This window comes from Afipia broomeae ATCC 49717, from assembly GCF_000314675.2.
Taxonomy (GTDB): domain Bacteria; phylum Pseudomonadota; class Alphaproteobacteria; order Rhizobiales; family Xanthobacteraceae; genus Afipia; species Afipia broomeae.
The window spans coordinates 953,097-1,009,578 of record NZ_KB375284.1; the positions used below are offsets into that span (position 1 = coordinate 953,097).

At 62.6% G+C, this 56,482-nt stretch carries 54 protein-coding genes and 1 pseudogene (2 of these 55 only partly in view); 32 read left to right on the forward strand and 23 right to left on the reverse strand.

Annotated features, from left to right (window positions below; genetic code table 11):
• On the reverse strand, positions 1-1,353 hold the 5' portion of the coding sequence (locus HMPREF9695_RS24215; RefSeq protein ID WP_006023558.1) for an MmgE/PrpD family protein. The gene continues 15 nt to the left of window position 1, outside the view; the window shows 1,353 of its 1,368 coding nt (coding positions 1-1,353); the start codon lies at positions 1,351-1,353; its stop codon lies beyond the left edge, outside the window.
• A gap of 151 nt (positions 1,354-1,504) precedes the next feature.
• On the opposite strand from HMPREF9695_RS24215, the gene HMPREF9695_RS24220 reads away from it, so the two are divergent.
• Positions 1,505-2,263, forward strand: a complete 759-nt coding sequence (locus HMPREF9695_RS24220; RefSeq protein WP_006023559.1) for a bestrophin-like domain — start codon at positions 1,505-1,507, stop codon at positions 2,261-2,263.
• A 27-nt stretch (positions 2,264-2,290) separates the two neighbouring features.
• Here the strand turns inward: HMPREF9695_RS24220 and HMPREF9695_RS24225 are convergent, their stop codons facing one another.
• The 10 genes and pseudogenes from HMPREF9695_RS24225 to rpsT all read right to left on the reverse strand — a co-directional run bounded on the left by HMPREF9695_RS24225 (position 2,291) and on the right by rpsT (position 15,339).
• Complete coding sequence (locus HMPREF9695_RS24225) at positions 2,291-2,773, reverse strand: DUF2867 domain-containing protein (RefSeq protein ID WP_006023560.1); 483 nt, start codon at positions 2,771-2,773, stop codon at positions 2,291-2,293.
• Complete coding sequence (locus HMPREF9695_RS24230; protein WP_006023561.1) at positions 2,770-4,164, reverse strand: MATE family efflux transporter; 1,395 nt, start codon at positions 4,162-4,164, stop codon at positions 2,770-2,772. Before HMPREF9695_RS24230 ends, HMPREF9695_RS24225 begins: the two co-directional genes overlap by 4 nt.
• 66 nt (positions 4,165-4,230) lie before the next feature.
• Positions 4,231-6,570, reverse strand: a complete 2,340-nt coding sequence (locus tag HMPREF9695_RS24235; RefSeq protein ID WP_006023562.1) for a Tex family protein — start codon at positions 6,568-6,570, stop codon at positions 4,231-4,233.
• A gap of 175 nt (positions 6,571-6,745) precedes the next feature.
• The gene (gyrB, locus tag HMPREF9695_RS24240; RefSeq protein ID WP_006023563.1) at positions 6,746-9,187 is read right to left on the reverse strand and encodes a DNA topoisomerase (ATP-hydrolyzing) subunit B; all 2,442 of its coding nucleotides are present in this window, start codon (positions 9,185-9,187) and stop codon (positions 6,746-6,748) included.
• 245 nt (positions 9,188-9,432) lie between these two features.
• Positions 9,433-10,578 carry a DNA replication/repair protein RecF gene (gene recF, locus HMPREF9695_RS24245; RefSeq protein WP_006023564.1) on the reverse strand — a complete coding sequence of 382 codons (1,146 nt, stop codon included), beginning with the start codon at positions 10,576-10,578 and terminating at the stop codon, positions 9,433-9,435.
• Between the two features lie 84 nt (positions 10,579-10,662).
• A pseudogene (locus tag HMPREF9695_RS26055) lies at positions 10,663-10,948 on the reverse strand (GIY-YIG nuclease family protein).
• A 119-nt stretch (positions 10,949-11,067) separates the two neighbouring features.
• Complete coding sequence (gene dnaN, locus HMPREF9695_RS24255) at positions 11,068-12,186, reverse strand: DNA polymerase III subunit beta (protein ID WP_006023565.1); 1,119 nt, start codon at positions 12,184-12,186, stop codon at positions 11,068-11,070.
• A gap of 226 nt (positions 12,187-12,412) precedes the next feature.
• Positions 12,413-13,849: a chromosomal replication initiator protein DnaA gene (dnaA, locus tag HMPREF9695_RS24260; protein WP_024921221.1), complete on the reverse strand. Its 1,437-nt coding sequence runs from the start codon at positions 13,847-13,849 to the stop codon at positions 12,413-12,415.
• A gap of 747 nt (positions 13,850-14,596) precedes the next feature.
• A complete protein-coding gene (locus HMPREF9695_RS26510; RefSeq protein WP_157224015.1) occupies positions 14,597-14,758 on the reverse strand; it encodes a hypothetical protein in 162 nt (53 codons plus the stop codon).
• 314 nt (positions 14,759-15,072) lie between these two features.
• The gene (gene rpsT, locus HMPREF9695_RS24265) at positions 15,073-15,339 is read right to left on the reverse strand and encodes a 30S ribosomal protein S20 (protein ID WP_006023567.1); all 267 of its coding nucleotides are present in this window, start codon (positions 15,337-15,339) and stop codon (positions 15,073-15,075) included.
• A 310-nt stretch (positions 15,340-15,649) separates the two neighbouring features.
• On the opposite strand from rpsT, the gene HMPREF9695_RS24270 reads away from it, so the two are divergent.
• From HMPREF9695_RS24270 to HMPREF9695_RS24280, 3 genes are all read left to right on the forward strand, one after another.
• Positions 15,650-15,967 (forward strand): hypothetical protein, encoded by a 318-nt coding sequence (locus tag HMPREF9695_RS24270; protein WP_006023569.1) that lies wholly within the window; start codon positions 15,650-15,652, stop codon positions 15,965-15,967.
• A 169-nt stretch (positions 15,968-16,136) separates the two neighbouring features.
• Positions 16,137-16,790 carry a peptide-methionine (S)-S-oxide reductase MsrA gene (gene msrA / locus HMPREF9695_RS24275; protein ID WP_006023570.1) on the forward strand — a complete coding sequence of 218 codons (654 nt, stop codon included), beginning with the start codon at positions 16,137-16,139 and terminating at the stop codon, positions 16,788-16,790.
• 134 nt (positions 16,791-16,924) lie between these two features.
• Entirely contained in the window at positions 16,925-17,491 is a 567-nt protein-coding gene (locus tag HMPREF9695_RS24280) for a polysaccharide biosynthesis/export family protein (protein WP_006023571.1), read from the forward strand.
• 7 nt (positions 17,492-17,498) lie between these two features.
• Here the strand turns inward: HMPREF9695_RS24280 and HMPREF9695_RS24285 are convergent, their stop codons facing one another.
• Positions 17,499-18,170: a dienelactone hydrolase family protein gene (locus HMPREF9695_RS24285; protein ID WP_006023572.1), complete on the reverse strand. Its 672-nt coding sequence runs from the start codon at positions 18,168-18,170 to the stop codon at positions 17,499-17,501.
• A gap of 53 nt (positions 18,171-18,223) precedes the next feature.
• Positions 18,224-18,556 carry a hypothetical protein gene (locus HMPREF9695_RS24290; protein ID WP_006023573.1) on the reverse strand — a complete coding sequence of 111 codons (333 nt, stop codon included), beginning with the start codon at positions 18,554-18,556 and terminating at the stop codon, positions 18,224-18,226.
• Between the two features lie 75 nt (positions 18,557-18,631).
• On the opposite strand from HMPREF9695_RS24290, the gene HMPREF9695_RS24295 reads away from it, so the two are divergent.
• The 6 genes from HMPREF9695_RS24295 to HMPREF9695_RS24320 all read left to right on the forward strand — a co-directional run bounded on the left by HMPREF9695_RS24295 (position 18,632) and on the right by HMPREF9695_RS24320 (position 24,846).
• A complete protein-coding gene (locus tag HMPREF9695_RS24295) occupies positions 18,632-19,984 on the forward strand; it encodes an acyclic terpene utilization AtuA family protein (protein WP_006023574.1) in 1,353 nt (450 codons plus the stop codon).
• 3 nt (positions 19,985-19,987) lie between these two features.
• Positions 19,988-20,332: an AtuA-related protein gene (locus HMPREF9695_RS24300; RefSeq protein ID WP_006023575.1), complete on the forward strand. Its 345-nt coding sequence runs from the start codon at positions 19,988-19,990 to the stop codon at positions 20,330-20,332.
• 225 nt (positions 20,333-20,557) lie between these two features.
• Entirely contained in the window at positions 20,558-21,472 is a 915-nt protein-coding gene (locus HMPREF9695_RS24305) for a DMT family transporter (RefSeq protein ID WP_006023576.1), read from the forward strand.
• Positions 21,473-21,679: 207 nt separating this feature from the next.
• On the forward strand, positions 21,680-22,171 hold the full coding sequence (locus tag HMPREF9695_RS24310) for a (2Fe-2S)-binding protein (RefSeq protein ID WP_006023577.1): 492 nt from the start codon (positions 21,680-21,682) through the stop codon (positions 22,169-22,171).
• Positions 22,168-24,444, forward strand: coding sequence for a xanthine dehydrogenase family protein molybdopterin-binding subunit (locus HMPREF9695_RS24315; RefSeq protein ID WP_006023578.1), 2,277 nt, complete (start codon positions 22,168-22,170; stop codon positions 24,442-24,444). The genes HMPREF9695_RS24310 and HMPREF9695_RS24315 overlap by 4 nt, the downstream gene beginning before the upstream one ends.
• Before the next feature lie 165 nt (positions 24,445-24,609).
• Complete coding sequence (locus HMPREF9695_RS24320; protein WP_006023579.1) at positions 24,610-24,846, forward strand: hypothetical protein; 237 nt, start codon at positions 24,610-24,612, stop codon at positions 24,844-24,846.
• A 14-nt stretch (positions 24,847-24,860) separates the two neighbouring features.
• Here the strand turns inward: HMPREF9695_RS24320 and HMPREF9695_RS24325 are convergent, their stop codons facing one another.
• Positions 24,861-25,712, reverse strand: coding sequence for an SDR family NAD(P)-dependent oxidoreductase (locus tag HMPREF9695_RS24325; RefSeq protein WP_006023580.1), 852 nt, complete (start codon positions 25,710-25,712; stop codon positions 24,861-24,863).
• Positions 25,709-25,927, reverse strand: a complete 219-nt coding sequence (locus HMPREF9695_RS24330; RefSeq protein WP_006023581.1) for a hypothetical protein — start codon at positions 25,925-25,927, stop codon at positions 25,709-25,711. Before HMPREF9695_RS24330 ends, HMPREF9695_RS24325 begins: the two co-directional genes overlap by 4 nt.
• A 219-nt stretch (positions 25,928-26,146) precedes the next feature.
• On the opposite strand from HMPREF9695_RS24330, the gene HMPREF9695_RS27210 reads away from it, so the two are divergent.
• From HMPREF9695_RS27210 to HMPREF9695_RS24335, 3 genes are all read left to right on the forward strand, one after another.
• Complete coding sequence (locus HMPREF9695_RS27210; RefSeq protein WP_430648576.1) at positions 26,147-26,311, forward strand: hypothetical protein; 165 nt, start codon at positions 26,147-26,149, stop codon at positions 26,309-26,311.
• Positions 26,312-26,376: 65 nt separating this feature from the next.
• Complete coding sequence (locus HMPREF9695_RS26065; RefSeq protein WP_006023582.1) at positions 26,377-26,634, forward strand: DUF3551 domain-containing protein; 258 nt, start codon at positions 26,377-26,379, stop codon at positions 26,632-26,634.
• A gap of 321 nt (positions 26,635-26,955) precedes the next feature.
• A complete protein-coding gene (locus HMPREF9695_RS24335; protein WP_006023583.1) occupies positions 26,956-28,848 on the forward strand; it encodes a GGDEF domain-containing protein in 1,893 nt (630 codons plus the stop codon).
• Between the two features lie 12 nt (positions 28,849-28,860).
• On the opposite strand, the gene HMPREF9695_RS24340 is transcribed toward HMPREF9695_RS24335, so the two are convergent.
• Complete coding sequence (locus HMPREF9695_RS24340) at positions 28,861-29,847, reverse strand: aliphatic sulfonate ABC transporter substrate-binding protein (RefSeq protein ID WP_006023584.1); 987 nt, start codon at positions 29,845-29,847, stop codon at positions 28,861-28,863.
• Between the two features lie 438 nt (positions 29,848-30,285).
• On the opposite strand from HMPREF9695_RS24340, the gene HMPREF9695_RS24345 reads away from it, so the two are divergent.
• The 9 genes from HMPREF9695_RS24345 to HMPREF9695_RS24385 all read left to right on the forward strand — a co-directional run bounded on the left by HMPREF9695_RS24345 (position 30,286) and on the right by HMPREF9695_RS24385 (position 37,102).
• Positions 30,286-31,236, forward strand: coding sequence for a sulfonate ABC transporter substrate-binding protein (locus HMPREF9695_RS24345; RefSeq protein WP_006023585.1), 951 nt, complete (start codon positions 30,286-30,288; stop codon positions 31,234-31,236).
• A gap of 43 nt (positions 31,237-31,279) precedes the next feature.
• Positions 31,280-32,248 (forward strand): sulfonate ABC transporter substrate-binding protein, encoded by a 969-nt coding sequence (locus HMPREF9695_RS24350; RefSeq protein WP_006023586.1) that lies wholly within the window; start codon positions 31,280-31,282, stop codon positions 32,246-32,248.
• On the forward strand, positions 32,245-33,411 hold the full coding sequence (gene ssuD, locus HMPREF9695_RS24355; RefSeq protein ID WP_006023587.1) for an FMNH2-dependent alkanesulfonate monooxygenase: 1,167 nt from the start codon (positions 32,245-32,247) through the stop codon (positions 33,409-33,411). Before HMPREF9695_RS24350 ends, ssuD begins: the two co-directional genes overlap by 4 nt.
• Positions 33,408-34,220 carry an ABC transporter permease subunit gene (locus HMPREF9695_RS24360; protein ID WP_006023588.1) on the forward strand — a complete coding sequence of 271 codons (813 nt, stop codon included), beginning with the start codon at positions 33,408-33,410 and terminating at the stop codon, positions 34,218-34,220. The genes ssuD and HMPREF9695_RS24360 overlap by 4 nt, the downstream gene beginning before the upstream one ends.
• 7 nt (positions 34,221-34,227) lie before the next feature.
• Entirely contained in the window at positions 34,228-35,085 is an 858-nt protein-coding gene (locus tag HMPREF9695_RS24365; RefSeq protein ID WP_006023589.1) for an ATP-binding cassette domain-containing protein, read from the forward strand.
• A gap of 7 nt (positions 35,086-35,092) precedes the next feature.
• A complete protein-coding gene (locus HMPREF9695_RS24370; protein ID WP_006023590.1) occupies positions 35,093-35,680 on the forward strand; it encodes a flavin reductase family protein in 588 nt (195 codons plus the stop codon).
• Positions 35,681-35,835: 155 nt separating this feature from the next.
• Complete coding sequence (locus HMPREF9695_RS24375; RefSeq protein ID WP_006023591.1) at positions 35,836-36,306, forward strand: hypothetical protein; 471 nt, start codon at positions 35,836-35,838, stop codon at positions 36,304-36,306.
• A 54-nt stretch (positions 36,307-36,360) separates the two neighbouring features.
• Positions 36,361-36,645: a hypothetical protein gene (locus tag HMPREF9695_RS24380; RefSeq protein WP_006023592.1), complete on the forward strand. Its 285-nt coding sequence runs from the start codon at positions 36,361-36,363 to the stop codon at positions 36,643-36,645.
• 172 nt (positions 36,646-36,817) lie between these two features.
• Positions 36,818-37,102, forward strand: coding sequence for a hypothetical protein (locus HMPREF9695_RS24385; protein WP_006023593.1), 285 nt, complete (start codon positions 36,818-36,820; stop codon positions 37,100-37,102).
• Between the two features lie 52 nt (positions 37,103-37,154).
• On the opposite strand, the gene HMPREF9695_RS26515 is transcribed toward HMPREF9695_RS24385, so the two are convergent.
• On the reverse strand, positions 37,155-37,604 hold the full coding sequence (locus HMPREF9695_RS26515) for a hypothetical protein (protein ID WP_157224016.1): 450 nt from the start codon (positions 37,602-37,604) through the stop codon (positions 37,155-37,157).
• Between HMPREF9695_RS26515 and dapA the strand changes: the two genes are divergently transcribed.
• The 10 genes from dapA (at position 37,584) to HMPREF9695_RS24445 (ending at position 49,500) form a co-directional block, all read left to right on the forward strand.
• Positions 37,584-38,516, forward strand: a complete 933-nt coding sequence (gene dapA, locus HMPREF9695_RS24395) for a 4-hydroxy-tetrahydrodipicolinate synthase (RefSeq protein WP_006023595.1) — start codon at positions 37,584-37,586, stop codon at positions 38,514-38,516. The genes HMPREF9695_RS26515 and dapA overlap by 21 nt on opposite strands.
• A 5-nt stretch (positions 38,517-38,521) precedes the next feature.
• Complete coding sequence (locus HMPREF9695_RS26520; protein WP_157224017.1) at positions 38,522-38,941, forward strand: hypothetical protein; 420 nt, start codon at positions 38,522-38,524, stop codon at positions 38,939-38,941.
• A gap of 380 nt (positions 38,942-39,321) precedes the next feature.
• Positions 39,322-39,411: a K(+)-transporting ATPase subunit F gene (locus HMPREF9695_RS24410; protein ID WP_006023596.1), complete on the forward strand. Its 90-nt coding sequence runs from the start codon at positions 39,322-39,324 to the stop codon at positions 39,409-39,411.
• 51 nt (positions 39,412-39,462) lie between these two features.
• Positions 39,463-41,166: a potassium-transporting ATPase subunit KdpA gene (gene kdpA, locus HMPREF9695_RS24415; RefSeq protein ID WP_006023597.1), complete on the forward strand. Its 1,704-nt coding sequence runs from the start codon at positions 39,463-39,465 to the stop codon at positions 41,164-41,166.
• A 24-nt stretch (positions 41,167-41,190) separates the two neighbouring features.
• On the forward strand, positions 41,191-43,311 hold the full coding sequence (gene kdpB / locus HMPREF9695_RS24420) for a potassium-transporting ATPase subunit KdpB (protein WP_006023598.1): 2,121 nt from the start codon (positions 41,191-41,193) through the stop codon (positions 43,309-43,311).
• A gap of 71 nt (positions 43,312-43,382) precedes the next feature.
• Entirely contained in the window at positions 43,383-43,985 is a 603-nt protein-coding gene (locus tag HMPREF9695_RS24425; protein WP_006023599.1) for a K(+)-transporting ATPase subunit C, read from the forward strand.
• A gap of 12 nt (positions 43,986-43,997) precedes the next feature.
• Positions 43,998-46,715, forward strand: a complete 2,718-nt coding sequence (locus tag HMPREF9695_RS24430) for a sensor histidine kinase (RefSeq protein WP_006023600.1) — start codon at positions 43,998-44,000, stop codon at positions 46,713-46,715.
• Positions 46,712-47,401 (forward strand): response regulator transcription factor, encoded by a 690-nt coding sequence (locus HMPREF9695_RS24435; RefSeq protein WP_006023601.1) that lies wholly within the window; start codon positions 46,712-46,714, stop codon positions 47,399-47,401. The genes HMPREF9695_RS24430 and HMPREF9695_RS24435 overlap by 4 nt, the downstream gene beginning before the upstream one ends.
• 45 nt (positions 47,402-47,446) lie before the next feature.
• On the forward strand, positions 47,447-47,890 hold the full coding sequence (locus HMPREF9695_RS24440; RefSeq protein ID WP_006023602.1) for a PTS sugar transporter subunit IIA: 444 nt from the start codon (positions 47,447-47,449) through the stop codon (positions 47,888-47,890).
• Between the two features lie 248 nt (positions 47,891-48,138).
• On the forward strand, positions 48,139-49,500 hold the full coding sequence (locus tag HMPREF9695_RS24445) for a tyrosine-type recombinase/integrase (RefSeq protein ID WP_006023603.1): 1,362 nt from the start codon (positions 48,139-48,141) through the stop codon (positions 49,498-49,500).
• A 306-nt stretch (positions 49,501-49,806) separates the two neighbouring features.
• Here the strand turns inward: HMPREF9695_RS24445 and HMPREF9695_RS24450 are convergent, their stop codons facing one another.
• From HMPREF9695_RS24450 to HMPREF9695_RS24475, 6 genes are all read right to left on the reverse strand, one after another.
• Entirely contained in the window at positions 49,807-52,911 is a 3,105-nt protein-coding gene (locus HMPREF9695_RS24450) for a DEAD/DEAH box helicase (protein WP_006023604.1), read from the reverse strand.
• Between the two features lie 11 nt (positions 52,912-52,922).
• On the reverse strand, positions 52,923-53,159 hold the full coding sequence (locus tag HMPREF9695_RS24455; protein ID WP_006023605.1) for a DUF2158 domain-containing protein: 237 nt from the start codon (positions 53,157-53,159) through the stop codon (positions 52,923-52,925).
• Between the two features lie 277 nt (positions 53,160-53,436).
• Complete coding sequence (locus tag HMPREF9695_RS24460; protein WP_006023606.1) at positions 53,437-53,877, reverse strand: ubiquitination-like system serine protease family protein; 441 nt, start codon at positions 53,875-53,877, stop codon at positions 53,437-53,439.
• Complete coding sequence (locus tag HMPREF9695_RS24465) at positions 53,874-55,046, reverse strand: ThiF family adenylyltransferase (RefSeq protein ID WP_006023607.1); 1,173 nt, start codon at positions 55,044-55,046, stop codon at positions 53,874-53,876. The genes HMPREF9695_RS24460 and HMPREF9695_RS24465 overlap by 4 nt, the downstream gene beginning before the upstream one ends.
• The gene (locus HMPREF9695_RS24470; RefSeq protein ID WP_006023608.1) at positions 55,021-55,767 is read right to left on the reverse strand and encodes a multiubiquitin domain-containing protein; all 747 of its coding nucleotides are present in this window, start codon (positions 55,765-55,767) and stop codon (positions 55,021-55,023) included. The genes HMPREF9695_RS24465 and HMPREF9695_RS24470 overlap by 26 nt, the downstream gene beginning before the upstream one ends.
• Positions 55,768-55,848: 81 nt before the next feature.
• A protein-coding gene (locus HMPREF9695_RS24475; RefSeq protein WP_006023609.1) for a UvrD-helicase domain-containing protein crosses the window boundary here: on the reverse strand, positions 55,849-56,482 show its 3' portion. 2,768 nt of this gene lie beyond the right edge of the window; 634 of the gene's 3,402 nt are visible here — the last part of the coding sequence; its start codon lies off the right edge, out of view — the gene reads right to left on this strand; its stop codon occupies positions 55,849-55,851.

Sequence of the window (56,482 nt, forward strand, 5' to 3'; positions counted from 1 at the left end):
CGACGTGACGCGGCCGATGCGGTCGAACTTGTCGAGTGACAGGATGGCGTCGGCGAAGCGGTCGGCGCGCTCGTTGAGCACCGGCCGCGCGAGTTGCAGGAACTTCTGCTGCATTGCCGCCGCATCGGGAAACGATGACGGCTCGCCCGATGGATCTGGAATCAGGCGCTCCAAGGTGCCTTCACCGCTTTCGATGCTGACACGCGCGCCGAACGGATGGCTCTTGCCCTCCAGCCGGGGGTCCTGCACGACCTCGATCCTGTCAGCCAGCGCCTCGATGGCGGGATCGCCGAGCCGCTTGTAATCGTCCCAGCCGAACGAACCCTGATCGAGCGCCAGTGCACCGGTGAAGTACATCGAGAACTGTCCGCCGACCACGCTGCGCGCATGGCGCTTGGTCGCGGCATCGCCGGTGAGTGTGATGCCGTTGCGGTGCAGGCCGATCTCGACGCTTTTAATGTTTTCCGGCGTGAGATTGTGCTCGCGGCGCATGGCGATCAGCGCGTCGATGGCGGCGTGGGTGTAGCGGCAACTCGGATAGGGCTTCACGCCGATCTTCATGGTCTCGTAGATTTTGCCGAGACCGGCGGTCGCCTTGTCCGGATGAGCGTTATCGCTGTAGCCGACCAGTAGGCCGTGCTTGCCCTCAACCGATTCCGTTGCGCCGATGAATCCCTCGCGGGCCAGCGAGGCGGCGACAACGCCGTTCATCGCAGCGGCGCCGACCTGATAGCGCTTGTTCCAGGCGCCGTTGACCAGAAATTGCAACGAGCCGGCGGCCTGGCTGCCGGAGACGCCGAATGCTGCGACGATCTGATCTGCACTGAGTTTGTAAAGCTTTGCCGCCGCGGCCGCGGCTCCATAGGTGCCGGCGGTGGCGGTGGGGTGAAAGCCTTTTGCGTAATGCGAGGTTGGATCGAGCGCATTGCCGAGGCGGCAGCAGACCTCATAGCCCGCGACGATGGCTGTCAGCACGTCGCGGCCGCTGGCCTCCACAATCTCGCCGACGGCGAAGGCGGCGGGCACCACCGGCGCACTCGGATGCAGCGAGGAATCCGCATGGGTGTCGTCGAAGTCGAGCGAGTGGCCGAGCGCGCCGTTGAGCAGCGCGGCGATGGCGGGCGTATAGGTTTTGGCATCGCCGCACACGGTCGCATCGCCCTTGCCGTCGAGGCCGAGGGTCGCCAGCATCGCCAGCAGCGACGGCGTCGATTCCGCCTCGCTGCGCGCCCGCACGGCGCTGCCCAGAAAATCGAGGGTCAGCGCCTTGGCGCGCTCCAGCACCTTTGGTGGAATGTCTTCATATCTGAGGTTTGCGACGTAAGCGGCCAGCGTTGCGGTTTCATTCGCCATTGTTGTTTGTCCTTTTTGCCGGACGGCAGACTATGCATCCTGTGCCGCGCGTTCAACCCATGACGCATCATGCCCGCCACCTTGACATCCGACGGCTTGCGGATGACCTTTGCCGCCGATTATCGGATTAATTTCATCAGTTGATACGGCCATGTTCACTGGCGCGGGCCTGATTGCCTTTATCTTCATTTTTGGCTCGGCGATGCTGGGCTTTGCGCTTCGCCGCTTCCTGCCTGCAGATCATCTGTCGGATCTGACCGGCAAGACGGTGCACAACATCATGGGTGTTGTCTCACTGCTGGCAGCGCTGGTGCTTGGCCTTCTTGTGGCCAACACCAAGGCGAGCTTCGATCTGCGAAACCAGGAGGTTCAGCAGTTCAGCGCCAACCTGACGCTGCTCGACCGCGAGCTTATGCATTTCGGTCAGGATGCCGCAAAGATCCGCGAGATGCTGCGCACATTCACGGCGCACAAGATCGATCAGCTATGGACCGATCGTGACGCCGAGGCCGCCAGCAGGGATGCCGCAGAATCCGTGCGGCTGCTCGACGAAATCGAATCCGATCTTCGTCTGTTTGCTCCGGCGAACGGAGTTCATGTCGAGGGCCGCAGGAATGCCCTTGAACTCATCGGGGATTTGAAGCGCACCAGCCGTCTGCTGTCCGTTCAGCAGATCAATCGGTCGCCGCGCGCGTTTCTGTTCGCCGGGGTCTTCTGGCTCAGCGTTCTTTTCTTCTGCCGTGGAATATTCGCGCCGTTCCAGGGCACGGTGATTGCTGCGCTCTTTCTCGCAGCCCTGTCGGTGTCCATTGCGATCAATCTGGTTTTCGATATGGACCACCCGTTCACCGGGTTTGTCAGGGTCTCGCCGGTGCCGATGCAGCAGGCGCTGGATTGGATGAAACCCTGAGGCGCCTGCAGGCCGGTGCGACGCGTGTCAGATCTTCCGCAGCATGGCAGGGACGATCATGCGGTGAAACGGCATGATGATGGTGAGGTAGACCCGGCCGAGCGAGTTATTGGTTTTCACCAGTGTCGTCGCGGACACCTGTCTTCCGCCGGCGCCTCCGGTCACGTCGACGACTATGCGGAAGTCGAGGTGCTTGTCGTCGAAGCCCGCCACCAAACGCTGTGGCGTTTCACTGATGACGGGAAACGGACCGATGGACTCCCTGGCGAGGGCCTTTCGATGGGCGGGCCGCTTGAGGCCGAATGGCGTCACCATAAGATTGCGCAGTTTCATCAGGCCAGCGATCCATTTCGCCTGACGCAGGAACATGCGTTCGGCGGCCTGACGTGCATCCAGTGTCTCATCGGTCACGGTGACAACGAAGCAATCGCCGAACTGCGCGCCCGGCAGAAGCGCCTTCATGCCGCTGTCGGGTTCAAAGTCCCGAATGCTGATGGCATGGGAGGTCATGTCGCAACTCTCAACCGATGGGTCAGCCCGCGGAAGCGCAATACCAGCAGGGTGGCATAGATGCCGGTTCCGATCGACAGGCCGATCCAGACTCCGATCGCGCCCAGGTTAGTCCAGAATGCGAGCCCATAGGCCGCGGTGAAACCGATCAGCCAGTAACTGATGGCCGCAAGCAGCAGCGGGATGCGGGTGTCGCTGAGACCGCGAAGCGCGCCGGCGGCCACGGTCTGGATGCCGTCGGCGATGAAGAAGGTTGCGCCGACCAGCATCAGCGTGGCGGCGAGTTCGATCGCAGCCAGGCCTTGCTTGGTATTGCCGAAGAAAAATCCCGCAAGGTCAAATCGCACAACGATCACGGCAAGCGTCATTGTCGTCATGAAGATGATGCCGAGCACAATCGCAGCCACGCCGGCGCGGCGGATCGCTGGGACATCGCCGCGCCCCAGCGCCTGCCCGACGCGCACGGTCGCGGCCATGCCAATGCCGAACGGCACCATGAACAGGATGGCCGCGATCTGCAGCGCGATCTGATGCGCGGCGAGCGCGGTCGTGCTGATCAGCCCCATCAGCAGGCCGGCGGCGGAGAACAATCCGTACTCCAGCAGGAATGACACCGCGATCGGCGCGCCGATGATGACAAGCTGGCGCATGAGCGGCCAGTCGATCCGCCAGAACCGTCCCAGCACGTGAAATTTTCGGAACGGCCGCTGGCTGTAGGTGAACCACAGCGCCGCAGCGCACATGCCGAAGTTCACAGTGGTCGTGGCGACGCCCGCGCCGAGCAATTCCAGCTTCGGCATGCCCCAATGGCCGTGGATCAAGGAGTAGCCGAGCACGGCATTGGCGGGAATTGCAGCCAGCGTGATCCACAGGCCCGGCTCGGGCCGGTTGACTGCGCCCATGAAGTTGCGGATCGCCATGAAGCATAACGCGGGCGCCATGCCCGGCGCGAGGCCGAGCAGATAACGCTGCGCAAGACGGGCATTTTCCGGTGCCTGACCCAGCATCAGGAGTATCTTCTCGCCGAACAGCGGCAGCATCATCATCGGAACGCACAGCAGCAGTGCGGCCCACAGGCCGACGCGAAGCGCACGGCGAACCGTGCGCGGCTGACGTGCGCCCAGCGCCTGAGCTGCGAGCGGCGCCACGGCGGACACCAGTCCCATCCCGATCACGAAAGCGACGAAGAACACCGTATGCGCCAGCGACGCCGCAGCGACAGCAGTGTCGCCGAGCCGTCCGATCAGCGCGAGATCGGTCGTCATCATGGCGATCTGTCCCAGTTGCGTCAGGGCAATGGGCAGGGCGAGCTTGATGGTTTCAATAAACTCGGTCGCGACCGGATTGCGGGCCGCGATCCGGGCTGATTGTGTTGTCTCGACGCTGGCCATGATGACTGAGTAGCACCGCAGCCTGACAAAATCATGGTCCAAGGCTGCGGCGTTTCGCGGCCGCCGCTATTTTCTGCCGTTCTGCCGCTCCGCTGCGCGCTTGAGGGCTTCCGCGAGTGCGCCGCCGCCCGAAGGGGCCGGTTGCGATGCGGCCCGCTGTTGGGACTTTGACAGGGGACGCTCCTGTTGGCGCGGGGCGCTGCGCGCAGTGCGATCGGAGGCCGGTCCGATCTCGTCGTCGAGACGCAGCGTCAGCGCGATGCGCTTGCGCGGAACGTCGACGTCCAGAACCTTGACGCGCACGATGTCGCCCGGCTTCACCACATCGCGCGGGTCCTTGATGAAGGTGCGCGACATCGCGGAAATATGGACAAGGCCGTCCTGATGCACGCCGACATCGACGAATGCGCCGAACGCCGCGACATTCGTCACCGCGCCTTCCAGCACCATGCCGGGCTTGAGATCGCTGACCTTCTCGACACCGTCCATGAACACGGCTGCCTTGAACGCGGGCCGCGGATCGCGTCCCGGCTTCTCAAGCTCCCGGAGAATGTCGGTGACGGTCGGAAGACCGAAGGTTTCGTCGACGAAGCTCTGCGGCTTCACCTGCCGCAGGATTTCAGCGTTGCCGATCAGCGCCCGGATGTCACTCTTGGTGGCGGTGAGGATGCGCCGCACGACAGGGTAGGATTCCGGATGCACGCCGGAGGCATCGAGCGGATCGTCGCCACCCGTGATGCGCAGAAAGCCGGCGCACTGCTCGAACGCCTTGGGCCCGAGACGCGGCACCTCTTTCAGCGCCTTGCGCGAACGGAAGGGGCCATTGGCGTCGCGGTGCTGGACGATGCTCTGCGCGAGGCCCGTGCCGATGCCGGAGACGCGCGCCAGCAGCGGCGCAGAGGCGGTATTGGCGTCGACGCCGACCGCGTTCACGCAGTCTTCCACCACGGCATCGAGTGAGCGCGAGAGTTTTGCCTCGCCGAGATCGTGCTGATATTGCCCAACGCCGATGGATTTCGGATCGATCTTGACCAGTTCGGCCAGCGGATCCTGCAACCGGCGTGCGATGGACACCGCGCCGCGCAGCGTCACGTCGAGACCGGGCAGTTCCTCGGAGGCATAAGCAGACGCCGAGTAAACCGATGCGCCGGCTTCCGACACGACGATGCGCGTCATCTTCAGTTCCGGCAGCAGCTTCACCAGGTCGCCGGCGAGCTTGTCGGTTTCGCGTGATGCCGTGCCGTTGCCGATCGCGATCAGTTCCACGTGATGCTCGCGCGCGAGCTTTCCGAGGATCGCGAGCGATTCGTCCCAGCGGCGCTGCGGCTCGTGCGGAAAGATCGCGGTGGTCGCCACGACCTTGCCGGTGGCATCGACCACAGCGACCTTCACGCCGGTGCGGTATCCCGGATCGAGGCCCATGGTGACACGCGCTCCCGCAGGCGCGGCAAGAAGCAGATCGCGCAGGTTCGCGGCAAAGACGCGAACGGCCTCTTCCTCGGCTGCGGTCCACAGCCGCATGCGCAGATCGATGGAGATGTGAATGAGAATCTTCGTTCGCCACGCCCAGCGCACGGTCTCGGTCAGCCACTTGTCGCCGGGGCGTCCCTGGTCGGAGATCGAGAACCGCTGCCGGATGCGCAGTTCGTACGAACTCACAGCAGCAGGCGTCGCCGCCGGCGGCTCGGGAAGAATCTGCAGGTCGAGGATTTCTTCCTTCTCGCCGCGGAACGCAGCGAGGATGCGATGCGACGGCAGCTTGTGCAGCGGCTCGCTGAAATCGAAATAGTCGCTGAACTTGGCGCCGGCTTCCTGCTTCCCCTCGCGCAGCTTCGACGTCAGCACGCCGTTCGACCACGCCTCTTCGCGCAGCGCGCCGATCAGGTCGGCGTCTTCCGCGAAACGTTCGACGAGGATCGCGCGTGCGCCCTCAAGCGCGGCGGCGGCATCAGCCACCTGCTTGTCGGGATCGACGAAGGGCGCGGCGGCGGCATGCGGCTCGTTTGCGGGCTGGGTCAGCAACAGGTCCGCCAGCGGCTCGAGGCCCGCTTCCTTGGCGATTTCCGCCTTGGTCCGGCGCTTGGGCTTGAACGGCAGGTAGATGTCCTCAAGGCGGCCCTTGCTGTCTGCCGCCATGATGGCCGCTTCGAGAGCGGCGTCGAGCTTGCCTTGCTCGCGGATCGAATTGAGGATGGTGGTACGCCGCGCTTCCATCTCCCGCAGATAGGTCAGGCGTTCGTCCAGCGTGCGCAATTGCGCATCGTCGAGCGCGCCGGTCACTTCCTTGCGGTAGCGCGCGATGAAAGGCACGGTCGAGCCTTCGTCGAGCAGCTTGATCGTGGCTTCGACCTGCGCTTCGCGAACGCCGAGTTCGTCTGCAATCTGTTGGGAAATTGTCTTGGCCACGCCGGATCCTTCAACCAGGAGAGATCGCCGCGGCAATCGAGTCGCGGCAAGGGGGAAGCGGCTTATGGACCACGGTCCATGTGCGCATCAAGCCCGATCATCGTGCCCGGATGTGGATGAAACGTGGCGATGCGGTGCACGTCTCAGGCGATCGTGGACGTCAATCGAACAAGGATCAAACGTCCACGTTGGCGTCGAGCGAATTGTCCTGGATGAACTCGCGGCGTGGTTCGACGACATCACCCATCAGCTTGGTGAAGATGTCGTCGGCGGCGTCGACTTCCTTGACCTTGACCTGCAGCAGCGAACGGGCATTGACGTCGAGCGTCGTCTCCCACAATTGCTGCGGGTTCATTTCGCCGAGGCCTTTGTAGCGCTGATAGGTCACGCCCTTGCGTCCGGCATCGGTGACGGCCTCGAACAGGCTGACCGGTCCGTGGATCGGCGTTTCGGTGTCCTTGCGGCGGAGCACGGCGCTGCGCGGATAAGCCTCCTGCAGCCGTCCCGCATATTCGTCGAGCTTGCGCGCCTCGGCGGAGCCGAGCAGCGCGTCGTCGATGATGGCGACATCCTTGACGCCGCGCACGGTGCGCTCGAAGAAATAACCTTCGCCTTCGGTGAAGCGTCCGACCCAGCCGCGTTCGACCTCGTCGGCCAGCGCGTCGAGGCGCTTGGCGATGTAGTCGGCGGCCTGGTTGGCGGTCTCGATGTTGCCGATCACATGAGGGCTGAGCACACCGGCGATCGCGGCCTGCTCAATCACGGTGCGATTGTAGCGGCTATGCAAGCTGTTCAGGATGCCCCGGATGACGCGTGCGTCCTCAAGCAGGGCCTGAAGATCGCGGCCCTTGCGGTCCTCGCCCGATGACAGCTTCAGAACACAATCATCAAGACCGGTCTCGATCAGGTAATCCTCCATCGCGCGTTCGTCCTTGAGGTACTGCTCGGACTTGCCGCGCGTCACCTTGAACAGCGGCGGCTGGGCGATGTAGAGAAACCCGCCTTCGATCAGCGCCGGCATCTGCCGGAAGAAGAACGTCAGCAGCAGCGTACGGATATGCGCGCCGTCGACGTCGGCGTCGGTCATCACGATGATCTTGTGATAGCGCAGCTTCGAGATATCGAAGTCGTCGCGTCCGATACCGGTGCCGAGCGCCGTGATCAGCGTGCCGATCTGCTCGGATGAAAGCATCTTGTCGAAGCGCGCGCGTTCGACATTGAGAATCTTGCCGCGCAATGGAAGAACCGCCTGGAATTCGCGGTTGCGGCCCTGCTTGGCGGAGCCGCCTGCGGAGTCCCCCTCGACGATGAATAGTTCGGACTTCGCCGGATCGCGTTCCTGACAGTCGGCCAGTTTGCCCGGCAGCGAGGCGATGTCGAGCGCGCCCTTGCGGCGGGTGAGGTCGCGCGCCTTGCGCGCGGCTTCGCGCGCGGAGGCGGCCTCGATCACCTTGCCGACAATGGTCTTCGCTTCCGACGGATGTTCCTCGAACCAGGCCGAGAGCGCCGCGTTCAGCACGTTTTCGACCACGGGGCGTACTTCCGAGGACACCAGCTTGTCCTTGGTCTGCGACGAGAACTTCGGATCTGGCACCTTGACGGAGAGCACAGCCGTGAGGCCTTCGCGGCAATCGTCGCCGGTCAGCGCGATCTTTTCCTTCTTCGCCATGGCGTCGGCATAGCCGGTGACCTGACGCGTCAGCGCGCCGCGGAAGCCCGCCAGATGGGTGCCGCCGTCGCGCTGGGGAATGTTGTTGGTGAAGCACAGCACGTTCTCGTGGTAGCTGTCGTTCCACCACATCGCGACTTCGACACTGATGCCGTTCTGCTCCGCGCGCATCACGATCGGGGTCGGCACCACGGGCTTCTTGTTGCGGTCGAGATATTTGACGAATTCCTCGACGCCGCCCTCGTAGAACAGTTCCTCGCGTTTTTCGACCGCGTGACGCATGTCAGAGAGCGTGATGTTGACGCCGGAATTCAGAAACGCCAGCTCGCGCAGGCGGTGCTCCAGCGTCGCGAAATCGTATTCGACATTGGTGAAGGTTTCGGTCGAGGCGAGGAATGTCACTTCAGTTCCGCGCTTGCCATTGGCATCGCCGACGACTTCCAGCGGGGCGACGGAATCACCGTGCTTGAACTGGATGTAGTGTTCCTTGCCGTCGCGCCAGACGCGCAATTCCAGCTTGCTCGATAGCGCGTTGACGACGGAGACGCCGACGCCGTGCAGGCCGCCGGAGACCTTATAGGAATTCTGGTCGAATTTTCCGCCGGCATGAAGCTGGGTCATGATGACTTCAGCGGCCGAAATGCCCTCGCCCTTGTGGATGTCGGTCGGGATACCGCGGCCGTCATCGCGTACGGTCACCGAGTTGTCTGGATTGAGGATCACTTCGACGCGGGTAGCATGGCCCGCAAGCGCCTCGTCGATGGCATTGTCGACGACTTCGTACACCATGTGATGCAGGCCCGAGCCGTCATCGGTGTCGCCGATATACATGCCCGGCCGCTTGCGAACCGCGTCGAGACCCTTCAGCACGCGGATCGATTCAGCGCCGTATTCCGCACCCGGATTGGAGACAGGTTCGGCGCTGGTTTGCCGGGCTGGTTCGGTCATGAGTTGCCTTCGAAAATGGTTCGGCAGAGAGATCGAATCGGGTCGCGGAAAATGCGCCTTCGATTGTCGATTTGTGCCATGAAAACAGACAAGCTCCTAGGACAAAGTGGCGTCCTGCAAGCTGTTGATTAGATAGGATTTTCTGGCTGTTTTTCAAGGCTCCGAAGAGGCATTTTCGGGGCTGTGGAAAAGCTTGATTCGCGCAGCCTGCGGGAGGGCTTTTGGGGGCGAGATCGCGGCCTGATTCAGCCGCGCGCGCGCCGTTTCACCGTCCCCGCCTCGACGTCGAAAATATCCGCGCGCGCACCGATATCCGTGAATGCGACCGGATCAGCGCCGGTCATCCAGACCTGTGCGCCGAGGGCGGCGAGTTCGTCGAACAGCGCGGCGCGGCGATTGGGATCGAGATGGGCGACGATTTCATCGAGCAAGAGGAGCGGCGTGATGCCGGTCATCTCGGCGACCAGAGTGGCGTGGGCCAGCACAAGGCCGATCAGCAGCGCTTTCTGCTCGCCGGTGGAGGCATCGCGCGCCGGCATGTTCTTGGGCGCGTAGATGACCTGCAGATCTGTCAGGTGCGGCCCGTTCAGCGTGCGCCCCGCGGCGGCGTCTTTTGCACGGCTTTCCCGCAGCATGTCGCGGTAGCGGTCCTCGACGGCGGTGGCGGTCTCGCTCAGCAGCGCATTCTCCATCCAGCCGTCGAGTGCAATCAGCGCCGACGGAAACACCGATTTGCTGCCGCGCGCGGCCAGCATCGAACTCAATCGCTGCAATGTCTGGCCGCGTTGGGCGGCGACCGCGACCGCGAGTTCCGCGGTTTCACGCTCGATGGCGTCACACCAGTGCGCATCGAAGTTGCGGTCTTCCAGCAGCCGGTTTCTTGAGCGCAGGGAGCGATCCAGCGCCGAGACGCGGCTGGAATGCTCGCTGTCGATCGCCAGTACCAGACGGTCGAAAAAGCGGCGACGTTCGGAGGCCGCGCCCATGAACAGGCCGTCCATGGCGGGCGTCAGCCACACCATGCGCAGATGATCGCCAAAGGCCGCCGCGGAGGTCACCGGCTCGCGGTCGATGCGCACGCGGCGGGGCGAGGACGCGCCGTCGGCACGGGGCGCATCGATGCCGGTGCCGAGCGTCGCAAGGCCGAGTTCACCTTCCACCTCGGCGGACACCGCCCATGAGCCGTCGCCCTGGATATCCGCAACATCATCAAGCGTGGCGCGGCGCAGGCCGCGTCCGGGCGAAAGAAACGAGATCGCCTCCAGGCAATTGGTCTTGCCCGCACCATTGGGGCCGACCAGCACCACGACATCGCCGCGCGTCTCCACACTCGCCGCACGGTAGTTGCGGAAATGCGTCAGGCTGAGGCGGAGAATGCGGGAGACGGTCATGGTGCGCTAGATAGCAGTCCTGAGAACGTCACAACAGATGTCGATCGTCATTGCCGGGCTTGACCCGGCAATCCATCGTCCGCATCAGCGGACAATCTCACTATAAAGATCGTTCCAATCAGGATTCTGTGCGACGATTAGATCGATCTTCCACTCGCGCGACCAGTGTTTGATGTTTTTTTCGCGCTGGTGCGGCAGCGATAGTGTCGTGCTGCTCGAAATAAACGAGCGTTTTAACGTCGTAGCGTTTGCTGAAACTCTCGGCGAGTCCTTCACGGTGTTCGTAGATGCGGCGTATCAGATCGTTGGTGACGCCCACATACAGCGTGCCGCCCGGCCTGTTGGCAAGGATGTAAACCCAATAACTCATTCGAAGATGATGGATTGCCGGGTCAAGCCCGGCAATGACGATCTTCAATTTTGTCGGATCGCGGGCACCCTCTCCCACAAGGGGAGAGGGGAAAGTGCATTCACGTCATAACAGCAAACTTACACCCGCATCGGCATCAGCACGTAAAGCGCGCCTTTGGAGTCCTTGTCCTGCACGAGTGTGGGCGAGCCGGGATCGGCCAGCCGCAGCACCGCGACCTCGCCTTCGATCTGCGCCGCGATGTCGAGCAGGTAGCGCGAATTGAAGCCGATATCGAGCGCATCGGCGGCGTACTCGACTTCGAGTTCTTCCGTCGCGCTGCCGGAATCCGGATTGGTCACGGACAGCACGAGCTTGCCGGCGGACAGCGCCAGTTTGACGGCGCGGCCGCGCTCGGAGGAGATCGTCGAGACGCGGTCCACCGCCGCCTCGAAATCCTTCTTGTCGACGATCAGTTCCTTGTCGTTGTTCTGCGGAATGACGCGGCCGTAGTCGGGGAATGTGCCGTCGATCAGTTTCGAGGTCAGCACAACATCGCCGATGGTGAAGCGAATCTTGCCCTGCGACAGCTCGATCTTCAGCTCGGCCTCGTTGTCTTCGATCAGGCGCTGCACTTCGCCCACGGTCTTGCGGGGCACGATCACGCCCGGCATACCGTCGGCGCTCTTCGGCAACGGCAGGTCGACCTGTGCGAGGCGATGGCCGTCGGTCGCGACCGCGCGCAGCGTCGCGGCCTTGGCGGTGCCTGCTGCGTGCAGATAGATACCGTTGAGATAGTAGCGGGTTTCTTCGGTCGAGATCGCAAACTGGGTGCGGTCGATCAGCCGCTTCATGTCAGCGGCGGCCAGCGTGAACGAATGGGTCATGTCCCCGGCGGCAAGATCGGGAAAGTCACTTTCCGGCAGCGTCTGCAGCGTGAAGCGCGAGCGTCCCGCGCGGATCGCCAGCACGGAGCGATCGCCGTCGCCTTCCAGAACGATCTGTGATCCGTCCGGCAGCTTGCGCACGATGTCGTAGAACATGTGGGCGGGAACGGTGGTCGATCCGCCGGTGCCGGTTTCCGCCGCCAGCGTCTCGGTCACTTCAAGATCGAGGTCGGTGGCCTTCAGGCTGAGGCGCGACTTGTCGGCGCGGATCAGCACATTGCCCAATATCGGAATTGTGTTGCGGCGTTCGACCACGCGATGAACGTGGCTCAGTGATTTGAGGAGTTGCGCCCGCTCGACGGTAACCTTCATGACAATTCCGCCCGATCCCAAGTCCGTATCGTTATTGGAGGTGCCGGACGGCTGGACAGCACGCCGCGGCGACTGAACCCTGCGGACCGGCAAAACGGGAGTTTCGCCGGGGTCCACGGGGGACCGTAAGGTGGCGCGGTTGAGCGGGAAGCGCAAGGGCGAGAGCCGCCGGAAGGCGGCTTTCCCCCTTTGTTATCTCAGGTTTTTCCAAGCCATCCCGGCTGGATCACTCCTGAAGCTGGCGCTTCAGCAGTTCGACCTCGTCGGAGAGGGAGACATCCTTGGCGACCAAGGCCTCGATCTTGCGGACCGCATGCAGGACCGTGGTGTGATCGCGGCCACCGAACCGGCGTCCGATCTCCGGCAGGGAGCGCAGGGTCAGCGTCTTTGCCAGATACATCGCGACCTGACGCGGACGGACCACATTGGCGGTCCGGCGCGATGACAGGAGGTCCGAGCGGCTGACATTGTACTGGCGGGCGACCACGCGCTGGATGTCCTCGATCTTGACCCGCTTCGGCTCCATCGGCCGGACCAGATCGCGGACTTCGCGTTCCGCCATTTCAAGCGTCACGGTGGTGGCGTTGAGCTTGCTGTGAGCAAGGAGACGGTTGATCGCGCCCTCAAGATCACGGCCGTTATGGGTGATGGTTTTCGCGAGATACTCCAGCACCGGCATCGGCACGTCGAAGGTGGCGTGATGTGCCTTCGCGGCCGACACGCGCGACTTCAGGATTTCGAGCCGCAGTTCTTCGCCAAGCGAACCCATCTCGACGACGAGACCGCCAGCGAGCCGCGAGCGCACGCGGTCGTCGAGGCTTTCCAGATCGGACGGCGGCCGGTCGGCGGCAATCACCACCTGACGCCCGGCGTCGATCAGCGCGTTCAGCGTGTGACAGAATTCCGACTGCGTCGACTTGCCCTGCAGGAACTGGAGGTCGTCGATCACCAGCACGTCGATGCCGCGCAGCGCTTCCTTGAAGGCGAGCGCCGTCTGGGATTTCAGCGCGGCGACGAAGCCGTACATGAATTTCTCGGCGGTCAGATACAGCACCTTGCGCTCGGGATTGGAATTCCCGGCCCAGGTGACCGCCTGCAACAGATGGGTTTTGCCGAGGCCGACGCCGGCATGAATATAGAGCGGGTTGAACATCACGCTGTCGCCGCGGCGTCCTTCGGCCACCTGACGTGCAGCAGCATGTGCCAGCGTGTTGGAGCGGCCCATCACGAAGGTCGCGAATGTCAGGCGCGGGTCGAGCGGTGAACCGCCGAGCGCATCGTGGCTCGCCGACACCGGCGCGGTCGCGGTGTTGCGCAGTTCCGGCGCCGGGCGGCTTGCGCCATTGCCGAGCTCCGGCCGGGGCTGGCCCAGCGGCGCCTTGGCGTCCTTCACGGGCGCGGCACAACGCATCGCGGTCCGCACCGTCAGTTCAATGCGCTTCACGCTCGGTGCTTCAGACTGCCAGCAGGCGAGGACCCGGTCGGCATAGTGAGCCTGAATCCAGCTCTTGAGGAACTTGGTCGGAACCGTCATGTGAACGCAGTCGTCATGGATGCGCTCGAGGTCCATGCGGGCAAACCAGCTCGTGTAGAAATCCTCGCCGACATTCGTGCGCAGCCGTCCTTTGAAGCGCGCCCACTGATCGCGTTCGATGTCTGCCAGTTCGATGCCTGTCGGAATTGTTTCTGCCGAGATTGTCATTTGCGTTCTGATCTTCTGATTGAGGTGTGATCCGGCGAGAGCCGTGATGATGTCTGCCGCTGACATGCGTTTCTTCCGTCGTTTGCAGACGCTCCGCCGTTCGGCGCCGATCGCCGCGGGCATTGCTCAGCTTTGGGAAGAAGACGTGTGTCGCGTTAGCGCGGACTGGAATGGGGTGGCGGACCGCAGGGCGCGGCTGGAGTGGTCGCTGAAATGAACTTGCTGGAAATGATTGCTGTAAAGTCGCTGTGCCTGCTCTGACTGCTGGACATAGAAATTCCCCCTCCTGCCACGGGAAAACCATGGCAAGTTGTTATCGCCTTGATCTGGTCTAATCTTTTGTTTTCGCCCGATCAGTTGACTGATCAGGCCGTAGCCGCCGCTTCGTTTCGCCCGTCCAAACCTATCCCCTGCCTTCGAAGCTGGTGGGGTTTTTCCTCTGCGGGATTTCTCGCTTTGTTACGCGGAGCCCGGAAAGTTCCGGTCGCCGCGGCGGAGAAATTTTCACACAGAGGACCGTTCTCACAAATCGTGAGTCCGCGCCCAACCATCGCTAGGAAAGTGCCACTGACTTGCAGACCAACCTTAACTGCATGCCCGCCCAAGAGTCTCAAACCGCGCTGATCAAGAGAGCCGTGGGCGACGCGACGTAATAAGAAATACACGAGGCGCTGCGGCTCGCAACGAAATTGATTTCGCATCGCGCGCTCAAAGCGCGACTTGCCGCAGATGCGAAACACCGAGTGGTTCATGACAAAACAGCAAGGTTTTGAATCTGTGCGGAGATTCGAAAAGTCGGACAACTGTCACAAAACGAGCAATCGGCAAAACTTCCTTCATAAATAATTTAAGATTGATCAGGCGACCCATGCGTTTTCCAACTGCTGTCGCTCACTATGCCGATAAGGCCTTCGTCACGCGTGTTTTTTTGTGATCGGCAGAGCAGGGTAACCCCTGCTCGTGGTTTGGAGTCGGTGCGTCATCGCGCTTGCATTTTCGAAACATCGCAAGCACCGCAAGTGCTGTCAGTGCGCATGTCATGAACGGTGTCGGCGTGCCGCCGCGCATCGGGGAACGTCTGTGTTCATCGTGCAACTGCAAAAAGAAAAAGCCCGGCGTTCGCCGGGCTTTTGCATATCGTCTTTTTGACGGTCAGTTTTTTCGGGACAAACGCGCTGTGGAACTTACTTGGCGAGCTTGGCGATCTGATGCGTCAGGCGCGATACCTTACGGCTCGCGTTGTTCTTGTGAATGATGTTGCGCTGCGCGGCCTGCATCAGATCCGGCTCGGCCTTCTTCATCGCTTCGAGAGCGGCGGCGCGGTCGCCCTTCTTGATCGCTTCTTCGACATTGCGAACCGAACCGCGCATCTGGGTGCGGCGCGATTTGTTGATCAGGGTGCGGCGGGCAATCTTGCGAGTCGCCTTCTTGGCGGAAGTGGTATTGGCCATGGTCTCTCGGTTTCTCTCGGTCCGTCAGACCGCGGCTGTCGTTGTGAGCCGACGGGCTGATCGCTATCGACCGTTCGGCCGATGATGGGTGAAAATCGGTGGTCCTGAAAATGTTCTTCTCAAAGAGCTTGCTTAAAGAACACGCTCTCAAAGAACATCGGCGGCAGGATTGCGCCCGCCGCCAGTTGCGGGTTCTTATAGGGATACTGGCCTGCACCGTCAACGATTTCCGGGCCCATTTTGGGGTTTCCGGGTCCGGCGGGAGGCCCTGCCGATACCGGCGAAGTGATTGAAATAAATGGGGTGAGTGATGATCCGTGGGTTTTTTCGTCTGATTGGGCTGTTTCTGCTGGTTATCGGCTTCCTGTCGCTGGTTTACGACGGGGCCAGGACCATTGCCGACCAGACCCTGCGGATTACGCGCCTCGGCGAGCTCTGGAACGACATCAACCAGGCCAGCCAGCAGTCGTTTCAGACCCTGGTCGAAGGAGTTTCGCCCTTGCTCTGGAACAGCGTGATGAAGCTTCTGCTCAACCAGCCGGCCTGGGCGGTCCTCGGGATTCTGGGTATTCTCCTGATGCTGCTGTTCCGCCCCTCCAAGCCGCTGATCGGTTACTCACGAAATTGAACAGCATTCTGAGTGAGGCGAATTCGCCTGGCGAGCAAATTTCGGGAATGGGTTCGCGCATATTTCAAGGGGTGATGCCGGACATATGATGAGCAGGCGGCGCGTAACGCTCTGACAATTGCTGCGTACAGGCCCATATATAGAGACGCGAACCCGCAAGGAGCACGCCATGTTCTTCTCCCGCAAGCCCCTCGATCTGCCAAGCGCCGCCGATGCCCTGCCGGGCCGCGCGACCGCGCTGCCGACGGCCAAGACCCATTTCGTCAACGGACACGCGCTGAAGGGCCCTTATCCCGCCGGCTTCGAGACTGCGATTTTCGGTCTCGGCTGCTTCTGGGGCGCCGAGCGCAAGTTCTGGGAAATGGACGGCGTCTATGTCACCGCTGTCGGCTATGCCGGCGGGTCGACACCGAACCCGACCTATGAAGAGACCTGCTCGGGCCGCACCGGCCACACCGAAGCGGTGCTGGTGGTGTTCGATCCGAACAAGGTGTCTTACGACGCATTGCTGAAGACGTTTTGGGAAAGCCACGATCCGACCCAGGGCATGCGCCAGGGCAACGACATCGGCACGCAGTACCGCTCGGCGATCTACACCACCAGCGACGCGCAGACGAAGGCGGCGCTGGCCTCGAAGGATGCCTACAACAAGGCGCTCAACGCCAAGCGGTATGGTTCGATCACCACCGAGATCAAGCCGGCCGGCGAGTTCTACTTTGCCGAGCACTATCATCAGCAATATCTGGCGAAGAATCCTGCCGGGTACTGCGGCCTCGGTGGAACCGGCGTGTCGTGCCCGATTGGAGTGGGCGTGAGCGCATAACGCATGATCCGGCAAAGTGTGAACCGGTTTTCCGATCAGATCATGCGCAACTAACCCCGCGCTTACCCTTTGTTAACCATAAATGCTGCAAACCGGGCCTGTCTCTCGTCACGAGGGCAGGCCCGGAGCGTTTGATGCGTGCGTCGCGGTTATCGCTGATCGCTGTCGTTATTGGTGCGCTCGCGCTGACGGGCTGCATGCAGACATCCGCGTCTGTGACGACCGGCTACGCGCCGGTCGATGAGCCTTACCGGCTCGACGCCGGAGACAAATTGCGCATCGTGGTCTACGGCCAGGAAGGTCTCACCAACACCTATGCGGTTGGCGCCAGCGGAGCGATTACCATGCCGCTGATCGGCTCGGTGCCTGCGCGCGGACTGACGCCCGCCGAGCTTGCTGCTGCCGTGACGGCGCGGCTGAAGCGGGGTTATCTGCGCGAGCCGTATGTGGCGGCGGAAGTCGAGAGCTATCGGCCGTTCTTCATCCTTGGGGAAGTCACCGCACCCGGCCAATATCCCTACGTGCCCAACATGACGGTCGAGAGCGCGGTTGCCATCGCCGGCGGCTTCACGCCGCGCGCGGAGCGCAAGGCCATCAAGCTGACCCGCGTTGGTGAAGGCGGCGCGGCGCAGGCGGTGGTGCCGCCCGGCACCTTCCTAAAGCCCGGCGACACCATCTCGGTTGCCGAACGCTGGTTCTGATACGTCTCTATTTCAAGTTCTTGCTGAAGAACGCCAGGCTGCGCTGCCAGGCGAGATCCGAGCTCGGCTTGTCGTAACTGGCGCGCTCGTCGCAGCCGAAACCGTGCTGCGCGCCGGGATAAATCAGCACCTCGACCTCAGGCCGCTTCGCCTTGATGATCTCGACATCGCTCAAGGGAATGCCGGTGTCCTTCTCGCCGAAGTGCAACTGCGTCGGCACGGTGGGTTTGTCATCGGCGAAGCGGACCACGGCGCCGCCGTAATAGCCGACAGCAGCACTCAGGCCCGAGAGCTTCGTTGCGGCCGCATAGGCGATGCTGCCGCCGAGACAAAAACCTATGATGCCGACCGGGCCGATGTCTTTCACCGCGTCGATGGCGGCCTGCGTGTCGCGCAGCATCGCCGGCCAATCGGGACTGGCGACGAATTTCCGCGCCACCGCGACTTCATCCGGCGAATATCCCGACTGAAAGTCCGGCTCGATGCGATCGAAGATCGCAGGTGCGATGGCAACGTAGCCTTCGTTCGCCAGCCGGTCGCAGATGTTGCGGATGTGGGAATTGACCCCGAAGATTTCCTGGATCACGACAATCGCGCCTTTCGGTGCGCCAGCCGGATCGGCGCGATAGGCGCCGAGCTTGAATCCATCCGAGGCGGTCAACGTGATCGTCTGTCCCATGCGGACGTCCTTCCATCAGATATCGGAAATGCTACGGCGAATAGGATGCAGGCTTATCGCCACATCCAGTTGCGGCTCCAGTCGGCCTTCCAGCCGGTGAGGCGCCCGCCGCGGAACTGCAGATAAAGCGGGTCGTCGCGGAACGACCATCGCGCGCCGACATTGCGGATCACCAGAAAAATCTCGTCGCCGGGCCGCCCGCTCACATAACTCAGCGGCTGTCCCAGGGCGTCGGTCGCGTCCTCCACGCTCATGCCGAACACCAGCGGCGTGTGGTTGGACAGCGTCGTGGTGAAGGGAGAAGGCGGCAGCCGCTCCGCGCGCGCATCCACCGGGGTATGCACAAGAGCGATGGCGACAAGCGGGGCGAACAACACTAGTTTCATGGACAAAGTGTTCTTCGGTTTGCTGCCCAAGGCAAGCCGGAAGGTTCAAGAAAACTCCGGGGAAGGATCAACTTTTTGTCGGGTTTGCGGATAGGCGCGGGATCGGCGTGGTGGGGTGACCGCATCGAGCCGGCGAAACTCAACGCCGAGCAGGGCGATCTCGATTATCTCTGTTTCGAGACCATGGCGGAGGCGACCGTCTCGGCGGCGCAGGTGCGCAAGCGGCGGGATCCGTCGTTCCCCGGATATGACACCTATCTCGACGACCGCATGAAAGCGGTGCTGCCGGGCTGTCTCAAGCGCGGCACCAGGATCATCAGCAATCAGGGCTGGATCAATCCGGACGGCGCGGCGCAGCGCATCGTCGAACTGCTGCGCGAACACGGCGCGCGCGGAAAGAAGGTGGCGGCGGTTTCCGGCAGTCTTATTACCGACCGGATCGCAAAGCTTGGCGGCACCATTCTGGAAAACGGTGCGCCGGTCAGTTCCATCGCATCGGAGATCATTTCGGCGGAAGCGTATCTCGGCGCGGAGCCCATCGCCGAAGCCTTGCGGCAGGGCGCGGACATTGTCATCACCGGGCGGGTCGCCGATCCGTCCCTGTTTCTCGCGCCGATGATGCACGAATTCGGCTGGCGCGCGGATGACTTTGCGAAACTCGGCGCGGGCAGCGGCCTCGGGCATCTGCTTGAGTGTGGCGCCCAGGTGACCGGCGGCTATTTCGCCGATCCCGGCTTCAAGGATGTGTCGAATCCGTGGGATCTGGCTTTTCCGATTGCCGAGGTTGAGAGCGACGGCAGCGCCGTAATCGCGAAAGTTGCGGGTACCGGCGGCGCGATCAACGCCATGACAGTGAAAGAGCAGATGCTCTACGAGGTGCACGACCCGGCGAACTACATCACACCGGACGTTGTGGTCGATTTCACCACGGCTGCGCTGGAACAGGCCGGTCCGGACCGCATGCGGGTCCGCAACATTGGCGGCAAGCCGCGGACAGCGACACTCAAAGTGTCGATGGGCTGCATGGAAGGCTTCATCGGCGAGGACATGTTCTTCTATGCCGGCCCCGGCGCGCTGCGCCGTGCGCAACTGGCGAAGACAATCCTCGAAGAGCGGTTTCGCATCGTTGATCTCAAGGCAGACGATCTGCGGATCGATTTCCTTGGCGTCAACGCTATCCATGGCGAGGCTACGCCACAGGACGCGCCGGAGCCCTATGAAATCGCGGTACGTGTCGCCGCGCGTTGCAAGACGCGCGAGGAAGCCCTGAAAGTCGGCCGCGAGATCGACGGCATGGCGGTGTCCGGCGTCGGGATGACCGGCAAGCGGGTGCCGCATCAGGACCGCGCCCGCGAGATCATCGGCGTGTGGTCCACTCTGGTGCCGCGCGAGAAGGTCGCCCCGGTCATCACCTGGTATGAGAGCTGACCCATGCTGATCAAACTTGAGCGCGTGGCGCATGTGCGGTCCGGCGACAAGGGCAACACGTCGAATATCGCGGTGATCGCCTATCGCGACGAATTTTACCCGCTGCTGAAAGCGCAATTGACTGCGGCAAAGTTCAAGTCGTTCTATCGCGGCGCGATCAAGGGCGATGTTACGCGCTATGAGGCGGACAATCTGGCGGCCCTGAATTTCGTCGCGGAGGGTGCGCTCGGCGGCGGCGTCTCGCGCAGCCTCAGCCTCGACAACTACGGCAAGGCGCTGTCGGCGGCGATCCTTGGCTTTCCGATCGAAGTGCCGGAGCAATACTCCAATCTGCTGCGCGGCGGATAAACTTCGACCCGCATCGAAACAACGATTGTCTGATATGAGCAAGTATCTGGCTACGAACGAAAAGTGCTCCCTCTCCCCGGCGGGGAGAGGGTTGGGGTGAGGGGATCTCAATCTATCGAGAGATTCTACGCCCTCACCCGGCACGCTTTGCGTGCCGACCTCTCCCCACGGGAGAGGTGAGTCATTGCTAACCGATACTTTTGGAAAAGAACGTTATAGGCCGACATGACCCTCGCCATCGAGACGCCACGATCGCGCACCGCGACCAATCTGGTGCTGCTGGTTCTGCTGGCGACGCTGTGGGGCGCGGCCTACACGCTGGTCAAGATCGGCGTCGAGACGATTCCGCCGCTGACCTTCATTTCCGGGCGTACGCTCATCGCAGGCGGCATCCTGTTGGCGATCATGCGCCTGCGCGGCATAACCCTGCCGCGCGATCCGGTGGTGTGGAAGCGGTTCATGATTCAGGCCTGCCTCAACAGCGTGGTGCCCTTCACGCTGATCGCCTATGCGGAAACCCATGTTGGCGCAGGCCTCGCGACCATCCTGGGCTCGAACGCGCCGATCTTCGCGTTCCTGCTGGCGCTGCTATTCGTGCGTCACGAGCGTCCCACCCTGCGGCAATCGTTCGGTGTGGCGGCAGGTCTCACCGGAATTTGTCTCGTGGTGGGCGTCGATGCGCTGAACGGGTTGGGACAGGATGTCATCGCCCAGCTTGCGCTGGTGCTCTCTGCGGTCATGTTTGGTGCCGCCGCGCTGTTCGGGCGCAATTTCAACGGGCTCGATCCGATGGTGCCGGCCGCCGGATCGATGATCTGCGGCGCGGTCATGCTGACGCCGCTCAGCCTCATCGTCGACCGGCCATGGACGTTGACGCCGTCGGCGGCCTCTGTTGCGGCGTGGATTGCGCTGGCGGCATTTTCCACGGCGCTCGCCTTTGTGATCTATTTCCGGCTGATCCAGACGCTGGGATCGGTCGGCACCACAGCACAGGCCTATCTGCGCGTGCCGCTGGGTGTCGGGCTTGGTGTGGTGGCTCTGGGCGAAACGCTGTCGCCAACTGTCTGGATCGGTCTTGTTTGCGTCATCGTGGGCATCGCTGCGATGACGATTCCGCAGCGCACGGCCGGCTCCTCATAACGTCACAAATTTGAATCGCATGTCGCGCTGCACAAAGAAGCAGCCATGCGCCTCATTTTGTTTTGATCGATTCCAATTTCGTTGCCAGCGATTGAAAACCCGATCATGCTTCCGCCCGCTCGCTTCTGACCGGTGCGTGGCGGGCGGACGACCTCGATGTGAGTCATCGCCGTAAGCGATGTCGTGCACCGGCGGGGAAACGCAAAAATGCCGACGATCAGCATTAACGGACGGAATGTGTCCGTCGACGCGGCGAATGATACGCCGCTGCTCTGGGTTATCCGCGAACAACTCCAGATGACCGGTACGAAATTCGGCTGCGGCGCGGGTCTTTGCGGCGCATGCACTGTTCATGTCAACGGCGAAGCCGTGCGCTCCTGCCAGACCGCGCTCAGCGAAGTCGCCGGCAAGAAGATCACCACCATCGAAGGCTTGAGCGCCAAGGGCGATCATCCGTTGCAGAAGGCCTGGATTCTCGAGCAGGTGCCGCAGTGCGGCTACTGCCAGTCCGGCCAGATCATGCAGGCGGCATCGCTGCTCGCCAAGAACACCAATCCCACCAAGGATGAAGTGGTCGCGCACATGGACGGCAATCTGTGCCGCTGCATGACCTACTCGCGAATTCAGAAGGCCATCATGCGGGCCGCCAACGATATGCGCACCGCGTCCAACGCGCCAGCCGACCGGAGGGCAACATGAACAAGCACCTCAAGGTCAATTCATCGACCGATCTCAGCCGCCGCTCGTTCATTGTCGGCACCTCCGCCGCGGGTCTGGCGCTCGGCTTTGCATCCGTTCCGGGATCGAGCGCGCTGGCCGCGCCCGCCGCATTCGATCCAAGCGTGTGGTACTCCATCGCGCCGGACGGTCTCGTCACCGTGACCTGCGGCAAGGCCGACATGGGGCAACACATCGCGTCCACCATGGCGCAGCTTGTGGCTGAAGAACTTGGCGCAAGCTGGAAGGACATGCGGGTTCAACTCGCCTCCAACGATCCGAAGTACAACGATCCGGTTCTTGGCGCGCAGATCACCGGCGGCTCGTGGAGCACCATGATGAACTTCGACGCCATGAGCCGCGCGGGTGCCGCGGGCCGCATTGCGTTGACCGAAGCTGCGGCAGGAATCATGGGCGTGCCGGCGGGTGAACTGGTGGTGCGCGATTCCACGATCTCGCATCCGAAGTCGAAGAAGTCGCTGACCTTCGCGGAGATCGTGAAGAGCGGCAAGGCGACCAAGAAGTTCTCGGTGGATGAACTGAAAGCGCTCAAGCTGAAGACGCCGGATCAGTACACGCTGGTCGGCCAGTCGATCCCGCAGATCGATATTCCGTCAAAGACCAACGGCACGGCGAAGTACGGCATCGATACTTTCCTGCCCGGCATGGTCTACGGCAAGATCGTGATGCCGCCCGTGCGCTACGGCGCGACGGTGAAGTCGGTGGATGACAGCGCGGCGAAGAAGGTGCCGGGCTTCATCAAGGCGGTGACGCTGGACGACAAGACCGGCACCACCACAGGCTGGGTGGTGGCAGTGGCCAACACCTATGCCAACGCCAAGAAGGCAGCGGAGGCGCTCAAGGTCACCTACGACAACGGGCCTAATGCCAAGGTCTCCAGCGAATCCCTGCTGGCGGAAGCCAAGCGTTTGCAGGCCGACAACACGTCGGGGCTGTTCTTTGTCAAGAACGGCGATACGGCGGAAGCGCTTGGCAAGGCATCGAAGGTGATGGAGGCGGAATACACCACCAACATCAACATCCATGCGCCGATGGAGCCGATGAATGCCACGGCCGAACTGAAGGGCGATATCTGGCATGTCTACACCGGCAATCAGTTCGCCACCCGCTCGGGCGCGATCGCGGCCGGTGCGCTTGGTGTCGATCCGAAGTTCATCGTCATGCATCAGGCCTGGCTGGGCGGCGGCTTCGGCCGGCGTCTCGACGGCGACATGCTGATTCCGGCGGTGCTTGCAGCGAAGGCCGTCGGCAAGCCGGTGAAGGTCATCTACTCGCGCGAGGACGACACCACCATGGATTTCTCGCGTCCATTGACCTTCCAGAAGATCAAGGCCGGTCTCGACGACAGCGGCAAGCTGGTGGCGTTCAATCATGACGTTGTCAGCGCCTGGCCGACCAAGCGATGGGGCATTCCGGCGTTCCTGTCGCCGGATGTCGAGAAGAAGGGCGCGCTCGATGCCTTCACGGTGAACGGCGCGGACTTCTTTTATACGGTGCCCAACCACAATGTCCGCGCCATCATCAACGAACTGGCGCAGTCGGCGACGCCGTCGGGCCAGTTGCGCTCGGTGGCTCCCGGCTGGACCTTCTGGGCGGTGGAAAGCATGCTCGACGAGCTCGCGGTGGCGGCGGGGAAAGACCCGGCGCAATTCCGCATCGACATGCTCGACGGCGCCGGCGCCAATGCCGGCGGCGCGCAGCGGCTGCGCAACACGCTGCTGGCCGCGATGGGTCTCGCCGGTTACGGCACCAAGAAGCTGCCGAAGGGTGAAGGCATGGGGGTCGCCTGCGTGTCGTCGCAGGAACGCGCCACCGCGAGCTGGACGGCGTGTGTCGCCCATGTCGCGGTGAACGACAGCGGCGAGGTGAAAGTGAAGAAACTCACCGTGGCCACCGATGTCGGCACCCAGGTCAATCCGGACGGCATCCGCGCCCAGGTCGAGGGCGCGGCGCTGTGGGGCATGTCGCTGGCGCTGTTCGAGAAGGCCACCATGAAGGATGGCGCGATCGAGCAGACCAACTTCGACACCTACACCCCGATGCGGATGAGCCAGATCCCGGAGGTGGCGATTGCCGTCATCGCCAATGGCGAACCCGCGACGGGTGTCGGCGAACCTGCGGTGACGGTGGTGGCGCCGGCTCTGGCCAATGCCATTCACAACGCGGTCGGTGCCCGCGTTCGCTCGCTGCCGATCACGGCAGATGCAGTGAAGGCCGGCATGAAGAAGGCGTGACCGTTGGTTCGATGGCGAGATTATCATGCGCGGGCTTGACCCGCGCGTGACATCTGAAAATCCCGGAAAACCGGAGGCATCGTTACGGATGCTTCCGGTTTTGTTTGCTGCGGTGGCTTGCTTCAGATCATTGACCGGCAGCAGCCGCTCCCGCAATCTGGCGCAATGACGGGTAAACGAGAGGACAGGGGTGTCCGGACGCGGGAAAATCTGGAAAAGGCGCTGCTGCCGATTCTGATTTTCGCGCCGTCGGTCACCGTGCTGTGCTGGATAGCGGCCTGGATCTTTCGAGACGAATTTGTCTTCAAGGCCGTGCTGATCGGGCTTGGGTGTTTCGCCGTTGTGCTTGGCGTCGTGGCGTGCCTGCTCGTGCTGCTGAAGCGGATCGACCGTGGCGGTTGATCGTCCTAAGGCTTCTAGACCGGCACCTTTCGACGCGTCATGAAATCCACCACGCGGTCGGGCGTCAGAGCGCGGCCAATGGGGCCAAGATGGGCGACGACGCTGACACTGTAGCGCGTGTGCGGATGTTTCGCCGTCGCAGCCTTGAAAACGATGCGCGCGACAGTCTCTGCGGACATCACTCCGAGTTTCTCGGGGTTGAGGAAATCGCGCATGTAGGCTGCGAGCCGCTGCTTGAAAAAGACATAGGGACTGTCCGGCCCGGTATCTGGAATCTGTTTCAGCAGCGTCGCCGCGAAGCGCGTGGCGATGGGACCCGGCAGCACATTGACGACGTCGATGCCGAACGGTTCGACCTCCGGGCGCAGAGCGTCGGTCAGCGCTTCGATGGCGAATTTCGTGGCGTGATACGCGCCGCCGCCGATCGAGGAGACGCGTCCTGCGACCGAGCTGACATTGACGATCCGGCCATGCCCGGCGCGGCGCATCGCCGGCAGCGCCAGTTGCGACAGTCGGAGGCCGCCGAAGACGTTGGTTTCGAATTGCAGCCGCAGCGCGTCGAGCGAAATCTCTTCCAGCGGACCGTACTGGCCGTAGCCCGCATTATTGACCAGAATTCCGACCGCGCCGAATTCGCGCTCAATGCCTTCCACCGCGGTGCGCCGCGCTACTTCATCGGTGACATCGAGCGCCAGTGTGCGGCAGCCGAGCGCGCGGAGGTCATCGAGCGCGGACATATCCCGTGCCGTGGCGAACGTCTCATAGCCTGCCTTGCGGAAGATTTTCGCGGCGGCATGGCCGACACCGCTCGAGCATCCGGTGATGAGCACCGGGCCGCCTGCATTTTTGTCGCGGGCCGGCGTCATTTGCGGCGCGCGGTTTTCTTCTTGCGCTTCGCGGCGGGCGCGGAAGCCTTGACGCTTCTGCGCAATGCCTCCCGCAGGTCTTTCGGCACGCCGTGTTTCTTCAGCAGGTCGGCGAAGGATTCATCGGCGAGTTCCTGAAGCGTCGCCATCCGGTCGCGGCCAAGTTGCACGAGAGCCTGGTAGGTCCCGTCGTCGAATTCGATAACCTTGCGCATGCCAACCCTCGTATGACCGGGCGTTCAAGCCGTCATCATACAAGGGGTTTCATCGGTTCGGTCAACGCTTTCAGCGCGCGACAAGAGCGGCCACGAACAATACGCTGGCTGCGGCCGAGGCAATCGTCCGGCCGGTTGCCGCGGTCATGCGGACATGGTCGGAGACGTCGCGCGCCGCGACGTGATGTCGCAACACTGGCGGCAACCGCCCGTCTGACCATGACACTGATTGCCGCGGCGGTCCGCCACGCCATCACCCTCAAGCCGAAAGAAGCCGAGCGGATGATCGCGCTGTTCAAGCGCATGTTGCCGGATCATCCGGCGGCTCTAGCCTCAATTTTCTTCAGTTGCTCTATCATTCATGCTCACACATTCGTTTCTTGACCGTACAGCGACGCTGGAGGATCGCTTGATCCGCGCAAATAGACCTGGATCGGAGATTACGAGCAATGAATGGGCACAAGATCATTTTGGCCGCGGTGGCTCTCGCTGCGCTTTCGGCATTTGGCGCGGCTCCGGCCACGGCGAAAGACTATCCATTTTGCAGAAATACCGGAGGCGGGCCCGGCGATTGCCGATACGATACGCTGGAGCAATGTCAGACCGCGGTGTCGGAAACCGGCAGTTATTGCCAGCCGAATTACTGGCTGTCCCAAACGGGCCAAGGCATCCAGCAGCCTCGCCCCCGCCGCACGCCTCGTTCCTGAATCGAAAGATCGCACCGCGCGCCGTCATTGTGGCGGCACGCGCGTTCGCGTGCGCAGATGACGCGCATGATCGATGATGTCGCCTGTTATACACGGCGCGATGTGTTAAGCTGAATTTTCCCCTAACGCATTCGAAACAGGCAGGCAGACGCAATGCCACTGCCCGTGTTTGCGCGGTATTTTTTCATGAAAGCAATCGCTTTTCAGCGGCGTTGTCATTTTGGACGCAATCTTAACCGTGTCATTTTACTCAAATGAAATTCCCCCATGCGCCTATGGCAGCGAACGCAGAAATGTCGTTGTGAAGGACCAGCCAGAACGATGACCCCCCGGTCCATCAGCTATCTCCGAGCAGCTTTGCAGCGGGTCAAACTCCAGTTCATGCGCTGCTTGCCGTGCGGCGGCGATTACAGCCTGCGCCGCAAGCTGCTGATCGGCACAGGGCTAGCGCTCATCTGCACAGCGATCCTTGCCATCAGTGTGATCGGCCAGTCGCTCGACGATTATCGGCACGCCCGGCAGAATCTCCGCGGGCTGGAGAGTTTCCGGCTCATCCTCGATACCGCCAATCTTCTTTCGGCCGAACGCGGGCCGTCGAACAGCGTGCTGGGTGCGACCGCCGCGGAGCACGGTGCGCTGCGTGAACGTCTCACCGCATTCCGCGCGCGGTCGGACGCGATTCTCGATCAATTGTCCACGAACGCCGGTGTTCCTGGGGAATTGCTCGCTCCGACGAAGGCGCAGCTTCAGAAGGGTCGGCAGGAGGTGGATCGCGTCGCGGCCATTCCGCGCGATCGCCGCGGTCTGCAAGACGTGCAGTCCGTCATCGAGAGGATGTTTGACGTGGTCGATATCTTTCAATCCGTCATCGTATGGAAAGCCGGCGATCTGACGGCGCAGAATCCCGAACTGGCCGCGCCGGTGATGATCGGGCGAATATTCGGCGAACTGCGCGAGTTTGGCGGCAGGATCGCGTCGCAGATCATGGCGCCGATTGCCGTCAGTCAGCCGTTGCAGCTAAAGCATCTTGTCGACAGCAACAGGACGCGTGGCCGCATCCTCGAACTGTGGCGGTTGGCTGGAAATCAGAAGGTGATCGGTATTCACGATCCGCGTCTGGCGTCTGATCTTGGCGATATTGAACTTATGTTTTTCGGCGAGGGCCTTGGCATTCTTGATGGCCTGATCGCGGAGGGCCGCAAATCCGGCAATTACTCCATGACGGCCGACGAGTTCACCGTCCGTTTCGTCAACACCCTGAAGCCGCTCGAGCGTCTGCGCGGAGATTTTCTCGACGTCACCATCGAGCGACTGACCGCGCTGCGCAACGGCGCCCTTGCGACCCTTGTGGTGACGATCGCCATCACGACAGTCATTCTTGCCATTATGGTCGGCCTGCTGATTGCAGCCCAGCGCTTTGTGTTCGGTCCGCTGATGCGGGCGCGGGAAGCCGTGATCGTGCTGGCGGAAGATCGGCCCACCGTGCCTTATCCGGAGCCGCATCATGACGCCACCGAGATGCGGCGGCTGTTCGACGCCATCGCGATTCTGCGCGACAGTCTGGCCGAGCGCGCCTCGCTGACAAAGAAGCTCAAGCAGCAGGCGGAGACCGACGGTCTGACAGGGCTGATGAATCGCCGCGCGCTCGACATGATCGGCGAAAGTCACACCAGCAGTCAGGTGATGGCGGACGGCGCCTGCCTGATTCTCATGGACATCGATCATTTCAAATCGATCAACGACCGCTATGGTCATCTCGAAGGCGATCATGTCCTTAAAGAGACCGTGCGGCGGGTCCGCCCGATACTGGGCCAGAACGATATCTTCGCCCGCTTTGGCGGCGAGGAGTTCGTCATCCTGATTCCGGGGCACGATCTCAGCGAAGCGAACGCCCTGGCAAAGAGAATTCGCGCCGCGCTGGAAACCAACGAGATCGTTCTGTCCAGCGGCGCCGTGCTGACCGTGACGGCGAGCTTCGGTGTCGCCAGGGGCAATCTCGGACAGTTTGCATGGCGGCGGCTGGTCGAAGCCGCCGACGCCGCGCTCTACCGCGCAAAGTCCGACGGCCGCAATTGCGTTCGTCATTCGTTGATGCCGCAGCCGACGCTGGTGCCGGACCTGCCGGACGACGGTGATCTGAACGCTCCGCGTGAAGTTCCGCCGCAGGTGCTGAAGATTGTCGGAGCAGCATTGGCGGCGAAGCGTTCGTCGTGAGTCGTCAGGACATCATGGGGCTTGTGGCGTCCAGATCCTGACCGCGGCGGTATCCAGCTTCTTCGGGATCAAACCTTCGCCCAGGAAAGCATCGGCGATTTTCTGCTGCTCGGTGAGGCCCGCAGGCGTGACAGCGCCGACGCCGTAGCTGCGGTGGCTGTTGGCTTCCTCGACGGTCGCAGCGTCGATACCCCACAGTCCGGCCAGCAGTGTGGCGGCTTCCTTCGGATTGGCTTTCACCCACTGTCCTGTCTCGCGCAGCTTGGCGAACACGATGTTCAGCACGTCGCTGCGGCGGTCCGCAAAGGTTTCCGAGGCAAGATAGTAACGCTTGTAACTTGCAAGGCCGCCGCTGCCGTCGCTGAGAACCCGTGCGCCGGACTGCCGCTGCGCGCTGGTCAGGAACGGGTCCCACGCCACCCACGCATCGACGTTGCTGCTGACGAACGCCGCGCGTCCGTCGGCCGGGGCGAGATAGGCCGGTGAGATGTCCTTGAAGTTCAATCCGGCCTTTCCAAGCGCCGCGAGCAGCAGATAGTGGCTGCCGGCGCCCTTGGTCACCGCGACCTTCTTCCCCTTCAAATCCGCCAGCGTCTTGATCGGCGAATCCTTGGCTACGAGAATCGCCTGCGCGGCGGGCGACGCGCTCTCTTCTGCGACATAAGCGAGCTTCGATCCGGCTGCCTGCGCGAAGATCGGAACAGTGTCGGCGACATCCGCGCCGAAATCGAGATTGCCGACGCCCAGCGACTCCAGCAGTGGAAGGCCGCTGGAGAATTCATGCCAGGAGAGCTTCACGCCGAGCGGCGCGAGCGCCTTTTCCAATTCGCGGTTGGCGCGGAGAACCGCGATCAATGTCGATGACTTCTGCAAGCCGATACGGATTTGATCGGCGGGCTTGTCCTGCGCGGTCGATGCTGTCGCTGCGAGCATGATCGATGCGGCGGTGAGTGCGCCGGAAAGCAATCTGGAACCGGATAATCTGAAGCGTTGAGTCATCGTTTCTTGATCCTTGGCATGGGGTGATCCGCTGACCTTGCTTGGGAAGCGCAATCATGACGGCCTCTGGCAAGAGACTGTAGGAAACAAGCCGGACAATGAGTTGCCAAAGTTCCGATACCCGCCGCGCGTTTCATTCTCAATTTCAACGGTGGCGTGAAATGAATGCGCGACGACAAATTGTTGCTTGTTGTGCGCGCATGAGGGGTCGGGGACTTCAATGCTGTGGTTTGTTTGGCTCACACCGGCGTGATGAAAATCGGTGCAGAAAATCAATCTGCGTTCAGTGCGCTTCCTGAAACATTCGTATTGAGCGCGCGCATGACGACAGCGCGGGCATCGCTATTTTCCCAGAGCACTCGACACTCCCAATTCGCGTGATCATCATTCCAGACCAAGGACGCGGCGATATGCGCGTTCCTGTGCTGGAGATCTGGAATGAAGCGACGGGAATTTCTGAAACTGTCTACGGCGGCCGTTGCCGTTGCAGCATCGCAGGGTGTGTCGCGCGCGCAGACGGCGGTGAAGGAAGTTCGCATCGGTTATCAGAAAACCGGCGTTCTTGTGATTGCGCGTCAGCAGGGAACTCTTGAGAAGCGGTTTGCTGCCAGCGGCGTGTCGGTCAAATGGATCGAATTCACATCGGGGCCGCCGCTGCTGGAAGCGATCAGCAACGGCGCCGCGGATTTCGGTGCGGTTGGAGATTCGCCGCCGATCTTCGCGCAGGCTGCGAACGCCAACATCGTTTATGCCGCGGCATCGCCGATCAGCAACGGGCAGGGCATTCTGGTTCCTTCCGGATCAGCGATCCGTACGGTTGCGGACCTCAAGGGCAAGCGCGTCGGGTTCACCAAGGGGTCGAGTGCGCACAACATTGTCGTGCAGACGCTCGAAAAGGTCGGGCTCACCTATGAAGACATCACACCGGTCTATCTGACGCCGCCGGATGCCGGTCCGGCCTTCGCCAACGGCAGCATCGATGCATGGGCGGTGTGGGATCCGTACTTTGCCATCGGTGAGAAGAAGCAGAACGCCCGCATTCTCATCAATGCGTATGAAGTGGCAAAGACCAACGCCTTCTTCATCGCCAATCGCGACTTTGCCAACAGGCAGCCGGGGCCGCTGCGCGACGTGATCGCGGGTCTGGAGGTGGCGGCGCATTGGGCGGAGAACAATCGCGATGCGGTAGCAAAATCGTTGCACGAGATCACCGGCGTGCCGCTCGAGATTCAAGCCCTGGCCGCGAGCCGCGCCTCGTTCGCCATCGGCCCGGTGACCGACGGGATCATCGAGACCCAGCAGGGTGTCGCTGATCGTTTCCACAAACTCGGACTGATCCCGAAGCGGATCGCTGTCCGGGACATTGTCTGGAAGTCACCGCAGACCTGACGCGTCATCATCTCCAGCCGCTCTCCTTCACAAGGATATATCCATGCACACACGCCGCGCGTTTACGAATCTCACTCTGGCGGCCTCCGCCGCGGTCGCGTTGTCTCTTGCAGCGCTCCTGCCGGTCACGTCTGCACAGGCCCAGGACAAGGTCGTCCGCATCGGCTTCCAGAAGTACGGCAAGCTGGTGCTGCTGAAGAGCAAGGGCTCGCTCGAGCCCGCGCTGAAGGCGCTGGGCTATAACGTTGTCTGGACCGAATTCCCGTCCGGCCCTCCGCTGCTCGAAGCGCTCAACGTCGGTGCGATCGACTTCGGCAATACCGGCGAAGCCCCGCCGATTTTCGCGCAGGCCGCCGGTGCGCCGATCCAGTACGTCGCCTATGAGCCGCCTGCGCCGCAAGGCGAGGCCATCCTTGTTCCAAAAGACAGCCCGCTGAAAACGGTCGCCGATCTGAAGGGCAAGAAGGTCGCGCTGAACAAGGGTTCGAACGTTCACTATCTACTGGTGAAGGCGCTGGAGAAAGCCGGCGTCAAATACAGCGAGATCACGCCGGTGTTTCTTGCGCCGGCTGACGCCCGCGCAGCCTTCGAGAAGGGCGCGGTCGATGCCTGGGTGATCTGGGACCCGTTCCAGGCAGCGGCGGAAGTGGCGACGCAGGCGCGCACGCTCGCGGACGGCACCGGCATTGTCTCGAACTACCAGTTCTATTTCTCGTCGCAGAAATTCCTCGCCGCCGATCCGAAGGTCGTTGATCTGGTGCTGGCGCAACTGAGCGAAGTCGACGACTGGGCCAAGGGTGACATCAAGGCGGTTGCCGAGCAGCTCAGTCCGTCGGTGGGCTTGCCGGTGCCGGTGCTCGAACTGGCGCTGAAGCGTCAGTCCTATGGCATCAAGCCGATCAACGACGCCGTGATTGCCGAGCAGCAGCAGGTTGCAGACACGTTTCTGTCCCTCGGCCTGATCCCGAAAGCCATCAAGATTTCCGACGTTGCAAGAAAGTCCGGATCATGAGTGCGAATACGACTCCTGCCAACGTTCTCTGGTTTCTGCCGACCCACGGCGACAGCCGCTATCTCGGCACCACCACCGGCGGACGCGAAGTGAACTTCAACTATCTGCGCCAGATCGCGCAGGCTGCCGATCAACTCGGTTATTTCGGTGTCCTGCTGCCGACCGGGCGAAGCTGCGAAGACTCGTGGGTGGTCGCGTCCGCGGTCGCGCCCTGGACCGAGCGGCTGCGTTATCTCGTCGCCGTGCGTCCCGGTCTGCAGTCGCCGAGCGTCGCGGCGCGCATGACCGCGACACTGGACCGGGTGTCGAACGGGCGGCTGCTGATCAATGTCGTGACCGGCGGCGATCCGGTCGAGAACAGGGGCGACGGCATCTTCCTCGATCACGACGAGCGCTACGCCGTGACCCGCGAGTTCCTGAACGTCTACAGCGATCTGCTCGCCGGCAAGACCGTCAACGTTCAGGGCAAGCATATCTCGATCGAGGATGGCCGGCTGCTGTTCGAGCCGGTGCAGTCGCCGCGCCCGCCGCTGTATTTCGGCGGCTCGTCGGACGCCGGTATCGATGTCGCGGTCGACACCGTCGACAAGTATCTCACCTGGGGCGAGCCCCCGGCGCAGGTGGCCGAGAAGATTGCGAAAGTGAAGGCCGCGGCAGCCAAGAAAGGCCGCAAGCTGACCTTCGGCATTCGCCTGCACGTCATCGTGCGCGAGACCAACGAGGCAGCGTGGCGGGCGGCGGACGAACTTATTCGGTACGTGACCGATGACACCATTGCCGCGGCGCAGAAGATCTTCTCGCGGATGGATTCTGTCGGTCAGCACCGCATGGCGCAGCTTCACGGCGGGCGCCGCGACAAGCTCGAGATCAGCCCGAACCTGTGGGCCGGTGTCGGCCTGGTGCGCGGCGGCGCCGGGACGGCGCTTGTCGGTGACCCACAGACGGTGGCGGCGCGCATCAAGGAGTATCAGGACGCCGGTGTCGATACCTTCATCATGTCCGGCTATCCGCATCTCGAAGAGGCCTATCGCTTCGCCGAACTGGTGTTCCCGCTGCTCAACCTGAACCAGTCCAGTGTTCCACATCTGCGCGTCAACACCGGGCCCTTCGGCGAGACCATCGGCAACGACTTCCGTCCCCAGAAGCAGGCCTCGTCGTCATGAGTCTCGCAGAAACCCTGTCACAAGCGCGTTCGCGCAGCTTCCGCATTCCGCGCGCCGACGGGCTGACGCAATGGATCGTGCCGCTCGTCATTCTGCTGGTCTGGCAGGTGGCCTGCGTCACCGGATTTGTGTCGGCACGGGTGTTGCCTGCGCCGTCCGATGTGGCGGTGGCGGGGTGGAAGCTGCTGCTGTCGGGTGAGCTGGTCCGCAATATCTGGGTCAGCTTCTGGCGCGCCAGCGTCGGCTTTCTGATCGGCGGCGGCATCGGGTTCATTTTCGGGCTGGCCAATGGCCTGTCGCAGCTCAGCAACAAGCTCACCGACACCACGTTGCAGATGGTGCGCAACGTGCCGCATCTCGCGCTGATTCCGCTGGTGATCCTGTGGTTCGGCATCGACGAGTCGGCGAAACTCTTTCTGGTCGCGCTCGGCGTGTTCTTCCCGATCTATCTCAACACGCTCCACGGCATCCGCACCGTCGATCCACAGCTCATCGAAATGGGCCGGATCTACGGCATGGGCAACGGCGAACTGTTCCGCCGCGTGATCTTCCCCGGGGCACTGCCGTCGATCTTCGTGGGCCTGCGCTTCGCGCTCGGCATCATGTGGCTGACGCTGATTGTGGCGGAAACCATCGCGGCGTCGTCCGGGCTCGGTTACATGGCGATGCAGGCGCGCGAGTTCATGCTGATCGACGTCGTCGTCCTTAGCATTCTGATCTACGCCTTGCTCGGCAAGGTGGCGGATTCAACCGCACGCGTGCTGGAGCGGTTCACGCTGTCCTGGCACCCGGCATTCCAGAAACATTGAGGCTCTCATGCAGCAACTGGTTCGACTTGTGCCATCGAGTGCCGAAAGTTTGCAGGCCGCAGAACTGATCCGCCGCGCGGCCTTCGTTCGCGAAGACAAACGCGAGCCGGTTGCGTCCCGGGCGCTGTCGTTGACGATCCGGGGCCTTCGCAAGTCCTTCGGTAGTAACGAGGTGCTGCGCGGGATCGATCTGCACATCCCGGCGGGGCAGTTCGTTGCCATCGTGGGCAAGTCGGGGTGCGGCAAGAGCACGCTGCTGCGCTTGATCGCGGGCCTCGATAAGCCCACAGGGGGCACGATCGAGTTCGGCAATCATGAAGGCAGCCCCGGCGATCATGTCCGTGTAATGTTTCAGGAGCCGCGGCTGCTGCCATGGGCGCGGGTATTATCGAACGTCGAAGTCGGGCTCGGCCGCGATCGCGACACAACCGACGCGAAGACGCGCGCCGACGAGGCACTTGTCGAGGTCGGTCTCGATGACAAGCGGGACCAGTGGCCGGCGGTTCTCTCAGGCGGACAGAAGCAACGCGTGGCACTGGCGCGTGCGCTGGTCAGCCATCCGCGGGTTCTTGCCTTCGACGAGCCGCTCGGCGCGCTCGATGCGCTGACGCGGATTTCGATGCAGCGGCTGCTTGAGCGTGTCTGGCGCGATCAGGGGTTCACCGCGATCCTTGTGACGCACGACGTGTCGGAAGCCGTGGCCCTGGCGGATCGTGTCCTGGTGATCGATGACGGCCGGATTGCGCAGGATATCGATGTCGATCAGGCGCGCCCGCGCCAGCGCGGCTCGGCGGAGCTCGCGGCACTGGAAGGCAGCATTCTGCGCGAACTGCTCAAGGAGACCGGCGAACTGGCCGGCGCATGAGGCCGTCATGAATTCGATTGTCCGCAATATTCGTGAAAGCAGGCTCGAGGCGTCGGCCGACAATTTTCGGAACGCGATGCGCTCGCTCGCTGGTGGTGTCAGTGTCATTACGGCGGGACGGGGCAACGATCTGTCCGGCATGACCGTGACATCGGTTTCGTCGCTGTCGGTTGAACCGGCAACGCTGATCGTCAGCATCAACCGCAAGGCATCTTCGTGGCCGCTGGTGCAGCGGCATGGTGTGTTTGGCGTCAACATTCTCAGCTCCGATCACATCGATATTGCAGAGCGGTTTTCCGGGATCGGCGGGCTGAAGGGCGCCGAGCGCTTTGCCGGCGCTGAGTGGATCAGCCTCGTTTCCGGCGTGCCGTTGCTGGCCGGCGCGCTGGCCGCGTTCGACTGCGAGGTCGAGCATGTCGTGGAGCGCCATTCGCATGCCATCGTGATCGGGCGCGTGCTCGATTTGCGGGTCTCGCGGGGCAAGCCGGCGCTGACCTACTGGCAGGGCCAGTATGTCGCCCTCGACCAGAACGAGGACGCGGTGCGGCTTGCGGAGGTGAGTTTCCCGACATCGCGGGCACTCTGGCAGATCTGACGGCCGCGCGCCTGTCGATGAGCCGCCTATATCGAGCGCCTGCAAATCCTATGAGATGGCTATATTCGCGGCGGCGCTTCCCTCTCGAATTCCAATGACGTTTCGCTCATCTGGATAGCGTGACCATGCGTGGTCGCTATCGAGAGGAGGCCGCCATGTTATTCCATCTCACGCCCGCAGAACGGCTGGGCAAAGCCGTGGATCGCTTGCAGTCCACCGATGTGGTGACGGCCGGTCTCGTGTCGGAGATCATCGCGGAATGCTGCGATCGCCTTCCGGTTTCGGGTCAGGGCCGCGCCGCTGCGCATCTGCGCGAGCTGATAGAGGCCGGCGCCTGGACTGACGCGGTCGTGATGCTCATGGAGACGGAACTGCCGCGATGGAGGCTGCGTCGCCTGGTGTATGACGAGGGTGAATGGCACTGCGCGCTCTCCCTCCAGCGCGATCTTCCTGATTGGCTGGATCAGGCAGTCGAGACCAGCCATTCCGAGCTGCCGCTGGCTTTGCTCAAGGCATTCGTCGAAGCAAAGAGGCGCGATGGCGAAATTGTCGAAGACGCGCGCCGTCCCACAGGTCTTGGTGTCTCGCCGCAGCAGCCTTCAGTGTCCTGCGAGAACTTCACCTGAATCGCGGTCGCTGCGTGAAGGTGTTCGGGCTGGATCCAAAGAAACGCTTCCAACATGGCGCAGTCATCCAACACGCCGAACGGCGCGATATCCGCGCAAGTGTTTGTCCGGTTCTGTTTGCGGATCGTCGTCCTCTGCGTCTTCGCGACGCTGGGAAGTGTCGGTTTCGGCAGGAGCCTTGCGGCGCTGTTGTGGTTCTCGACGGTCCTCTGCACCCTCGCCGCGATACTGCGCAGAGAATTGCCGCTGGGTTCGACGCTGACGCATTGGGATGAGGGCGCCGCTTATGGCGCCCTCTACTGCCTGACGCTGACCATCAATCAGGCGGGCGGCTCCTGACCCGCAACTCGCAATCCCCGGCCTCCATCACTTTACTTTCCCTATGAGACAGCCATGGCTCTGTTCTCGAATTCATATGCCGGTGATCGGATATTGGCGGAGTGCAACTCCACAGGATTGCCCTCAGGCAGTTCCCCATCTCTCCAACAAAGCTCTCATCAGGAGACGAATCGTGAAGCAGACTGAACCTCCGTCGTGTCGCTCCGGACTTGTATTTGTCGGTAAAAACAGTCGCGGCAACTGGGTTGCCCAGGAAGAGCACGGTCTTTTCGGCGGCCTTTTCATTAACCGCGCCGAGGCGATCCGATATGCACTGTTCGAGAATGGCCACCGGCCCGAGGCCGTGGTGACGGCACCAAATGGACTCGAGATCGACATGGGCCGGACGCCACACTCCTCCGATCTCGCGCCGGCACGCGCCAACGACGAAAGCGCCGCTCAGCGGCGGGCCGCGTGAGGCATCGTTTCAACCCCCTGCCAGTCCGGACATGACAATGCTTAAGCCAGTATCAGATCCCGCGCGCGAGCAGATCATCCGAACCATGATCGAACTCACACGCCCGTCCAGCCTTCACCGGATTGCCGTCGCCGGCAGCGAGAGTGCGGAAATCGATCTTGAACTGCGGCGCCGGGGTTATTTCCGGGTCGCGACGACACTCACCTGTGTGCCACGGGCGCAATATTCGATTGGACTCGTCGTCGGTCAACATTCGCTTCACGCCCTTGAAACCGCGTTGACCCAGATTTCTCATTTTCTGAGTGCGAACGCGACGATCGCCGTCGTGATTGATTCCTGTGAGAAAGGCCTTGGCCTGAAGGTTCGGGATAGGCTGGAGCAACTCGGCTTTCGAATCCAGGCGGGTGTGAAATGCCATCGGCAGTTCGTGCTCGCGGCGCACCGGCACGGTTTCAGCCACATGGTCAAGGCGGCGTAAAAAATGCCTTCGAGGATGAACCATCCGGCTCCCTGGTTAGCTGGCTACATCTGCGATCTGCCGACGCCTTTCGGCGACAACGACGAAATCGACGCGGCCGCGTTCAGGCAATTGTGCGAGCGTCAGATCGCGGCCGGCGCGAAAGCGCTTGTGGTCGGAGAAACGACTGGCGAAGACTCCACGCTGTCGCTGCCGGAGCATTCGGCTCTTGTTCGTATCGCAGTCCGGGCTTCACGTGGCCGTGCGGCGGTTATTGCCGGCGCGGGCTCCAACTCGACGAGCCAGGCCATTGAGTTGTCAAGGCGGGCCGAGGCGGACGGCGCCGACGCGGTGCTGTCCGTGGTGCCTTACTATAACAAGCCGACGCAGGCAGGCATCTATGCCCACTTCCGGACCATCGCGGATTCGACGCGGCTGCCGATCATTCTGCACGATGTTCCATCCCGAACGGTCCGCGAGCTGGCGGATGACACTCTCGTGCGGCTTGCGGAATCGGATCAGTTCATCGGCGTGAGAGATGCAACCGGCGATGTTGCGCGCCCGTTGCGTTTGCGGCCGCTGGTTCGGCCGGATTTCCGGCTGCTGTCGGGAGACGACAGGACCGCGCCAGCCTTCCTGGTTCACGGAGGCGACGGATGCATGTCGGTGACATCGAACGTCGTGCCGGAACTCTGCCGGCAACTGTATCTCAATTGCAAGCAGGATGAATTGCGGTTTGCGCGGCACTCCGCATTCCGGATCGGGCAACTGACGGATGCATTGCTGCGGGAGGCTACTCCCGCTCCGCTGAAGTATGCGCTCAGCCTGTTTGGCCTGATGTCGCCCCGTCTCCGTCTGCCGCTTGTTGAATTGACAGAGCCGGCAAAAGCGGAGGTTGCGCGGGCCGTAGCGCTGGCCTGCAACGGCGCGAGGCCTGAGTCGTTGAACTGCGGCTGAAGCGCATGACAGACACCGGCGAGCGCAGTGAGAAGCTGGTTCAGTCCTGGCTGTTGGCGTTGCTGCGATTTGCAGTCACATTGGACCACAACGACAGACTGGCAGTCCATGCAATCGCGACCGAGATCGACGGGCGGGACACGCGATCAGCCGGCTTCAGTTTCTTTCGCAAGACCAGCGTTGAGCTCTGTAACGCAATCGCCAATCCGCAGCACGCAACCAGCCCTGCCATTCTGCAGCGTCATCTCGACCGGATGGGCAGCGGCCGCCTGAAACAGGCTTTCGCCGCTACCGTTGGGCCTTGTCGTCCACAGCCAGAATCGAAGCTGAAGCCGGTTGAACCGGACGGGCGGCATGATTTGTGGAAAGGGCTTCCGACGCGACCCCCGTCACCACGACAAGCAATGGTCCCGGCAAAGTCATAGAGCAATCCCGGCCAAATCCAGAGCAATCGTGACGCTCCCCTTATTGCTGTTCGGATCATATAGGGCCTTTGCGGCGCCGGCCGGCCGCTGCTGCAGCGGCGCAACGGAAACCACGGAGCCTTTATAAGATTCCTATAACGTCGCGTTCCCGCCCATCTCGAAACCCTATGGCGCTGATGCCATTCCATCCCGTGCAGAAGCTGCGGGATGTGCTCGTGCTTCGGTTGAGACGCACGAGACAGCGCCCGCATCGATGGTGCCGTCGCACCGCCAAGGAGCATTCAATGTTGGACATCATCATGCTGGCCCTCGGATTGGGCTTCTTCGTGTTGTCGGTGGGCTACGCCTACGCCTGCGACAGACTCTGAGGGAGAACGATCATGATCTTCGATTACGCACTCGCTGGCGTCGTTTCCGCCGGGCTGCTGGTTTACCTGACCTACGCGCTGCTGCGGCCTGAACGGTTCTAAGCGCCGCTTCATTGAGCGAACAGGCGCGCAATTTCACGAAAGCACACGACCATGACTGTCATTGGCTGGATTCAAATTCTGTTGTTCTGCGCGATTATCGTCGCGCTGGTGAAGCCGCTCGGCGGCTATATGACGCGCGTCTTCAATGGCGAGCGCACGTTTCTCTCGCCGATCCTGCGCCCTGTTGAGGCGGGGCTCTACTGGATCGGCGGCGTCGATGAGAAGCGTGAGCAGCACTGGCTGACCTACACGGTCGCGATGCTGCTCTTTCACGTCGGCGGCTTCGTGATTCTCTACGTGCTGATGCGCTTCCAGGCCGTGCTGCCCTTCAATCCGATGGAACAGTCCGCCGTCGCGCCGGATCTGTCGTTCAACACCGCCGCCAGCTTCATCACCAACACCAACTGGCAGAACTACGGCGGCGAGAGCACGCTGTCATATCTGACCCAGATGCTCGGTCTGACCCATCAGAACTTCCTGTCGGCCGCGACGGGCATCGCAATCGCCGTGGCCCTGATCCGCGGCTTCGCCCGCTCGTCCGCGCGCACCGTCGGCAATTTCTGGGTCGATGTCACCCGCACCACGCTGTACGTGCTGCTGCCGATCTGCGTTGTGTACGCGCTGTTTCTGGTCTGGCAGGGCATTCCGCAAACGCTCGGCGCCTATGTCGACGCGACCACGCTCGAGGGCGCCAAACAGACCATCGCTGTGGGTCCGGTCGCATCGCAAATTGCGATCAAGATGCTGGGCACCAACGGCGGCGGCTTCTTCAACGTCAATGCCGCACATCCGTTCGAGAATCCGACGGCCTTGTCGAACTTCGTGCAGATGCTTTCGATCTTCGCGATCGGCGCGGCGCTCACCAACGTGTTCGGCCGCATGGTGGGCAACCAGCGCCAGGGCTGGGCCATTCTGGCCGTGATGGGCGTGCTCTTTATCGCCGGCGTCGCCGTCACTTACTGGGCGGAGGCCTCGGGCACGTCGATCATGCATGCGCTCGGCCTGTCCGGCGGCAATATGGAGGGCAAGGAAGTCCGCTTCGGCATCGTGGCATCGGCGCTGTTCGCCGTCGTCACCACTGCGGCCTCCTGCGGCGCGGTTAACGCCATGCACGATTCGTTCACCGCGCTCGGCGGCATGATCCCGCTGATCAACATGCAACTCGGCGAGCTGATCATCGGCGGCGTCGGCGCTGGTCTCTACGGCATGCTGCTGTTCGTCGTGCTGGCGATCTTCGTTGCCGGTCTGATGGTCGGCCGCACGCCGGAATATGTCGGCAAGAAGATCGAGGCGCGTGAGGTCAAGATGGCGATGCTCGCCATTCTGATCCTGCCGCTGATGTATCTGGGCTGGACCGCGGTCGCCGTCGTCCTGCCGTCGGCTGTCGCCTCGATGGCCAATGCGGGGCCGCACGGCTTCAGCGAGGTGCTCTATGCCTTCACATCCGCGACCGGCAACAACGGCTCGGCGTTCGGCGGCCTCACCGGCAACACGCTGTTCTACAATCTGACGCTGGCATGCGCGATGCTGGTCGGCCGCTTCTTCATGATAGTGCCCGCCATGGCGCTGGCCGGATCGCTTGCACAGAAGAAGTCGATCCCGCCATCCGCCGGCACGCTTCCCACAACAGGCGGTCTGTTCGTCGGGCTGGTTGTCGGCGTGATCCTCATCGTTGGAGGCCTCACGTTCTTCCCGGCGCTCGCGCTCGGGCCGATCGTCGAGCATCTGGCGATGACCGCGAACACCCTGTTCTGATCGATCCCTTTTGGAGTGACACTCATGGAAACCTTGAAACTGCAAAAGCGGACGACGGGATCGGCAATGCTCGATCCGAAGATCGTCCTGCCCGCGATCTGGTCGGCTTTCGCCAAGCTCGACCCGAGGGCGATGGTCAGAAATCCGGTGATGTTCGTGGTTGAAGTCGTTGCCGCGCTGACGACGGTTATCTTTCTGCGCGCGCTGCTGACCGGCGGCGACGACCTCGGCTTCACCTTCCAGATCATTCTGTGGCTCTGGTTCACGGTGCTGTTCGCCAACTTCGCGGAAGCCGTCGCCGAAGGCCGCGGCAAGGCCCAGGCCGAGTCGCTCAAGAAGACCCGCACCGAAAGCCAGGCCAAGCTGCTGACCGGCTCGGGATCGGACCGGACCTATCGCCTGGTGCCGGGCACCAGCCTGAAGGTCGGCGACATCGTGCTGGTGGAGGCGGGTGACAACATCCCGTCCGACGGCGAAGTCATCGAAGGCGTTGCCTCGGTCAACGAGGCGGCGATCACCGGCGAATCGGCGCCGGTGATCCGCGAGTCGGGCGGCGATCGTTCAGCGGTGACCGGCGGCACGCAGGTTCTGTCCGACTGGATCCGCGTCCGCATCACCGCGGCGCAGGGTTCGACCTTCATCGACCGCATGATCAAGCTGGTCGAAGGCGCCGAGCGGCAGAAGACCCCGAACGAGATCGCGCTCAACATCCTGCTTGCGGGTCTGACCATCATCTTCGTGTTCGCGACGGTCACGATCCCGAGCTATGCCGCCTATGCCGGCGGGTCGGTGTCGGTGGTCGTGCTGGTGGCGTTGTTCGTTACGCTGATTCCGACCACCATCGGTGCGCTTCTGTCCGCCATCGGTATTGCCGGCATGGATCGGCTGGTGCGCTTCAACGTGCTCGCCATGTCCGGCCGCGCGGTCGAGGCCGCGGGCGACGTCGACACGCTACTGCTCGACAAGACCGGCACCATCACGCTCGGCAATCGCCAGGCGACGGCGTTCCGTCCCGTGCACGGCGTGACCGAGCAGGAGCTTGCGGATGCTGCGCAGCTTGCGTCGCTCGCCGACGAGACGCCTGAAGGCCGCTCTATCGTTGTTCTGGCCAAGGAGAAGTATGGCATCCGTGGCCGCGACATGGGCGAGCTTGGCGCCACCTTCGTTCCGTTCACGGCACAAACCCGCATGAGCGGCGTCGATGCCGGCGGCTCATCCGTTCGCAAGGGCGCGGTTGATGCGATCCTGCACTATGTCAACGGCGGACCGCGCGCGGCGGTTGCCTCGGGCGGCGCGGTTCGTGCGATTGCTCCGGCGATCGGCGCCGACACTGTCCGGGAAATCCAGACGATTGCCGACGAGATCGCGAAATCGGGCGGTACGCCGCTGGCGGTCGCGCGTGACGGCAGGCTGCTCGGCGTCATTCACCTCAAGGATATCGTCAAGGGCGGCATCCGCGAGCGGTTCGCCGAACTGCGCCGCATGGGCATCCGCACCGTGATGATCACCGGCGACAATCCGATGACCGCCGCGGCCATCGCCGCCGAAGCGGGCGTGGATGATTTCCTCGCCCAGGCGACACCCGAGGACAAGCTGAAGCTCATTCGCGACGAGCAGGCCAAAGGCAAGCTGGTGGCGATGTGCGGTGACGGCACCAATGACGCGCCGGCTCTGGCGCAGGCCGATGTCGGCGTGGCGATGAACACCGGCACGCAGGCGGCCCGCGAGGCCGGCAACATGGTCGACCTCGATTCGAATCCGACCAAGCTGATCGAGGTCGTGGAAATCGGCAAGCAGTTGCTGATGACGCGGGGCGCGCTGACCACGTTCTCGATTGCCAACGACGTGGCTAAGTACTTTGCCATCATCCCGGCGATCTTCCTCGCGTTCTATCCGCAGTTGCAGGCGCTCAACATCATGAACCTGTCGAGCCCGCAAAGCGCGATCCTGTCGGCGATCATCTTCAACGCGATCATCATCATCGCGCTGATTCCGCTCGCGCTGAAAGGCGTCGCCTACAAGCCCATCGGAGCTGGCGCGTTGCTCAGCCGCAATCTGCTGATCTATGGCGTCGGCGGCATCATCATTCCGTTCATCGGCATCAAGGCGATCGATCTGATCGTGACTGCCCTGCATCTCGCCTAGCGCATGATCCCGAAAGCCGGACCACCGGCTTTCGGGAGCATCGTGCGCAAGAAGCTCGAAGGAGAGACACCATGTTGAAAGAAATCCGGCCCGCATTCTTTATTCTCGTCGGCCTCACGCTCATCACCGGCCTGGCCTATCCGCTCGCCATCACCGGTATTGCCGGCACGATCTTTCCGTATCAGGCGCAGGGCAGCCTGATCGAGAAGGACGGCAAGACGATCGGCTCGGCTCTGATCGGGCAGGAGTTCAAGGAAGACAAGTATTTCCATGGCCGTCCGTCCGTGACGACGGCGGCGGATCCCGCGGATTCGACCAAGACCGTTCCGGCGCCCTATAACGCCGCGAATTCATCGGGCTCGAATCTCGGCCCGACCAGCAAGGCGCTCAGCGACCGCATGAGCGAGGATGTCGCCAAGCTGAAGGCGGAGAACCCATCGGTGCCGGTCCCGGCGGATCTGGTCATGACCACGGGCAGCGGCCTCGATCCCCACATCTCGCCGGAAGCCGCGCTGTTTCAGGTCCCTCGGGTCGCGACCGCGCGCAAGCTGCCGGAGGATGCAGTGCGCAAACTGGTTAACGACAAAGTGGAAGGCCGTTTTGCAGGGCTGCTCGGCGAGCCGCGCGTGAATGTGCTTGCGCTCAATCTGGCGCTGGATCGCGCGGCGAAGTAACCTGCATGTCTGATGGCAACCATCCGCGATCCTGAACAACGGCCCTCGCCGGAAGCGCTGCTTGAGGCGGCCCGCCGTGAAAACGGCAGCGGCCGTCTCAAGATTTTTCTTGGCGCGGCTCCCGGCGTTGGCAAGACCTACGAGATGCTGCAAAGCGCGCATGCCAAGGTGAAGGCCGGCGTGGATGTGGTGGTCGGCGTGGTCGAGACCCATGGCCGGCTGGAAACGCAGGCGCTGCTGCACGGTCTTGAAATCCTTCCCCGCAAGGCGCTGGCCTACAAGGGCCAGACCCTCGACGAGATGGATCTAGACGGGCTGCTGGCGCGGCGGCCGAAGCTCGCCATCGTCGATGAGCTCGCGCACACCAACGCGCCCGGCAGCCGCCATCCGAAGCGCTACATGGATGTCGAGGAACTGCTGGATAACGGCATCGATGTCTACACCGCCGTCAATATCCAGCACATCGAAAGCCTGAACGATGTCGTGGCGCAGATCACGCGCGTGCGCGTGCGCGAGACCGTGCCCGATTCCATCATCGACCGTGCTGACGACATCGAACTGGTCGATCTGACACCGGGCGATCTGATCCAGCGCCTCAAGGAAGGCAAGGTCTACGTTCCCAAGCAGGCCGAGCGCGCGCTAGAGCATTACTTTTCGCCGGGCAATCTGACCGCGCTGCGCGAACTGGCGCTGCGGCGGACCGCCGAGCGTGTCGACGAGCAACTGCTCAATCACATGCAGGCCAATGCGATTTCGGGGCCTTGGGCTGCGGGCGAGCGGATTCTGGTTTGCGTCAGCGAAGACCCGCGGGCCGCCGGCCTGATCCGTTATACCAAGCGCCTCGCGGACCGGCTGCATGCGCCCTGGACGGCCATCTGCATCGAAACCCGGCGGAGCCTGCAGCTCAGCGATGCCGAGCGCGACCGGATTGCGACCACGCTGCGGCTTGCGGAGGCGCTGGGTGCCGATGCCCTGACGATCCCGGCTGTCGAACGCCGCATTGCCGACGACATTCTCACCTTCGCGCGGGCCAACAACGTCACCCAGATCGTGATCGGGAAGGCCACCCGTTCCTGGTGGTTTGAACTGGTGCGCGGTTCGGTGGTTCACGATCTGGTGCGGCGCGCCGGCAATATCAGCATCCATGTCATCGCCGGCGACAAGCTCGATCCGGAGACATTCGCGGCTAAGGGCGTGCGAACGGCGGAGCGCGCGGAAGCCGCCGACCCGGTGCCGTATATCTGGTCTTTGGGGCTTGTCGCCGTCGCCCTCGGAATCAGCGAACTGATCTTTCCGTTTCTCGGCATCGAGAATGTCGATCTCGTGTTCCTGACTGTCGTTGTCACTGTGGCGGTCAGGTTCGGTCTGTTTCCGTCGCTGGTCGCCAGTGTCGCGGCGTCGCTGTGTTACAATTTCTTTTTTCTTCCGCCGGTCTATACGTTCACCATCACCGATCCGACCAATGTTGCGGCGTTCTTCTTCTTCATGCTGATCGCAATGATTGTTTCCAACGTTGCGGCGCGGGTACGGACCCAGGCCGTGATGGCGACGGGCAGGGCGCGCACGACCGAGTATCTCTATTCGTTCAGCCGAAAGCTCGCCGGAACGGCGACGCTGGACGATGTGTTGTGGGCGACGGCGTACCAGACAGCGCTGATGCTCAAGGTGCGCGTTGTGCTGCTGCTCCCAGAGCACGGTCGCATCGCCGTCAAGGCGGGGTATCCGCCCGAAGACGAACTCGATCAGGCCGATCTCGCGGCGGCCAACTGGGCGTGGAGCAATGATCGTCCGGCGGGGCGCGGCTCGGACACCCTGCCCGGCGCGAAGCGGCTGTTTCTGCCGATGCGCACCGGCCGCGGACCGATCGGCGTCATCGGAATCGACGACGATCGTACTGGCCCGATCCTCACGCCGGATCAGACCCGCCTGCTGGACGCATTGATGGATCAGGGCGCGCTCGCGATCGAGCGCGTGCGGCTCGTGGAAGATATCGATCACGTCAAGCGCGTGGTCGAGACCGACCGGCTGCGGTCTGCATTGCTCACGTCGATCTCACACGATCTGAAGACGCCGCTGTCGTCTGTACTCGGGTCTGCGAGCACCATGCGCGATCTGTCGGGCCAGTTGACCGACGCGGAGAAGGGCGATCTGCTCGCGACGATCATCGATGAATCCGAGCGCCTCAACCGGTTCATCGCCAACCTGCTCGACATGACCAAGCTTGAGTCCGGCGCCATTGTGCCGAACTCCGCGCCGCATGATCTCGGCGAAGTTGTCGGCAGCGCACTGCGGCGGGCCAGCAAGATTCTGATACGGCACCGTGTCGATCTGGAATTGCAGGCCGATCTGCCGATGCTGGATATCGATGCTGTTCTGTTCGAGCAGGTGTTGTTCAATCTTTTGGACAACGCGGCGAAGTATGCGCCAGCCGGAAGTCAGATCCGGATTCAAAGCTGGCGCGAAACCGATTCGGTTTGTCTCCAGATCCTGGACGAGGGCGACGGCATTCCGCCCGATGAACTGGAAACCATCTTCGACAAGTTCTACCGCGTGCAGAAGGGCGATCATGTCCGGCCGGGCACCGGACTTGGGCTTGCCATCTCGCGCGGATTTGTGGAAGCCATGCACGGCACCATCTCGGCGGCGAACCGGACGGATCGCAGCGGCGCCGTTCTGACGATCCGGCTTCCGATTCCCAAAATCACCGAAACACTGGATACCGCCGCATGAGCCCCGCGCCGCTGAAGATTCTGGTGATCGATGACGAGCCGCCGATCCGCAAGCTGTTGCGGATGGGCCTGAGCACGCAGGGCTATGACATTCTCGATGCGCCGAACGGGAAGACCGCGCTTGAGCTATTGGACAACAAGCCGGACCTTGTGATTCTCGATCTCGGCCTGCCCGACATTCAGGGCCATGATCTTTTGCGCATGATCCGCGCGCGCAACGAAAGCGTGCCGATTGTGGTCTTGTCCAGCCGGGGCGACGAGGCCGGCAAGGTTCAGGCGCTCGATCTCGGCGCCGACGATTATGTCACCAAGCCGTTCGGCATGGATGAATTGCTCGCGCGCATCAGGGCGGCACTGCGTCATCAATTGCAGGTTCATGGCGAACGTCCGGTTTTCCGCACTGGCGATCTGTCGGTCGATCTGGTCCGGCGCATCGTCAAGGTCGGCGACAAAGACATCAAGCTGTCGCCGAAAGAGTATGATCTGTTGCGCGTGCTGGTTCAGCATGCCGGCAAGGTGCTCACCCACAAGTTTCTTCTGCACGAATTGTGGGACGAGCTGACCGACGCGCAGTATCTGCGCGTCTATGTGCGGCAGCTCAGGCAGAAGATCGAAGGCGATGCGGAACGGCCGCAATATGTTCTGACCGAAACCGGCATCGGCTACCGGCTGCGTGCACCGGACTGAAATAGCGTCACATCCCGGCGCACGTCGTACACTCCTGGATCACTCATGAAGATTTCCGACTTTCTCGCTCCGGCCGATGTCGTCATCGATCTGCGCGTGCCAACCAAGCAGCAGCTCTTGCAGGATCTGGCGCGCAAGGCGGCCTCAAGCCTCGGCCTGCAGGCGGACTATGTCGCGTCCGAGCTTCTGAAACGCGAACAACTTGGATCAACCGGGATGGGCAATGGCGTTGCGATACCACATGCGCGTTTGCCGATGGTGAAACGGCCTTACGGCCTCGTCGCGCGGCTGAAGCCGCCGGTCGATTTCGACGCGATCGATGGCAAGCCGGTCGATCTGGTGTTTATGCTGCTGCTCCCGCCGCCGCCCGAGGCCGATCAACTGACCGCACTGGCCCTTGTCGCCCGGACATTGAAGACCGCCGGCATGCTTGAACGCATGCGGCGCGCCAAAAGCGCGTCCGACTTTTTCGCGGTCATGACAGGATAGGTCGGGGTCTGGTGAAGAATGGCGCACCCGACACGATTCGAACGTGTGACCTTTGCCTTCGGAGCAATTTAGCCTGCCTATCCTAAATGCACGACAGGGCACGCTACAATGCGATATGTAACTGAAGATACTAGACAATTCGTATTTCCGCGCCGAACTGTCTATCCAGAATTTCGCTCCGATATCCATCCGGTTGCTTCCGTGGTGCTTCCGCGGAAGCAGCCCCTCACTAGCGAGGGGAACACCTCATGGCAAAGCTGACCAAGCGGATCGTGGACGCTGCCGATGTTCGCGAGAAGGACTATTTTATCTGGGACGACGAACTGCCCGGTTTCGGCCTCCGCGTGTTCGCCTCCGGCAAGCGCAGCTACCTCATCCAATATCGCGCTGTTGGACGCACGCGACGCTACACCATCGGCCTGCATGGCGTGTGGACGCCGGAGACAGCCCGGCAAGAAGCGAAGGTCCAACTCGGGCGCGTCGCGCGCGGCGACAACCCTTCCGAAGAACGTCAGCTCGATCACAAGGCCATCACGGTCAAGGAGCTTTGCGCCCTCTATACCGCTGATCTGAACGCGGGCCTCATTCTGGGTAAGGGCGGGCGACCGAAAAAGCCCACCACCATCGTCACCGACACTGGCCGTATCGAGCGGCACATCATCCCGCTGATCGGCGCGCGCCGGGTCAAGGATCTCACCAAGGCCGACATCAACAAGGTCTTGAAGGACATCATGGCCGGCAAGACGCGCGTCGCCGTCAAGACGAAAAAGCTGCGAGGAAAGGCCATTGTTCGTGGTGGCGCGGGCACCGCCACGCGCACCGTCGGCCTATTGGGCGGAATCCTCACCTACGCTGTCGATGCTGGGATTATAGAGGTCAATCCGGCGCACGGCATCAAGAAGCCCAAGGACAATGTTCGGAATCGTAGGCTGACCGAGGCGGAGTATCGCACCCTCGGGCAAATGCTTCGCGATGCCGCGGCGAACGAAAAATACGCCATGACCGTGGACATCATCCGGCAGATCGCGCTCACCGGCTGCCGCCGCTCGGAAATGATCTCGCTAATGTGGATCGAAGCTGACACCGACGCGAGCTGCATGCGCCTGGTGGACAGCAAGGAAGGTGAGTCCATTCGTCCAATCGGATTGCCCGTCGTCGAGTATCTGGAGGAACGGCGCAAGACCGCAGCGGGCACCTATGTCTTCCCAGGTCAGGGCGAGGACCATGCGTTCGGCAGCTTCCCGAACCATTGGGAACAGATTTTCAGCGACAGTCCGCTCGCCGGCGTCACCCCGCATGTCCTGCGTCACAGCTTTGCCAGCATCGCCAACGATCTCGGTTTCACCGAGGTGACCATCGCGGCGCTCGTCGGCCACTCCAAGGGCTCGGTGACGAGCAAATACATTCACACGCTCGACACTGCGCTCATCATGGCCGCCGACACGATCTCCGGTTACATCCAAGGGCTACTCGAGGGGATCGAATTCAAACAGACGGCCTACGCATTGGATCGTGATTCTCGTCGAGCTGCGCTTGACCTCTTCCTGACCAAAGCGGTTGGAGAGCCGGGGAACGAAGCCGAGGACGAGGAGCGTCGCTTGGCAGCTTGAGGCTTGCGATCAGCCACTGGTCGGCGAGCAATTCATCGCCGCCCACGATGCAGTCGAAAAAGCTTTTTGAAGAAATCGACGATCTTCGGTTTGGCGCCATCGGCGACCAGGTCATTTGCTCCGAACCGGCAGACCATCCTGACACTCCTGCACACCGAGCGCAGCCGTAGCGGCGCGTTGTCTCGTTCGACCGCTTGATCGCCCGCTGCCGCATTGGCTCCGCCAGCATTGGAGACTTTCTGAGGCAGGAACGTCTCGCAGAGGGGGCATCTGACGCAATCGCCTCACGCCCCCGTTGCGCGCAATTTAGGGCACATATACTTCAAGGATCGGGGCGGAAGGCGCCACCGCTTCGGCCCGACGCTTGGCAACGCGCTTCGCCGCATCGCGGACAAGTGCAAGCTTGCGCCTGTCCTTGTCCACGCATGCCAGAATTTGGTCATCAGTTGCGGCGTCGATCTGTTCGGGCTCACAGAGCTGCGCGGCGGCCAAGCGGCAATAGTCGCCCCGCAGCAAATCGGCTCCAGCGAATTGGGCGAGGTCGACGGCGGCGCTGGGCACGCCATATGTCAACCGGATCGCCAGACGTCTCACACGGTCACCGAGATCGAGCGTGGGGTGCAGGATCTCGGCGACGCGAGCCGCGACCGGCATCAGATCGCAAGTCCGCGCTGCGACCGCGCGTATGGGGCCGGCGGCGCCGCCAAACGCACCACCGAACTGCGTCAGCACGCGCTCGATCTCGCTCATGGCACGACCGGACACGAACAAAAGACAAGCGACCGCCTTCTTCGCACGCAGGGTCGCCTGATGATCTTCTGTTGTCCCGCGCTGAAGCGCGTTCAGGACGTGCCACGGCACATTCTGCCTCTGCAGCTCGTTGGGCCATAGCTGAGGCTCTTTCTGCGTGCTTTTTCGGTTGATCGGAAAAAGGAGTTGATCGACCTCGACCGTCGTTTGAGCTGCGGCAATCAGGACGGGATCGCTGATTTCTTGGGGCTGAAGCGAGCCGAGGCAATCTACGAGCGCGACGATGGACCCGACCTCTGCCGCGCTTTCGCCAGCGAGACGGCCCAGCTTGGTCAATTCATACGCGCCTGTAGCGTTCTTCTGCACCAGGCCGTGGCGTTCCAAATCCGCTAGGGCCGAAAGCAGATCCGGCCGGCTCCACTGCCACGCGCTATGGGCGCGCCGGGCTTGGAACGCGCCGAAGCTCGATTCCAGAAATTCGACAATCTCCTCGCTCGGCACGCCTTCGCCGGCCGCTCGTTGTGCCGCGACTAGGACGCGGATAATCAGGGAGCGTGGGTCGGTTGTACCGTCGAGGAAGCGGGACACCAAGTCTTCCGGCTCCGCGGTCACGTATCGCGACCACAGATCATGCTCGGCGCGCGGATCGAGCGCCAGCAGATACGAAGCTCCCTTCTCGGCGAAGCCAAGCCTTCCCGCGCGACCGACTAGGTTCTTGTATTCGGCTACCGAATAGGGCTCGTCGCCGGGATGATTCAAGCCGGCGATGATGACCGATGACGCGGGCGTGTTCACGCCCATCGCCAGCGTCGTCGTGGCTGCGATGACGCGCAGGCCCGAGCCGCTACGGCGAAATTCTTCCTCGATGACGCGCCGCTCTTCGCGGTCGAGATCCGAGTTGTGGAAAGCGACGCCGCGCCCCAGCGCGCTCCGCAAGTCGGCGCTGGCCTGCGAGGGATCGCCGCCGGGCATCTGCGTCAGCGCCTCGGCAGCCGGAGGCAATCCGAGCGACTCTGCGAGATAGTTGGCGCAGCCGCGGGCTTCGCCCTTGGTTTCGCGAAACACGATCACCTGCTGGCCTTCGGCGACAAGCTTGCGCACCAGCGGGATGATCCAATCCTGGCTGGATCCTTTGCCGCCGACAAGACGCCGAACGAGCGGCCCCTCAACCTGCTCATTGCCATTCTCCGGGTCAAGAAAGCGGAAATGCCCGGTGCCGAGCAACAAGCCCTCCTCAAGCGGAACGGGCCGCTCCGTGCGCCGCAAGAGCCGCGCGCCGAGCCATTGCTCAAGGCCGTTCGTGTCCCCGATCACAGCCGAAAGCGCGATCAGTTGGGGCTCGATCCCCTCACGCCGGCGCATCCGGATGAGCGTCAAAATGAACTCCAGATTCGCGCCGCGGCCACGGTCGGCGATCATCTGCGCTTCGTCGATCACGATCGCGCCGACCTGCGCCAGCACATGAGGGAATGTCAGCGCGATCGCGGCGAACTTCTCATAGGTCAGGAGACCGACATCGTATTGGCCCCGCAGCAGAGGCGCGATGTCGTCCGTCTCGCCCGTCGCTTCCACCGTGCGGACCCCGAAACCGCCATAGACGCTCTCGAAGTGCCGCCGCTTGTCTGCCACAAGGGCCTTAAGCGGCAGCAGAAACAAAGCCCGTTTGCGATCCAGCACGTTCCGGAGCGCCGCGAGCTCGCCCACCATCGTCTTGCCCGAGGATGTCGGGGCCGACACCACCAGGTTCTCGCCGTCCAGCACGCCGAAGTCGGTGATGGCGGAGATCTGAAGCGCATTCAAGGACGGGATCGCTCCAGCCCAGGCGGTGACAAGCGCGTCGGGGAAACCGGCCGACGAGAGGCTGGCAAGATCGGACGTCACCTTGGCAGGCAGACGCGCCGGGAAGGCCGCCCGATACTTAGCGCCCGGCACGAACACGGGCCACGCGACATCGCCGTCGATGCTCCCGCGCATGGTCGGGTTCTGCTCTTTGCCGCCCTGCAGCGCGGCCGCCCGGACGCGGCTCGTGACATGCTCGAGGAGGCGGTAGAGCGAGAGCTTGCCGCCGCTCACGACTTCCTCGGCGCCACATAGCGCCTCAAGCAGAAAGTGGGTCAGAAAGCCGTGCCCGAACCGGCGGTGCTCATAGGCGGGCTCGGTCGCCGCGGAGGCGGTGAAGATGATCCGACCAGCGCCGCCAAGCTGAGCCAGGCGCGCTTCGGCGGACAAAAGGCTGCGCGGCTTCGCATCGACGTGCAGAACCTTCGCCCCAATGCCGCCGGAAAAACAACAGTCGAGGAACAGGATCAGGCGCTTTGCCGGTATCCGCGAGAACCATTCCTGCAACAGCTCGAGCGGGATCGCGGAGCCGGCGAGATCATCTGGATTCGCGTCGTGGGTGACGAGCTCATGTGTCTCCGACCCATGGCCGGAGAACGCGATCACCACCGTATCCTCGGGGCCGCAGCCGGCCAGGTCGGCAAATGCGTCCTCAATCCGCTGCCGCGTGGCCTCCGCATCTGCCAGCAAGACTGTGCTGCCGCCCAGCGTGTCGAAGAACAGTGCCTCCAGCGCCGTCGCGTCGCGACGCGCGCAGGTCAGCTCATCAATGCCGGTCGAGCTATAACGGTCGATGCCGATGAACAGGCCGCGAAACGGCATGAGGCACCACGCTACGCCCGAACGACGCCGACGGAGAACGCGGCTCGTGGCTTCTCAGCCTTCTCCAGCACGACCGGCGCGAACGTGTCTTTCCGCGCGACCTGCTTGTTGCCCACCTTCTCGAACCAGACACACCAGACGGCATCCTCCTCCAGCATGGCCGTCTTCCCGACCTGCTCGACCGTCATGATCGGCCCGCCTGACTTCACCCGCACAAGATCGCCGGGCTTGAATTCGGTAGCATCCATTCTCCACGCTCCTTCTCGATGCCTATCTGTCCTCGCCAGGCACCGGAGGAGGTCGCAAGAAGCTCGCCCACGTCCCCACCACCATGAGTGGAGACGCGCACGTGCTAGGAGATCGCCCCATGCCTAACATCAATATATGGTGTGTCGGTCATTCCTTGCACAAGGATTTCGGCGAAGACCGTGTAAGCTCCTGATAGATGTTCTTGATTTGTCTCTTAGGGCTGCGCTGCGTTCCGAAGCGGGATAGCCCGACGGCAACCTGCCGTCGGGCCTATCGTCACGATCTGCCAGATAGCCAACGCCAGGCGCGGCGCCAGAAGCCGGGAGCCGCCTTGACGGGAGCGGGCTGAACGGCAAGTTCGATCGCTGGCGTCTGCCCGTAGAAGCGCGCTTTGGCAGCGCGGTCACGACGACGCTCGGCTTCGACCTGCTCGTCACTCCAGGGGCCGGCCTCGATCACCTTGCTGCGGTCGATCACATAGTGTGACCGGCATTTCAGCGTCCAATTGCCGATCGACGGCCGAAGGGAGACGGTCTCGCCATCGAACGTCATCTTCCAGTCCGTCGGCGTGAAGGGGGCGACGACCTCCTCGCCGCAACCGCAGCAGCAGCTGTGGGCTGATGTGGCATATTCCATCGAAACATAGAGAATGCCTGCCTCAAGGCGCTCAGGGATGTGTTCGACGAAACGATGTTCGAGTCGCTTGTGCCGTATCACGCGAGATCCCCGTTGATCAGCATGTTGCCGTCGGTGGTGTAGGTGCAGTGATGCTCGCGCTCGAGGTCGCGGTAGAAGCCGCGAATCTTCTTCCACTTGACGACCGCGAGGACAGCATTCAGGGCGTTGAGATCCGCGACCTGGATGTTGGAGGCGTAGATGTCCTTGGCGCCGCCGCCGACGAAGGAAATGCGCTGCCGCGCGTGATCGCGCTTCTCCGGCGTACTGGCGGTGACGCGCAGGATGCCGCCCAGCGACCCCTCGTCGAGCTCGAGCCCCATGCCAACATCGACGAACGCGGCGCCGATCGCCTCGAGCTTCTCTACGATCAGCCGCTTAGCGTCACCCGCATCGAGGGACAGGAACGCGAAGGTGACGCCGTCGAGAAGGTGAATGTTGTCGACGCCGAGCGCGACATCGTGCGCCACGATGTTCCGGTGCATCCGGCTGTAGATGCGCTTCAGGTATTCGACCTTCTTGGGCGCTTCCCGCAATTCCTCCAGGCTCGGAGCGCCCGGCGCGCGAAACGCGTTATGGGTCAGGAACTCGTCGCTGTCGAACAGCCGGATTTCCCGGACAGGCGTCTTGGCGACGAAATCCAGGATGTAGCCGCCGGTCCCCCCGACGCCGATGATGGCGACCCGCTCGTTGACGAGTCGCTCGGTCAGGACGCCGATCCCGACACGGTCGGAGGCGGTCTCGACATAGTTGAAGACGCTGTCCTCCTCCTCTTCCGGTTCGCGGAAGGTGCGAGGCGTCGCGCCGGACTTCAGCACTGCGGCCGGGCCCGCGAGGATATTCGCGTAGCTCGTCATCTTGTGGTGGTAGTCCGAGTAGCCGCCGTCTGGCTTGCTGGAGAAGCTGTGCGTCGCCTTCAGGCCGTGGCCGAGATCGAAGGCGCCGGCCGCATGCGAGATGCCCTGGATGGGCCTGCCGTCGGCGTGGCACGGGAAATCGCCGTCCCAGTGGATGACATGGGTGTCGGGCGGGCGCGTCTGATCTCCGGCCAGCGTGAGGCTGGAGATGAGGGTGCCGATGCGCACCTCCCGGCGCGCATCGACATACGGCACCTCGCGCATAACGAGATACCCGCCCTGCTGCTGGACGAAGTAGCCTTCGTCCCGCAGCCGCTTGAGGTCCGGATTACGACTGAACAGTGCGCGTGACATTGAACACCGTGCCCTTCTTCTTGACGTCGACGGAGCCGCCAACCCCGAGCTCACCGGCGGGCGGCGTCGACGCCGCGTGCCGATAGGTCATCGAGAAGACGACGTTGGGTTCGTGCTGGCCCGGGAAGGCGAGCTGGACGATCTGTTCGAACGTCACCGTGCGGGCGTTCACCGTGCGCGGCCGCGAATTGACGATGATCTCGAACGTCAGCCGCGCGGTGATGAACCGCTCGATGCCGGGCTGGACCAGATCGATCAGCTCGCCATGCTCGATCAGGCGATCTTCACCGCCGGGAACCTCGAGGAAGACGGCCTCCCCCTCGCCGGGCTTGGCGAGGCCGTAGAGCACCGTGCCGCTGATGACCGGCTTGCCCCAGAGCAGCTCGTGGTCGTTGAGGGTCAGCTTGAAGTCGCGGTCGGTCTGGAAGGCGATGAACCGCTCGGCGCCGCGCTCACGCAGGTCGAACGGCTCGTTGAGCCTCACATCCTCGAAATCGCCCGAGGGCAGGATCGCGATGAGGCTGTAACCGTCCCGCGGGTCGAGTGCCGCGGCTTCCAGCAACTGGCGGCCGAGCGGCACGGGATCGCTCACCACACGGGACTGGAAGTTGAGATCGCCCTGCGCGAGGAGAAAGCGATACCCCCGCGCCGGACGCAACGCCCGGCCTTCGCGCAGGGCGTTGCCGAGATCGTCGTAATCAAGAAGTTCTTCGGTGTTCATAAGATTGGGTCCTTAGGTTCGGCCGAGGCAGCGCCGCGGCTCTAAGGGTCCAATCGGAGCGAGGGAGGCCGACCGGTAAGGTCAGACGAACTTTTTTTGCAAGGGGCCGTCGGGGGTCTGCCCGCAGATGAAGAAGGCCGGGCAGTTCGGGCAGGTGCGCGACGAAACCTCGGCCGGAAACCGTCCGGCGCGGATGTCGCCGAGAAACTTTGCGAGCTTGTCCTTGCGCCCCTTCAGCTCCCGATCGGACAAGGCAAGCGCATGTGCCTCGCCGTCGGAAAGATGGACGAGCTCTGCGACCGCGCCGGGAAAGGACTGCCTGACCGCCAGCATCAGCGCCGCCGCGCCGACATCCTTGCCCTCGGCCGACCGCATGTGACCCGTGCGAATGCGGCGCACGGCGCGGATGCCGTCCGGCCGCACCAGCACCTCGTCCGGCCGAACGATGATCTCCTCGCCGCCGAAACTGAGGCTGAGCGCGACCGGCGCTTCGGGGACTGCTTCGGCGCGGTTCGCCAGGAAGAAGCGCAGCATTGCCAGCGCCAGATCGCGGAATTCCGCGCGATAGCCGTGCTCGCCGAGCCCCTCGCCGGCGAGCGCCGCATCGATGCGATCTTGCAGCGCCTGCTCGGACACGGGTCCATCCGACGCGATCACCGCCTCGACCACCACGCGAACCGCCTCATGCAGATGCATGAAGGCGGTCGCGGTTCGC

Coding starts and splice junctions, on each gene's coding strand:
- HMPREF9695_RS24225 (WP_006023560.1), bottom strand. CDS start 2,773: ATGACCTCCCATGCCATCAGCATTCGGGACTTTGAACCCGACAGCGGC.
- HMPREF9695_RS24430 (WP_006023600.1), top strand. CDS start 43,998: ATGGCAACCATCCGCGATCCTGAACAACGGCCCTCGCCGGAAGCGCTG.
- HMPREF9695_RS26520 (WP_157224017.1), top strand. CDS start 38,522: ATGACAGACACCGGCGAGCGCAGTGAGAAGCTGGTTCAGTCCTGGCTG.
- HMPREF9695_RS24435 (WP_006023601.1), top strand. CDS start 46,712: ATGAGCCCCGCGCCGCTGAAGATTCTGGTGATCGATGACGAGCCGCCG.
- HMPREF9695_RS24335 (WP_006023583.1), top strand. CDS start 26,956: ATGACCCCCCGGTCCATCAGCTATCTCCGAGCAGCTTTGCAGCGGGTC.
- HMPREF9695_RS24455 (WP_006023605.1), bottom strand. CDS start 53,159: ATGGATGCTACCGAATTCAAGCCCGGCGATCTTGTGCGGGTGAAGTCA.
- HMPREF9695_RS24230 (WP_006023561.1), bottom strand. CDS start 4,164: ATGGCCAGCGTCGAGACAACACAATCAGCCCGGATCGCGGCCCGCAAT.
- HMPREF9695_RS24285 (WP_006023572.1), bottom strand. CDS start 18,170: ATGGGACAGACGATCACGTTGACCGCCTCGGATGGATTCAAGCTCGGC.
- HMPREF9695_RS26510 (WP_157224015.1), bottom strand. CDS start 14,758: ATGGGTCGCCTGATCAATCTTAAATTATTTATGAAGGAAGTTTTGCCG.
- HMPREF9695_RS24300 (WP_006023575.1), top strand. CDS start 19,988: ATGCTGATCAAACTTGAGCGCGTGGCGCATGTGCGGTCCGGCGACAAG.
- HMPREF9695_RS24365 (WP_006023589.1), top strand. CDS start 34,228: ATGCAGCAACTGGTTCGACTTGTGCCATCGAGTGCCGAAAGTTTGCAG.
- kdpA (WP_006023597.1), top strand. CDS start 39,463: ATGACTGTCATTGGCTGGATTCAAATTCTGTTGTTCTGCGCGATTATC.
- recF (WP_006023564.1), bottom strand. CDS start 10,578: ATGACCGTCTCCCGCATTCTCCGCCTCAGCCTGACGCATTTCCGCAAC.
- HMPREF9695_RS24445 (WP_006023603.1), top strand. CDS start 48,139: ATGGCAAAGCTGACCAAGCGGATCGTGGACGCTGCCGATGTTCGCGAG.
- HMPREF9695_RS24410 (WP_006023596.1), top strand. CDS start 39,322: ATGATCTTCGATTACGCACTCGCTGGCGTCGTTTCCGCCGGGCTGCTG.
- HMPREF9695_RS24340 (WP_006023584.1), bottom strand. CDS start 29,847: ATGACTCAACGCTTCAGATTATCCGGTTCCAGATTGCTTTCCGGCGCA.
- HMPREF9695_RS24345 (WP_006023585.1), top strand. CDS start 30,286: ATGAAGCGACGGGAATTTCTGAAACTGTCTACGGCGGCCGTTGCCGTT.
- HMPREF9695_RS24380 (WP_006023592.1), top strand. CDS start 36,361: ATGGCGCAGTCATCCAACACGCCGAACGGCGCGATATCCGCGCAAGTG.
- dnaN (WP_006023565.1), bottom strand. CDS start 12,186: ATGAAGGTTACCGTCGAGCGGGCGCAACTCCTCAAATCACTGAGCCAC.
- HMPREF9695_RS24465 (WP_006023607.1), bottom strand. CDS start 55,046: ATGTCACGCGCACTGTTCAGTCGTAATCCGGACCTCAAGCGGCTGCGG.
- HMPREF9695_RS26065 (WP_006023582.1), top strand. CDS start 26,377: ATGAATGGGCACAAGATCATTTTGGCCGCGGTGGCTCTCGCTGCGCTT.
- HMPREF9695_RS24310 (WP_006023577.1), top strand. CDS start 21,680: ATGCCGACGATCAGCATTAACGGACGGAATGTGTCCGTCGACGCGGCG.
- msrA (WP_006023570.1), top strand. CDS start 16,137: ATGTTCTTCTCCCGCAAGCCCCTCGATCTGCCAAGCGCCGCCGATGCC.
- HMPREF9695_RS24360 (WP_006023588.1), top strand. CDS start 33,408: ATGAGTCTCGCAGAAACCCTGTCACAAGCGCGTTCGCGCAGCTTCCGC.
- HMPREF9695_RS24280 (WP_006023571.1), top strand. CDS start 16,925: ATGCGTGCGTCGCGGTTATCGCTGATCGCTGTCGTTATTGGTGCGCTC.
- HMPREF9695_RS24330 (WP_006023581.1), bottom strand. CDS start 25,927: ATGCGCAAGGTTATCGAATTCGACGACGGGACCTACCAGGCTCTCGTG.
- dapA (WP_006023595.1), top strand. CDS start 37,584: ATGCCTTCGAGGATGAACCATCCGGCTCCCTGGTTAGCTGGCTACATC.
- ssuD (WP_006023587.1), top strand. CDS start 32,245: ATGAGTGCGAATACGACTCCTGCCAACGTTCTCTGGTTTCTGCCGACC.
- HMPREF9695_RS24350 (WP_006023586.1), top strand. CDS start 31,280: ATGCACACACGCCGCGCGTTTACGAATCTCACTCTGGCGGCCTCCGCC.
- HMPREF9695_RS24440 (WP_006023602.1), top strand. CDS start 47,447: ATGAAGATTTCCGACTTTCTCGCTCCGGCCGATGTCGTCATCGATCTG.
- HMPREF9695_RS24305 (WP_006023576.1), top strand. CDS start 20,558: ATGACCCTCGCCATCGAGACGCCACGATCGCGCACCGCGACCAATCTG.
- HMPREF9695_RS24270 (WP_006023569.1), top strand. CDS start 15,650: ATGATCCGTGGGTTTTTTCGTCTGATTGGGCTGTTTCTGCTGGTTATC.
- HMPREF9695_RS24320 (WP_006023579.1), top strand. CDS start 24,610: ATGACGGGTAAACGAGAGGACAGGGGTGTCCGGACGCGGGAAAATCTG.
- HMPREF9695_RS24325 (WP_006023580.1), bottom strand. CDS start 25,712: ATGACGCCGGCCCGCGACAAAAATGCAGGCGGCCCGGTGCTCATCACC.
- gyrB (WP_006023563.1), bottom strand. CDS start 9,187: ATGACCGAACCAGCCCGGCAAACCAGCGCCGAACCTGTCTCCAATCCG.
- kdpB (WP_006023598.1), top strand. CDS start 41,191: ATGGAAACCTTGAAACTGCAAAAGCGGACGACGGGATCGGCAATGCTC.
- HMPREF9695_RS24425 (WP_006023599.1), top strand. CDS start 43,383: ATGTTGAAAGAAATCCGGCCCGCATTCTTTATTCTCGTCGGCCTCACG.
- rpsT (WP_006023567.1), bottom strand. CDS start 15,339: ATGGCCAATACCACTTCCGCCAAGAAGGCGACTCGCAAGATTGCCCGC.
- HMPREF9695_RS27210 (WP_430648576.1), top strand. CDS start 26,147: ATGACACTGATTGCCGCGGCGGTCCGCCACGCCATCACCCTCAAGCCG.
- HMPREF9695_RS24470 (WP_006023608.1), bottom strand. CDS start 55,767: ATGAACACCGAAGAACTTCTTGATTACGACGATCTCGGCAACGCCCTG.
- HMPREF9695_RS24375 (WP_006023591.1), top strand. CDS start 35,836: ATGTTATTCCATCTCACGCCCGCAGAACGGCTGGGCAAAGCCGTGGAT.
- HMPREF9695_RS24220 (WP_006023559.1), top strand. CDS start 1,505: ATGTTCACTGGCGCGGGCCTGATTGCCTTTATCTTCATTTTTGGCTCG.
- HMPREF9695_RS24450 (WP_006023604.1), bottom strand. CDS start 52,911: ATGCCGTTTCGCGGCCTGTTCATCGGCATCGACCGTTATAGCTCGACC.
- HMPREF9695_RS24370 (WP_006023590.1), top strand. CDS start 35,093: ATGAATTCGATTGTCCGCAATATTCGTGAAAGCAGGCTCGAGGCGTCG.
- HMPREF9695_RS24315 (WP_006023578.1), top strand. CDS start 22,168: ATGAACAAGCACCTCAAGGTCAATTCATCGACCGATCTCAGCCGCCGC.
- HMPREF9695_RS24290 (WP_006023573.1), bottom strand. CDS start 18,556: ATGAAACTAGTGTTGTTCGCCCCGCTTGTCGCCATCGCTCTTGTGCAT.
- HMPREF9695_RS26515 (WP_157224016.1), bottom strand. CDS start 37,604: ATGGTTCATCCTCGAAGGCATTTTTTACGCCGCCTTGACCATGTGGCT.